Annotated in this window: 50 protein-coding genes (1 of these 50 running past the window's edge); 15 read left to right on the forward strand and 35 right to left on the reverse strand. The window is 39.4% G+C overall.

What is annotated here, in order from left to right; genetic code table 11:
* The first annotated feature begins 411 nt into the window (after positions 1-411).
* Positions 412-1,929: an MDR family MFS transporter gene (locus AC3WR0_RS17790; protein WP_492553566.1), complete on the forward strand. Its 1,518-nt coding sequence runs from the start codon at positions 412-414 to the stop codon at positions 1,927-1,929.
* A 179-nt stretch (positions 1,930-2,108) separates the two neighbouring features.
* Here the strand turns inward: AC3WR0_RS17790 and AC3WR0_RS17795 are convergent, their stop codons facing one another.
* Both AC3WR0_RS17795 and AC3WR0_RS17800 read right to left on the reverse strand, forming a co-directional pair.
* Positions 2,109-3,851 (reverse strand): phospho-sugar mutase, encoded by a 1,743-nt coding sequence (locus AC3WR0_RS17795; RefSeq protein WP_492553567.1) that lies wholly within the window; start codon positions 3,849-3,851, stop codon positions 2,109-2,111.
* A 413-nt stretch (positions 3,852-4,264) separates the two neighbouring features.
* Positions 4,265-4,663, reverse strand: a complete 399-nt coding sequence (locus tag AC3WR0_RS17800) for a YhcU family protein (RefSeq protein ID WP_492553568.1) — start codon at positions 4,661-4,663, stop codon at positions 4,265-4,267.
* Positions 4,664-4,834: 171 nt separating this feature from the next.
* On the opposite strand from AC3WR0_RS17800, the gene AC3WR0_RS17805 reads away from it, so the two are divergent.
* Complete coding sequence (locus tag AC3WR0_RS17805; RefSeq protein WP_492553569.1) at positions 4,835-5,761, forward strand: RluA family pseudouridine synthase; 927 nt, start codon at positions 4,835-4,837, stop codon at positions 5,759-5,761.
* Between the two features lie 142 nt (positions 5,762-5,903).
* Here AC3WR0_RS17805 and AC3WR0_RS17810 read toward each other — a convergent pair whose 3' ends face one another.
* Positions 5,904-6,161, reverse strand: coding sequence for a GlsB/YeaQ/YmgE family stress response membrane protein (locus AC3WR0_RS17810; RefSeq protein ID WP_492553570.1), 258 nt, complete (start codon positions 6,159-6,161; stop codon positions 5,904-5,906).
* A 1,043-nt stretch (positions 6,162-7,204) separates the two neighbouring features.
* Here AC3WR0_RS17810 and AC3WR0_RS17815 point away from each other — a divergent pair.
* Both AC3WR0_RS17815 and AC3WR0_RS17820 read left to right on the forward strand, forming a co-directional pair.
* Entirely contained in the window at positions 7,205-7,822 is a 618-nt protein-coding gene (locus AC3WR0_RS17815; protein ID WP_027320329.1) for a DUF47 domain-containing protein, read from the forward strand.
* 13 nt (positions 7,823-7,835) lie between these two features.
* Positions 7,836-8,837 (forward strand): inorganic phosphate transporter, encoded by a 1,002-nt coding sequence (locus AC3WR0_RS17820; RefSeq protein WP_492553571.1) that lies wholly within the window; start codon positions 7,836-7,838, stop codon positions 8,835-8,837.
* Between the two features lie 42 nt (positions 8,838-8,879).
* Here AC3WR0_RS17820 and AC3WR0_RS17825 read toward each other — a convergent pair whose 3' ends face one another.
* Positions 8,880-9,527 carry an HAD family hydrolase gene (locus tag AC3WR0_RS17825; protein ID WP_492553632.1) on the reverse strand — a complete coding sequence of 216 codons (648 nt, stop codon included), beginning with the start codon at positions 9,525-9,527 and terminating at the stop codon, positions 8,880-8,882.
* Positions 9,528-9,883: 356 nt separating this feature from the next.
* On the opposite strand from AC3WR0_RS17825, the gene AC3WR0_RS17830 reads away from it, so the two are divergent.
* The 5 genes from AC3WR0_RS17830 (at position 9,884) to AC3WR0_RS17850 (ending at position 16,559) form a co-directional block, all read left to right on the forward strand.
* Positions 9,884-11,185 (forward strand): NCS2 family permease, encoded by a 1,302-nt coding sequence (locus AC3WR0_RS17830; protein ID WP_027320332.1) that lies wholly within the window; start codon positions 9,884-9,886, stop codon positions 11,183-11,185.
* A 148-nt stretch (positions 11,186-11,333) separates the two neighbouring features.
* Positions 11,334-11,897, forward strand: a complete 564-nt coding sequence (locus AC3WR0_RS17835; RefSeq protein ID WP_492553572.1) for a YitT family protein — start codon at positions 11,334-11,336, stop codon at positions 11,895-11,897.
* Positions 11,898-12,312: 415 nt separating this feature from the next.
* Positions 12,313-15,342 carry an efflux RND transporter permease subunit gene (locus AC3WR0_RS17840; protein WP_492553573.1) on the forward strand — a complete coding sequence of 1,010 codons (3,030 nt, stop codon included), beginning with the start codon at positions 12,313-12,315 and terminating at the stop codon, positions 15,340-15,342.
* Between the two features lie 184 nt (positions 15,343-15,526).
* Positions 15,527-16,105 carry a CD3073 family putative ECF transporter S component gene (locus tag AC3WR0_RS17845; RefSeq protein ID WP_492553574.1) on the forward strand — a complete coding sequence of 193 codons (579 nt, stop codon included), beginning with the start codon at positions 15,527-15,529 and terminating at the stop codon, positions 16,103-16,105.
* Positions 16,095-16,559, forward strand: coding sequence for a CD3072 family TudS-related putative desulfidase (locus tag AC3WR0_RS17850; protein WP_492553575.1), 465 nt, complete (start codon positions 16,095-16,097; stop codon positions 16,557-16,559). The genes AC3WR0_RS17845 and AC3WR0_RS17850 overlap by 11 nt, the downstream gene beginning before the upstream one ends.
* A gap of 361 nt (positions 16,560-16,920) precedes the next feature.
* Here the strand turns inward: AC3WR0_RS17850 and aspA are convergent, their stop codons facing one another.
* The 8 genes from aspA to proC form a co-directional block, all read right to left on the reverse strand.
* Positions 16,921-18,372, reverse strand: a complete 1,452-nt coding sequence (aspA, locus tag AC3WR0_RS17855) for an aspartate ammonia-lyase (protein ID WP_492553576.1) — start codon at positions 18,370-18,372, stop codon at positions 16,921-16,923.
* A gap of 291 nt (positions 18,373-18,663) precedes the next feature.
* Positions 18,664-21,546 carry an ATP-binding protein gene (locus AC3WR0_RS17860; RefSeq protein WP_492553577.1) on the reverse strand — a complete coding sequence of 961 codons (2,883 nt, stop codon included), beginning with the start codon at positions 21,544-21,546 and terminating at the stop codon, positions 18,664-18,666.
* On the reverse strand, positions 21,536-21,904 hold the full coding sequence (locus AC3WR0_RS17865; protein ID WP_492553578.1) for a response regulator transcription factor: 369 nt from the start codon (positions 21,902-21,904) through the stop codon (positions 21,536-21,538). Before AC3WR0_RS17865 ends, AC3WR0_RS17860 begins: the two co-directional genes overlap by 11 nt.
* Positions 21,901-25,149, reverse strand: a complete 3,249-nt coding sequence (locus tag AC3WR0_RS17870) for a hypothetical protein (protein ID WP_492553579.1) — start codon at positions 25,147-25,149, stop codon at positions 21,901-21,903. The genes AC3WR0_RS17865 and AC3WR0_RS17870 overlap by 4 nt, the downstream gene beginning before the upstream one ends.
* The gene (locus tag AC3WR0_RS17875; protein ID WP_492553580.1) at positions 25,146-26,558 is read right to left on the reverse strand and encodes a glycosyltransferase family 2 protein; all 1,413 of its coding nucleotides are present in this window, start codon (positions 26,556-26,558) and stop codon (positions 25,146-25,148) included. The genes AC3WR0_RS17870 and AC3WR0_RS17875 overlap by 4 nt, the downstream gene beginning before the upstream one ends.
* 3 nt (positions 26,559-26,561) lie before the next feature.
* Positions 26,562-27,599, reverse strand: coding sequence for a HEAT repeat domain-containing protein (locus AC3WR0_RS17880; protein WP_492553581.1), 1,038 nt, complete (start codon positions 27,597-27,599; stop codon positions 26,562-26,564).
* Between the two features lie 3 nt (positions 27,600-27,602).
* The gene (locus AC3WR0_RS17885; protein ID WP_492553582.1) at positions 27,603-29,216 is read right to left on the reverse strand and encodes a GGDEF domain-containing response regulator; all 1,614 of its coding nucleotides are present in this window, start codon (positions 29,214-29,216) and stop codon (positions 27,603-27,605) included.
* Positions 29,217-29,632: 416 nt separating this feature from the next.
* Entirely contained in the window at positions 29,633-30,439 is an 807-nt protein-coding gene (gene proC, locus AC3WR0_RS17890) for a pyrroline-5-carboxylate reductase (protein ID WP_492553583.1), read from the reverse strand.
* Positions 30,440-30,548: 109 nt separating this feature from the next.
* Between proC and AC3WR0_RS17895 the strand changes: the two genes are divergently transcribed.
* Positions 30,549-31,160, forward strand: a complete 612-nt coding sequence (locus AC3WR0_RS17895; protein WP_492553584.1) for a DNA-3-methyladenine glycosylase — start codon at positions 30,549-30,551, stop codon at positions 31,158-31,160.
* A 35-nt stretch (positions 31,161-31,195) separates the two neighbouring features.
* Here the strand turns inward: AC3WR0_RS17895 and AC3WR0_RS17900 are convergent, their stop codons facing one another.
* From AC3WR0_RS17900 to deoR, 4 genes are all read right to left on the reverse strand, one after another.
* A complete protein-coding gene (locus AC3WR0_RS17900; protein ID WP_492553585.1) occupies positions 31,196-31,606 on the reverse strand; it encodes a cytidine deaminase in 411 nt (136 codons plus the stop codon).
* A 27-nt stretch (positions 31,607-31,633) separates the two neighbouring features.
* A complete protein-coding gene (locus tag AC3WR0_RS17905) occupies positions 31,634-31,804 on the reverse strand; it encodes a DUF1427 family protein (protein ID WP_492553586.1) in 171 nt (56 codons plus the stop codon).
* Positions 31,805-31,828: 24 nt separating this feature from the next.
* On the reverse strand, positions 31,829-32,500 hold the full coding sequence (gene deoC / locus AC3WR0_RS17910) for a deoxyribose-phosphate aldolase (RefSeq protein WP_027320346.1): 672 nt from the start codon (positions 32,498-32,500) through the stop codon (positions 31,829-31,831).
* 137 nt (positions 32,501-32,637) lie between these two features.
* The gene (deoR, locus tag AC3WR0_RS17915) at positions 32,638-33,585 is read right to left on the reverse strand and encodes a DNA-binding transcriptional repressor DeoR (RefSeq protein WP_492553587.1); all 948 of its coding nucleotides are present in this window, start codon (positions 33,583-33,585) and stop codon (positions 32,638-32,640) included.
* 122 nt (positions 33,586-33,707) lie between these two features.
* Here deoR and AC3WR0_RS17920 point away from each other — a divergent pair, with 122 nt between their 5' ends.
* Entirely contained in the window at positions 33,708-35,870 is a 2,163-nt protein-coding gene (locus tag AC3WR0_RS17920) for an MMPL family transporter (RefSeq protein WP_492553588.1), read from the forward strand.
* Positions 35,871-36,491: 621 nt separating this feature from the next.
* Here the strand turns inward: AC3WR0_RS17920 and AC3WR0_RS17925 are convergent.
* The 7 genes from AC3WR0_RS17925 to AC3WR0_RS17955 form a co-directional block, all read right to left on the reverse strand.
* On the reverse strand, positions 36,492-36,833 hold the full coding sequence (locus tag AC3WR0_RS17925) for a cupin domain-containing protein (protein ID WP_492553589.1): 342 nt from the start codon (positions 36,831-36,833) through the stop codon (positions 36,492-36,494).
* 323 nt (positions 36,834-37,156) lie between these two features.
* On the reverse strand, positions 37,157-37,699 hold the full coding sequence (locus tag AC3WR0_RS17930) for a 2-oxoacid:ferredoxin oxidoreductase subunit gamma family protein (protein WP_492553590.1): 543 nt from the start codon (positions 37,697-37,699) through the stop codon (positions 37,157-37,159).
* Between the two features lie 3 nt (positions 37,700-37,702).
* The gene (locus tag AC3WR0_RS17935) at positions 37,703-38,455 is read right to left on the reverse strand and encodes a thiamine pyrophosphate-dependent enzyme (RefSeq protein ID WP_492553591.1); all 753 of its coding nucleotides are present in this window, start codon (positions 38,453-38,455) and stop codon (positions 37,703-37,705) included.
* Positions 38,452-39,516 (reverse strand): 3-methyl-2-oxobutanoate dehydrogenase subunit VorB, encoded by a 1,065-nt coding sequence (locus tag AC3WR0_RS17940; protein ID WP_492553592.1) that lies wholly within the window; start codon positions 39,514-39,516, stop codon positions 38,452-38,454. Before AC3WR0_RS17940 ends, AC3WR0_RS17935 begins: the two co-directional genes overlap by 4 nt.
* Positions 39,517-39,533: 17 nt before the next feature.
* Positions 39,534-39,764 carry a 4Fe-4S dicluster domain-containing protein gene (locus AC3WR0_RS17945; protein ID WP_492553593.1) on the reverse strand — a complete coding sequence of 77 codons (231 nt, stop codon included), beginning with the start codon at positions 39,762-39,764 and terminating at the stop codon, positions 39,534-39,536.
* A gap of 16 nt (positions 39,765-39,780) precedes the next feature.
* Positions 39,781-40,458 (reverse strand): hypothetical protein, encoded by a 678-nt coding sequence (locus AC3WR0_RS17950; RefSeq protein WP_492553594.1) that lies wholly within the window; start codon positions 40,456-40,458, stop codon positions 39,781-39,783.
* 159 nt (positions 40,459-40,617) lie between these two features.
* Positions 40,618-40,941 (reverse strand): hypothetical protein, encoded by a 324-nt coding sequence (locus AC3WR0_RS17955; RefSeq protein WP_492553595.1) that lies wholly within the window; start codon positions 40,939-40,941, stop codon positions 40,618-40,620.
* A gap of 349 nt (positions 40,942-41,290) precedes the next feature.
* On the opposite strand from AC3WR0_RS17955, the gene AC3WR0_RS17960 reads away from it, so the two are divergent.
* The gene (locus AC3WR0_RS17960; RefSeq protein WP_492553596.1) at positions 41,291-43,255 is read left to right on the forward strand and encodes a bifunctional 2',3'-cyclic-nucleotide 2'-phosphodiesterase/3'-nucleotidase; all 1,965 of its coding nucleotides are present in this window, start codon (positions 41,291-41,293) and stop codon (positions 43,253-43,255) included.
* A 94-nt stretch (positions 43,256-43,349) separates the two neighbouring features.
* Here AC3WR0_RS17960 and AC3WR0_RS17965 read toward each other — a convergent pair whose 3' ends face one another.
* Positions 43,350-43,670 carry an STAS domain-containing protein gene (locus AC3WR0_RS17965; protein WP_492553597.1) on the reverse strand — a complete coding sequence of 107 codons (321 nt, stop codon included), beginning with the start codon at positions 43,668-43,670 and terminating at the stop codon, positions 43,350-43,352.
* 426 nt (positions 43,671-44,096) lie between these two features.
* On the opposite strand from AC3WR0_RS17965, the gene AC3WR0_RS17970 reads away from it, so the two are divergent.
* Together AC3WR0_RS17970 and AC3WR0_RS17975 are read left to right on the forward strand one after the other, a co-directional pair.
* On the forward strand, positions 44,097-45,377 hold the full coding sequence (locus tag AC3WR0_RS17970; RefSeq protein ID WP_492553598.1) for an ArsB/NhaD family transporter: 1,281 nt from the start codon (positions 44,097-44,099) through the stop codon (positions 45,375-45,377).
* A 12-nt stretch (positions 45,378-45,389) separates the two neighbouring features.
* Entirely contained in the window at positions 45,390-45,668 is a 279-nt protein-coding gene (locus tag AC3WR0_RS17975; RefSeq protein WP_492553599.1) for a hypothetical protein, read from the forward strand.
* A gap of 141 nt (positions 45,669-45,809) precedes the next feature.
* Here the strand turns inward: AC3WR0_RS17975 and AC3WR0_RS17980 are convergent, their stop codons facing one another.
* The gene (locus tag AC3WR0_RS17980) at positions 45,810-47,951 is read right to left on the reverse strand and encodes a sensor domain-containing protein (protein ID WP_492553600.1); all 2,142 of its coding nucleotides are present in this window, start codon (positions 47,949-47,951) and stop codon (positions 45,810-45,812) included.
* A gap of 245 nt (positions 47,952-48,196) precedes the next feature.
* Here AC3WR0_RS17980 and AC3WR0_RS17985 point away from each other — a divergent pair, with 245 nt between their 5' ends.
* The gene (locus AC3WR0_RS17985; RefSeq protein WP_492553601.1) at positions 48,197-49,027 is read left to right on the forward strand and encodes an aldo/keto reductase; all 831 of its coding nucleotides are present in this window, start codon (positions 48,197-48,199) and stop codon (positions 49,025-49,027) included.
* A 168-nt stretch (positions 49,028-49,195) separates the two neighbouring features.
* Here AC3WR0_RS17985 and AC3WR0_RS17990 read toward each other — a convergent pair whose 3' ends face one another.
* From AC3WR0_RS17990 to fdhF, 10 genes are all read right to left on the reverse strand, one after another.
* Entirely contained in the window at positions 49,196-49,915 is a 720-nt protein-coding gene (locus AC3WR0_RS17990; RefSeq protein ID WP_492553602.1) for a YebC/PmpR family DNA-binding transcriptional regulator, read from the reverse strand.
* Positions 49,916-50,118: 203 nt separating this feature from the next.
* A complete protein-coding gene (locus AC3WR0_RS17995) occupies positions 50,119-50,256 on the reverse strand; it encodes a hypothetical protein (RefSeq protein WP_492553603.1) in 138 nt (45 codons plus the stop codon).
* 115 nt (positions 50,257-50,371) lie between these two features.
* Positions 50,372-51,031, reverse strand: a complete 660-nt coding sequence (locus AC3WR0_RS18000; RefSeq protein ID WP_492553604.1) for a PspA/IM30 family protein — start codon at positions 51,029-51,031, stop codon at positions 50,372-50,374.
* Between the two features lies 1 nt (position 51,032).
* A complete protein-coding gene (locus tag AC3WR0_RS18005) occupies positions 51,033-51,704 on the reverse strand; it encodes a hypothetical protein (protein ID WP_492553605.1) in 672 nt (223 codons plus the stop codon).
* Positions 51,705-51,890: 186 nt separating this feature from the next.
* Complete coding sequence (locus AC3WR0_RS18010) at positions 51,891-53,066, reverse strand: S1C family serine protease (RefSeq protein ID WP_492553606.1); 1,176 nt, start codon at positions 53,064-53,066, stop codon at positions 51,891-51,893.
* Between the two features lie 164 nt (positions 53,067-53,230).
* Complete coding sequence (fdhD, locus tag AC3WR0_RS18015) at positions 53,231-54,040, reverse strand: formate dehydrogenase accessory sulfurtransferase FdhD (protein ID WP_492553633.1); 810 nt, start codon at positions 54,038-54,040, stop codon at positions 53,231-53,233.
* A gap of 10 nt (positions 54,041-54,050) precedes the next feature.
* Positions 54,051-54,398 (reverse strand): Na-translocating system protein MpsC family protein, encoded by a 348-nt coding sequence (locus AC3WR0_RS18020; RefSeq protein WP_492553607.1) that lies wholly within the window; start codon positions 54,396-54,398, stop codon positions 54,051-54,053.
* Positions 54,373-54,816: a phosphate-starvation-inducible PsiE family protein gene (locus AC3WR0_RS18025; protein ID WP_492553608.1), complete on the reverse strand. Its 444-nt coding sequence runs from the start codon at positions 54,814-54,816 to the stop codon at positions 54,373-54,375. The genes AC3WR0_RS18020 and AC3WR0_RS18025 overlap by 26 nt, the downstream gene beginning before the upstream one ends.
* 47 nt (positions 54,817-54,863) lie before the next feature.
* On the reverse strand, positions 54,864-55,340 hold the full coding sequence (locus tag AC3WR0_RS18030; RefSeq protein WP_027320372.1) for a helical membrane plugin domain-containing protein: 477 nt from the start codon (positions 55,338-55,340) through the stop codon (positions 54,864-54,866).
* Between the two features lie 80 nt (positions 55,341-55,420).
* Positions 55,421-57,671 carry the 3' portion of a formate dehydrogenase subunit alpha gene (gene fdhF / locus AC3WR0_RS18035; protein WP_492553609.1) on the reverse strand. 821 nt of this gene lie beyond the right edge of the window, so the window shows 2,251 of its 3,072 coding nt (coding positions 822-3,072); its start codon lies beyond the right edge, outside the window; it ends in the stop codon at positions 55,421-55,423.

Here is a 57,671-nt window from a genome sequence, read left to right on the forward strand (position 1 = left end):
GTTCTGGACAAACCGAGAGTACTTTGTCTTATTTTTTTTGTCTACTTTTTTGCTTACACATACTTTTATACATCATCATTTAATGCACGACTTCGCTAAGGAATGCACGAACTCCAGTAGGAATGCACGACTTTGCTAAGGAATGCACGTGTTCAGCCAGGAAGGCACTACTTCGCTAAGGAATCTCCTTCCTTAATCAATGATTGGGACTGCCTTCTTCATATTGCCTGCTGGCAGCTCATTTCTCTAAATAAAGCAAACCTGGATTACACGCATTTCCGGGTGTGCTATCTCATTAAAAATTCATTTGACAACCTTCCTAAATGTCCAATAAACTTAGGTATCTGAGTACCAATATTTTCTTGGAAAACGGGATTACAATATTTTTTCTTTTACTAAAGGGGGATTTTTATGACAGAAAACGGCCAAAATTTAAAACTGGTTACAACGGCACTCCTGCTTGGTATTTTGATGTCAGCGATGGATAATACAATCGTTGCAACGGCTATGGGGACGATTGTGTCTGACCTGGGCGGGTTTGATAAATTCATTTGGGTAACATCTGCCTATATGGTAGCAGTTATGGCTGGTATGCCTATATTCGGTAAGCTTTCGGATATGTACGGCCGCAAACGCTTCTTTATTTTTGGACTGGTGGTTTTTCTAATTGGTTCTGCTCTGTGCGGAATTGCTCAAACGATTATTCAGCTTAGTGTTTTCAGGGCAATCCAGGGGATCGGCGGCGGTGCTCTGATGCCAATTGCCTTTACGATTATTTTTGATATTTTCCCTCCCGAAAACAGGGGGAAAATGACTGGTTTGCTCGGTGCTGTTTTCGGGGCATCCAGCGTACTTGGTCCTTTACTTGGCGCCTATATTACTGATTATATCAGCTGGCATTGGGTATTTTATGTTAATGTTCCGATAGGGATTGTTTCGCTGTTCCTGATCACTCGCTATTACAAAGAATCGCTGAAGCATTCGAAGCAAAAAATCGACTGGCTGGGGGCAATAACCTTAGTCATTGCAGTTGTAAGTCTGATGTTTGCCCTTGAACTTGGCGGAAAAGAATATGACTGGAATTCAGCCCAAATTATTGGTTTATTTGGAAGCTTCCTTATATTTTTCATTGCTTTCTTTTTTGCTGAAATTAAGGCGAAGGAACCAATCCTGCCTCTTTGGCTGTTTAAACGGAGATTATTTGCAGCATCACAGCTTCTTGCATTTTTATATGGAGCGACCTTCATTATCATGACTGTGTTTATCCCTATTTTTGTTCAGGCTGTTTTTGGCGGGACTGCGAAAAATGCAGGGCTTATTTTGACACCGATGATGCTTGGCTCTGTTGCAGGTAGTTCTATTGGAGGAATCTTTTTAACAAAGACTTCCTACCGTAACTTAATGTTTATATCAATCGTTTCCTATATAATCGGAATGTATTTCCTTGGTACGATGACACCGGAAACTTCGAGAGCCTTAGTTACCCTTTATATGGTACTTGTGGGATTTGGAGTAGGTTTCTCTTTTTCCCTTCTTCCTACAGCCTCTCTACACAACTTGGAGCCACAATTCAGAGGGACAGCAAATTCGACTAACTCTTTTCTTCGTTCCTTTGGGATGACACTTGGAGTTACCATATTTGGAACCATCCAAGGCAATATCTTTACCGATAAGCTAAAGGAAGCATTTAAAGGCATGGCAGGTGGCGGAGATGCCTCCTTTAAAATAGGCGATCCCCGACAAATATTCCAGGCTGGAGAACGGTCAAAAATACCTGGATTCGTTTTAGATAAAATTGTTAACGCCATGTCTATCTCGATTACCCACACATTTATGCTTGCTCTTATACCGGTGGTAATTGCTGCCATAACCATTTTCTTTATGGGCAATGCAAAGGTAGAAGTTTCAACAAAACAAAAGGCTTCGTAAACTCAAAAAGATAGAGGCTGTCCCCATTCTTGGAGACAGCCTCTTCGTATTTAAGCTATAAGATAATTTTTACCAGCGGGTGAAGGATGATCAATCAGCATATATTTAGGTGCTGAGGCCATGTAGACCACTGCTTTCGCAATGTCCTCCACTTCTGACTATCTAAGCTGTGCAGCTGATTATTTACCTTCAGATGCTTTCACTTTTTGGTCAACAAGTTCCATAAAATCCTTTTCAATTGCCTTCAGTTTTCTCTGGCTTTCCTCAAGGCTGGAACTGTTTATTCCAAAATAGAATTTTACTTTTGGTTCTGTTCCTGAAGGCCTTAAGCAAACCCATGAGCCATCCTTAAAGGTATATTTCAGAACGTTTGATTTTGGAAGGTCAATGGCTTCTTCATTTAATCCGGTTACACGAAGACTAGTTAAATAATCCTCAGCAGAATGAACCTCCAGATTGCCTAGTTTTGTTAACGGCTCTGATCGGAAAGAAGCAAGGATTCTTTGGATTTGTTCTGCTCCTTCTTTTCCTTTTAACGTTAGGGAACGAAGGCCCTCCAGATAGTAACCGTACTTTTCAAAAACTTGCATCAGGCCATCATAAAGGGACATGCCCTTCTTTTTATAGTAGGCACTAACCTCAGTTGCTAATAATGCCGCCTGGATGGCATCCTTGTCTCTGGCAAAGTCACCAATCAGGTAGCCATAGCTTTCTTCATATCCAAAAAGGAAGGAGTACTGACCGGATTTTTCATATTCCTTAATTTTTTCAGCAATAAATTTGAATCCGGTTAATACATCTATTGTTTCCAGGTTATATGCTGATGCAATTTTCCTTCCGATTTCGGAAGTAACAATTGTTTTTAGGACAACTCCATTGGCTGGAAGTGTACCCTGTCCAGTTTTTTGAGTAAGAATATAATCAAGCAGTAAGGCACCTGTTTGGTTTCCTGTTAAAACTACATATTCCCCCTCCGGATTCTTAACTGCAACTCCAAGCCGGTCCGCATCAGGATCAGTGGCAATGAGTATATCAGCTCCGGTTGCTTTTCCATCACGGATAGCTAATTCAAATGCAGCGTGCTCCTCCGGGTTTGGGCTTTTAACAGTTGAAAACTCAGCATCGGGAAGTTCCTGTTCTTTTACAATATGGACATTTTTATATCCAAGAGCAGCAAGTGCCCTTCTGACAGGCTTATTGGCTGTTCCGTGAAGAGGAGTAAATACTACTTGTAAATCGGTCTCCTCTGAAAGTCCTGGATTTTCGGATATTGTAAGGAGCTTGTCCGTATAGGCTGTGTCAATTTCCTCGCCAATGGTTTGGATTAGACCTTTTTCCCTTAGTTCTGTTTCGCTCGATACCTCTACCATTAATTCATTTTCAATTTCATTAACCTTTTCAATTACCTGATCAGCACTCTCCGGTGGAAGCTGGCCTCCATCAGGACCATAAACTTTGTATCCATTATACTCAGGAGGATTATGACTTGCTGTAATCACTATCCCCGAAAATGCGTTTAAATATCTAACAGCAAAAGATAACTCTGGCGTTGGTCTCAATTCATCAAAAACGTACGTTTTAATGCCACGAGAAGCCAAAGTTTTAGCTGCTTCCATCGCAAACTCTGGAGACTTGTGCCGGGAGTCAAATGCTATTACTGTCCCGCGATTTTTTGCTTCCGCTCCCTGCGTCTCAATAAAAGCAGCCAATCCAGCAGAAGCTTTACGGACAGTATAAATATTCATTCTATTGGTACCCGCGCCTATTTCACCGCGCATACCACCTGTACCAAATTCAAGGTCCTTATAAAAGGCTTCCTCTAAACGCTTCTCATCTTTTTGAATTTCACTGAGCTCTGCTTTTAGCTCAGAATCCAATTCTTCAAATTGAATCCACCTGTTCGCCTTATCTTTCCAAGACATTTAATCTCCTCCTGCATCTAAGTCTGTTTACATTTCTTTCCTTCATAAGAATGAAATATTTTCATGATGAGCTTCATCTTTTATTTTATATGTAATTTAATTCTTTTTCCAATTTTACAATAAGGGAAAAAATAATTAACATCAGGAGGGAGTATTTGAGTTCTTTATTAAAATCACTTAAGATAATAAGGTGTTTTAGAAAAGGATTCTATCTTAGTTTCTTTTTGGCAATGTAAATTACATTGATGCTTTAGCTGACTATATTGATTAGAGCGGAAAGCACAAACCTGAACTCCTCAATTATGCTTCGTATCATTGTACGATACAGGAGCTAACAAAAGAAAAAAAGCCTGCAGCAGCAGGCTTTCCCAGCACGTAAATCTACCATTCGAAGAACAGCAGAACTTAAAATTCTACACAAGCATTTGATTAGCGGGTTTTGAATACATACCAAATAAATCGCTTTTCAAGTCATGGATATTTACAAACTGATCATACTCAAAGGGAAAATAAAGTCCATAATCCTTTAAAACTGCAGCATTTTTACTAAAGAGAGCTGCATGGAAGTCATCGTAAACAGATGCTTCTAAAATAAAAATTAAAGTCTGCAGGCATGCCATGACCCGAAATGCTTCTCTTAATGTACCAAAATGCTCAAAGTGCCGGGCTGAAGCATGCAATACTTTTAAACGCTCGAATTCCTTAATTTCCTGTTCTGAAAAGTAAGCTGGAAATACATTCGTGTAAAAGTACCGAATCAACTCGTCGATTTCTTCCTCCTGGCTGGGCGTAGATGCAAAAACAATTTTCACTTAAAACCCACCTTTGTAAACCTCTCAAAAATTAAAGCTCCTTACCCATAGAATAACATAATCAGAACTGTAAAATCGGTGGTAATTATAACCACACTTTAGGCTTATAAAACAGTAGGTGGAGCTCGGTTTCAATGGTAAATAATAATTTAAAATGGAGGCCTCATCTACATGAATATGCTGGAAACAAGGAGCTTAGGAAAATGGTTTGAAGTAACCATTCCTGAATCTTGGAATGGAGTTACATTAGAGGAGATATTTCGCAGTAAATGGAAGGTCCCCAAAAAATTAACTCATTCTTTTAGGACAGAAAAAAAAGCCTTAATAAACGGTAAACCAGCGAATTGGAATGTAAGCCTTTCTGCGGGAACTAAACTTGGACTTCTTCTTTTTGAGGAGGTTCCCTTTGAAACAGAGCCATCCTACCTGGATGTTCCGGTTTTATATGAAGATGATCATTTGATTGTTTTTAATAAGCCGCCATTTATTAGTACCCATCCCAACGAACCTGATGAAACGGACACACTTGCAAACGCTGCTGCCTTTTATATGCTTTCAAAGGGTGAAATAAGAAACATCCGGCATATACACAGACTCGACAGAGATACAAGTGGGGCTATTATTTTTTCAAAGCATTCTTTAGCAGGTTCCTTAATGGATATGATGCTTGAAAAAAGGGAAATTAAAAGAACTTATCTTGCCCTTGTTCAGGGTCAGCTCCATCAAAAAAAAGGAATCATTAACGAACCGATTGGCAGAGACCGCCATCATCCAGTCAGGAGACGTGTTTCCGCGATCGGCCAGGATGCCATAACCCATTACCAGGTGTTAAAAGGTCATTCATCTAAGAACCTAACCGCTATTAAATGCTGGCTTGATACGGGCAGAACACACCAAATAAGAGTCCACTTCAGTCATATCGGACATCCTCTTGCGGGTGATATTCTATATGGAGGCTTGCCTCTCTTTGACCGACAGGCACTCCATGCTGCAAAACTCGAATTCATTCATCCATTGACATTAGAAAAAATCGTTTGTCATGCGCCTTTTCTGGATAAACCTCCAATCTTTTCAGGGATTAATTTGGAGGATATATAAATAAAATCCTTTCCAATTGATTTGAAAAACTTGGGACACGTTAAGCCCTTTTGGCGAGTGGCATAGTTTTTCTTAAGAGTTCAGGTTTATGTATTGTACAAGATTAGATAAAAAAAATGCCTCCCGAGGGAGGCATTTTTTATTAGTCATGAGACTTGCGGAAGCCTTTCATAATTAAGCTTAGAAGGAATACAAGTACTACGGCACCGATAATAGCTGGAATTATTGCAAAATCAGCTACATGCGGACCCCAATCTCCAAGAAGCAATCCACCTAACCATGCACCTACAAAACCTGCGATAATGTTTCCAATGATACCGCCTGGAATATCTCTACCTATAATGATACCAGCTAACCAACCGATGATACCTCCGATAATTAATGCCCAAAGAAAACCCATTCTTATCACTCCTTAATAGTTATTTAAAATTCCATCTTGTTCATAAACGACTGCCGCAGTCTCAAACAGTAGCTATATTCTAGGTGTCGCTGACGCTTTACCATCTTGCTATTAGCTAACTGCTTGTACTTATAAAATACCCGAAATCATTTTAATTAAACCCAAAGATAAAGAAAGTGGGTAATAAAAGTGTTTTTAAGTAACTCGCAAATTTATTATGCTCCCATTTCCTTCTGGTCATACGAAGAATATTTATTAAAGATAATCAAGTTTCTTCCTATAATAATGTTGTTTTAAAACCCAGCAATCCTTTAAAATCTTTAGCTAAAAAAGTGCTATGCAAAATCTTTCTTTTGTATTGACTTCGTTAAATTTGCCTGTTGATTTTAGTTATACAATAGAAAGCTCGATGAAGATCATCGCATGACAATTCGCCTTTTGCCTGTCACGAGACTCGCTTTCAGCAGATCGGGTGTCTGCCAAACTTCAACTCCTGGCTGCTCGAGTCCACTTCATTCCTAAAGTTGTAGTAAAGAACGACTTTCACGTCGGGCCTTCTAGCGCTTGTCGGGGCTGAACAATGTGCTCGGTTCTTCTTTCTCCAGCGTCACAGATATTCGAAGAGGCAGCCTTCAGCTCGTCGTAAAGCTGCAAGTAGCTGCTGTACACAGATGCTTATCACGAAGTTATTTACAGTAAAAATAAACACACAAAGAGCAGCCTTAAACGGGCTGCTCCATTTATATAAACGGCCTAAGCCGTAAAATATCCATTTTTATAAACGGCCTAAGCCGTAAAATATCCATTTTTATGGATTGTATTCTAAATTTTGGTTAAACCAACTGTGTAGGTTTTGTTCCCGCTTCTCAGATGTCCAAAACCAGTCGAGCGTAAAAAATTATTAATTTTAAAATGATTTATCTGAATATTCTTTTGTTAAGTTTTTGTAAATTTGATGTTAATCAATTCCCTTTTCGACAATATTTTAATAAAATTATCTCGTTTGGTGAACTATTTTGGGATGAAAAATGGGGGTAATAGAAATGGCCTTAAAAAAAAATGATAAGTTTATGGTGCTGTTAACCAATATTTCAACTAATTTAAAGGAGAGCAGCAACTTCTTTACAGAGTATAAATTAAAAAATGTAAGCGACTTGAAAATCTTTTCTGAAAAAATGAAAGAATATGAAACAAAAGGTGATACTTTCGTACATGACGTAATCAGGGAACTGAATGATGCGTTCATCACTCCTATTGAGCGTGAAGACATCCTTCACCTTGCAATCAGCATGGATGATGTCCTAGATGGCCTGGAATCCTGTGCAGCTCTTTTCGAAATGTATTCTATTACACAAGCTGATGACTTCATGCTTCAATTCGTAGAAGCTATTGAAGGCAGCGTAAATGAAATTGACAAAGCAATCGGCCTTCTTACAGGCAAAAAGCTCCTCGCTATCAGGGAACATGCGATTAAAACAAAAGATTATGAATCTAAATGCGATAATATCTTAAGGCAGAGTATTAAACACTTATTCGCAGTTGAAAAAGATCCTATTCGCATTATTCAGTATAAAGAAATCTACGAAACCCTTGAAGATATTGCTGACAGCTGCCAAAGTGTAGCAAATACACTTGAAACCATTATCATGAAAAATGCTTAAGGAGTCCTAATAAATGAGCAGTATATTTATGATTACCATTTTAATTATTATTGGAGCCCTTGCATTCGACTTTATTAACGGTTTCCATGATACGGCTAATGCCATTGCAACTTCGGTTTCTACTAAAGCTCTGAAACCACGCCATGCCATTCTTATGGCAGCGATAATGAATTTTGTTGGTGCAATGACATTTACCGGAGTTGCTAAGACCATTACAAAAGATATTGTTGATCCTTTTACCTTGCATAACGGATCTGTTGTTATTCTCGCAGCCTTGATTTCTGCTGTCCTCTGGAACCTTCTTACCTGGTACTATGGGATTCCAAGCAGTTCATCCCATGCCATTATCGGTTCAGTAGCCGGGGCTGCCATTGCTTCAGCTGGTTTTAAGGCATTGAACTACGGCGGATTTATCAAAATCCTTGAGGCTCTTATCGTTTCACCGCTTCTCGCTTTTGCGATTGGCTATATAATTTACAGCATTTTTAAAGTTGTTTTTAGGAATTCTCATCTGACAAAAACAAATCGAAATATGAGATATGTTCAAGTAGCAACTGCTGCACTGCAATCATTTTCACATGGTACAAACGACGCTCAAAAATCAATGGGTATCATTACTATGGCTTTAATATCTAATAAATATCTTCAACCGGATGCAGACATCCCTTTGTGGGTTCAGGCCTCCTGTGCGATTGCAATGGGATTTGGAACAAGCATTGGCGGTTGGAAAATTATTAAAACTGTCGGCGGTAAAATTATGAAGATCCGCCCGATTAACGGTGTAGCTGCCGATTTAACAGGCGCGCTGGTTATTTTTGGAGCATCCTATGTTCACCTTCCGGTAAGTACGACACATGTAATTTCTTCTGGAATTTTAGGTGTTGGTTCATCTCACCGTATTAAAGGTGTCAAATGGGATACAGCTCAGCGTATGTTGATCACCTGGATTATTACACTTCCTATATCTGCTGCAATTGCAGCGATTGCATACTATATTTTGAATCTAATCTTTTGATCATGAACAAACGGCAGGAAAATATCCTGCCGTTTTGTTTTGTTACCTATTATAAACCTCAAATTTAAAGGACAAATCCCTAAAGTGTTCAGAACGTACTGCCTTTTCATGGAATTCGAGCTGCGCGGTCACCTGATTCGGGATAACTGCACAATACATTCCTGCTGAAATTGCCGCTAGTACTCCATTAGCTGAATCCTCTATCGCCACTGCTTCAAAAGGCTCAACTCCAAGATCCTCCAATGCTTTCAAATATAAGGAAGGGTCCGGTTTTACCTTTTCAACATCTTCCCTAGTTTTAACCACGCTAAAATAACTTTTCAGGTTAAATTGTTCTAAAAAGCCATCTACCCATTCCCTGCTCGAGCTTGATGCCAGAGCGATTTTAAGTCCTTGCTCTTTGGCTTCCTTTATTTTTTCCAAAACTCCTTCGCGGACCTCCAGCATATCTTTTTGACCAAAAAACCGCTGCTTAACCGCTTCCTCCAGCTTATTTCGATCAACTTTTTTACCTGTCCCCTCTTGTATGTATTCATAAAGAACTTCGTCCGTGGTGCCAATGCATTTGGAAAATTGTTCGAGTGGCAGTTCTAAGCTGTATTCTTCAAATAGAATTTCCTTATAAACCTGGTACCAGACACTTTCTGTATCTACTAAAGTTCCGTCAAAATCAAAAATTACTGCTTTAATCATTTATTATTACTCCCCCTATTCCCTTCCTGTATTTGGCTGTAGCTTCAAGGAGGGAAAAAATGTAACTTATCTTTTCATATTAACATGAATACCTCTCATCAAAAAATAGATTCGATTTTCAATCGTTGTCTTCACTGAACACCCATCACATTATTAAATTTGAGGTTCCATTTGTGATCTTAAACGGCTTAAATATTTTAATATGGTAATCATAAACATATCTTTCTGGTTAAAAACACATACCTTGTTAAGCATTTAGGAATGCAGCTTTTGTTTTTTCTTGTTGATTTTTGCAGAAAAAACGAATATTATATAATTTGTTATTATTAATGTTCGTTTTTAGGAGTGTTATCATGTTTAAACTAAAAGAAAATCAAACTAATGCAAAAACCGAGATACTTGCTGGAATAACTACTTTCCTGACAATGGTTTATATTGTTATTGTTAATCCTGTTATTTTATCGGATGCTGGAGTTCCTTTTGAGCAAGTGTTCTCCGCAACGATTATTGCAACTGTTGCCGGAACACTTTGGATGGCACTTTTTGCAAACTATCCAATTGCAATTGCACCGGGTATGGGTCTAAACGCTTATTTTGCTTATTCAGTAGTAGGGACACATGGAAATATTGATTATCCAACTGCTTTTGCCGCTGTGTTTGTAGCGGGGCTGATTTTTATCATTCTTTCCCTTACCCCCTTTAGAAGTAAATTAATTGAAGCAATTCCTGATAATTTAAAGCATGGTATTACTGCCGGTATCGGGTTATTTATCGCTTTTATCGGTTTAAGACTAACAGGAATCATTACAAAACATCCAACTAACCTTGTTGGCCTGGGTGATCTGCACGCACCACAAGCAGCACTTGCCATTGCCGGTCTGGCAGTAACACTGATTCTAATGTCATTGAGAGTAAATGGCGCGATGTTTTTCGGGATGATTATTACTGGAGCAATTGCTTACTTTACAGGTCAGCTTTCCTTCAAAAAAGGATTTGTATCTCTTCCCCATCTGCCGGAAGGGATGATCATTACCAACCCTGCGGATGCATTTGGACAGGTATTCAGCCACAGCCTTTATGCTGTTGTCTTTTCCTTCCTCCTTGTTACCATCTTTGATACGACCGGAACCATGATTGGCGTTGCGCAGCAAGCTGGTTTAATGAAAGGAAAAACATTGCCAAGAGCCCGTGCAGCTCTTCTGTCCGATTCTATTGCAACAACTATTGGCTCCCTTTTCGGAACAAGCCCAACATCTGCATATATCGAAAGCTCCAGTGGTGTAGCAGCTGGCGGAAGAACAGGCTTAACCACTCTTACTGTTTCGATCTTGTTTATTCTATCGGCCTTCTTCGGACCACTCGTGGGAGCTGTGTCAGGGCTTTCTGCCATAACAGCACCTGCCTTGATTATCGTTGGAAGCTTGATGATGGGAAGCATTGCCCATATAAAATGGGATGAATTAGACGAGGCCTTTCCAGCCTTTTTAGTTATCCTCAGCATGCCTTTGACTTCAAGTATTGCCACAGGAATAGCTCTTGGATTTATTTCCTTTCCGCTATTGAAAGTAGTAAAAGGAAAATGGCGGGAAGTTCACCCGCTTGTTTATCTTTTTGCCGTTTTGTTCTTTTTTCAACTGGCATTTTTACAGCATTAAAATTAAGCTGAACCCTACTCTTAGGGTTCAGCTTTTTTATTCTTTCTTTAACCTTCACCACGTTATTAAACTTTTGATTCTATTCCCTCTCACCTATCATATTGTAGTAAAAAAGGACAAGTAGAGGTGTTGTCTTATCCTGCAAAAAGTGGTTGCCGTACTTACCGGAAGTCTCCTTCTAAGCTTTGGAATTAATGGTTTTTTAGTCCCCCACCATTTACTTGATGGCGGGGTAATAGGCATTGGACTGATTCTTCATTATTTTTATGGCCTTCCTACAGGACTTAGTATTATTATTTTGAGTCTCCCACTCTATGCTTTAGCATGGGTATTTGAAAGACGTTATTTTTACTACAGCCTGCACGGATTGATTATTTCCTCGCTTTCTATAGACTTATTTTCCTTTTTAGACGGCCGTTTCCATCTGGGTATTCTGCCAAGCACGATTATAGGAGGGCTGCTCGTGGGAGTTGGAATTGGCCTGATGCTGAGGTATGAAACAAGTACGGGAGGCACTGATCTTCTTGCCCAACTGCTGACAAAGCTCACCTCTGTAAATGTAGGGGTAATCATTTTTTTAATTGATGGCTTAGTCATTACAAGTGGAATAGAAGTCGTGGGACTCGAAAAATACTTTTACTCTTTTATAACCATTATGTGTGTTGGCGTCATGACCTCCTTCACAGCTGTATGGAAAAAAGAGGCCTATTAAGAAAAGCGCAAGCGCCCGTTCAGCGAAGCAACTACCTGAAAAAACTTCCTGTAACGGCTTCTCTGAAAAGGCGACATGCAGCTTTGCGACGAGCTGAACATAAGCTTCTTTGAAAAAGCTGTGGCGCAGGAGCACTTGAGTTCGATGTTGACTTATCGTAGGGAGAAGCGGGATGGACACTAGCTGCACCAAGTATCACCTAAAGGTCATACTTGATGCAAGATATTCAAAGATGCTTTTCAAGGTTGAAAACTCGCTGGGCGCTGGAGCTAGACAATTTAAAAGGTAAACTTTTTACTTACCAATTAAAATAAATTGTGAAATTTTACAGAAAACAGTTTCATTCTCCATATGTTCTATGGTAAGATTTTGAAGTTATTTAGGATAAATTAACCATAGGAGGGTAAAATTTACTATGTATTTGTTCACGAAATGGGCATTTAAAAATAAGGCAGCTGTTGGATTAATGTCTGTATTAGTTTTACTTATGGGACTAATAAGCTATTTCACGCTGCCGATGGAATTCCTGCCGCCAGCAGATGAACCGCTTGTAATGGTGGTTGCTATGGGACAGGGAACAGATGCAAAAACAATGGAAAGCCAGGTTACAACACCGATTGAAAATGCGGTGGCTGGCATTAAAGGTAAGAAGAACATTTTTTCAACAACTGGGGACGGTTTTGCAAAAATCGATATTAATTTTGATTCTAAGACCGATATGAAACAGGCAAAACAAGATGTAGCCGAAGCAGTTAACAGCCTCCAGCTCCCTCCAAATATTATGAAGCCTACTATTGTCCAGCGGAATACATCCATGATTCCAATTGCTGATGTGGCTGTAAACTTCAAGGATGGCCTTACCACTGAAAATCTTAAATTTGCGAAGCAAAAAATTATCGACCCGCTTAAGAGCATTAAAGGTGTTTCAGCCATTCAAACTTACGGCAGCTCAGAATCCTTTGTCTCAGTCAAAGTTGACAATGCACTTTTAGCACAAAAAAAAGTTTCTCTGCAATCATTAATGAGCGTTCTTCAGGGACAAAATGTTTCCGTTGCAATTGGAGAAAAGAATATCGATGGAAAAGCCAGCAATATTAGTGTTGTTGGGAATATTAACAGCGTTTCAAAAATAGAAAGCCTGCCTGTTGCTCCTGGTATTTCTTTAAAGGATGTGGCTTCGGTAACTGTAAAGAAGCCTGAAGGAATGATGACCCGAGTTGACGGAAATGATTCCTTGCTGCTTATCGTCGTAAAAGACAGCAACTCAAATGCGGTTTCTGTAAGTAAAGATCTTAACAAGAAGATTAAAGAATTAAACAAACAGTATGATCAGGCAGAATCAAAAATACTTATTGCTACAGCAGAAATGGTAAAAACTTCTGTTAACTCCATGATGAAAGAGGTTCTTATAGGCGCTCTTTTTGCAACCATCGTTATTATGGTTTTTCTGCGCAACATTCGCTCTACTTTTATTACAATTGTATCCATACCACTTTCATTGGCCTTTACTCTATTCCTTCTGTCTAAATCAGGTGTAACCTTAAATATCCTGACCCTTGGCGGAGTTGCAGTGGCTGTAGGCCGGCTAGTAGATGACAGTATTGTAGTTATTGAGAATATCTTTAGAAAAATGCAAAATGAGAAGTTTTCCGTACAGCTAGTAATAGATGCTACCAAAGAAGTATCGAGTGCGATAACTGCTTCAACATTAACTACTGTTGCAGTATTTCTGCCGATTGGACTTGTTAACGGCGGTTTACAGGACTTCGTGCTTCCATTTGCTTTAACGGTAACTTATTCACTTCTTGCGTCTTTAGTAGTAGCTTTAACAGTTGTTCCTCTCATGAGTTCTGCCCTCTTAAAGAATGCTAAACTGCGGGAGCACAAGCCTTCTGTCAAGTTTACAAGATTTTTAACATGGTCGCTTAACCATAAATGGGTTGTTATTTTGGTATCCTTTTTGTTATTTGCGGGATCTATAGGAACTTATTTTTCAATGCCAAAAGGAGCAACAGACAATTCATCAGCTGATTTTATTCAGGTAGTTTTAAATTACCCAAGTGATACTCCTGCTGAAAAAGTGAAGGAGAATACTCTTGAGCTGGAAAAATTCATTACTGGCCTTAATGAGGTCAAAAATGAATTTACTACTCTTGGAATAAGTGAAGATGCAGCCAAATTTGGTGACGTAGGTTCTCCTACCGCAGCCAGCTTAAATATCATTCTGAAAGATAAGAACGACACGGATAAAGTTATTAAAAAGATAGATTCCCAAAAGGATGAGTATCCTGGGGCAACACTTACTGCTGCTGCCTCCTCTATGATGGGTGGTGGTTCCCCTCAGGTAAAAATTGATGTAATGGGTGAGGAACTTACCAGCATTGAAAAAACGGCAAAGTCTGTAGAAGATAAAATTAGAAACATAAAAGGAATAGAAAAAATCTCTTCAAATGAAGAGTCAAAAAAGACAGTTTATTCTCTTGATGTGGATTTATCCAAGGGAAATACCCAGCAGATCGCTCAGCAGGTAGGAGTAATGTTAAACAGGACGCCGATTGGTACGGTCGAATTAGATGGACAAAGGACCACGGTTTTACTTGACCCTGTTCTAGATCCAAAAAGTCCAGATGATCTCGGCAAGATTCCGGTAATGACTCAATCCGGGATGGTACCTGTTTCTTCTGTTGCTGCCTTAAACAAAGAAGAAAAACCAGCTAGTTCATTCCATAAAGATGGTGACACCTACATCCAAATAACAGCCACGGTCAAGGCTGATAAATTATCCCAGGTCACCGAAGAAATGAATAAACGAATTTTTGGAAATAAAAAAGATGTTAAGGGGATGAAACTACCGAGCGGAGTAAATGTTTTTGTAGGCGGCGCCAGCCAGCAGCAGGCGGATGACTTTAATGACCTATTTACAACAATGGCTATATCTATTGGACTGGTATTTTTAATAATGGTCATTACCTTTAAAACAATCCGTGCCCCAATTGCAATTCTTTTCTCTCTGCCACTGGCGGCCATTGGAGCCATTTTCGCTCTCCTTATCAGCCGAATTGCAGTGGATATTACTGGATTGCTAGGAGCCCTGATGCTCATTGGTGTAGTCGTTACAAATGCTATTGTTCTATTAGACCGTATTAAGCAAAATGAAGAAAAGATGATCATGCGTGATGCAATAGTGGAAGCTGCCTCTATCCGGATGAGGCCAATCCTTATGACAGCTGTAGCAACCATTTTCGCTATGCTTCCGCTTCTATTTAAAAAGGCCGAAACTGGAAACCTCGTTTCACAAAGCCTTGCAATCGTTGTTATCGGCGGACTAAGTGCAGCTACTCTTTTAACTTTGGTCGTTATTCCAGTCGTTTATGAACTTCTTCATTTTAGAAAATCGAAGAAACAAAGAATGGCTCAAAGCTCAGACAGCCACTTATCTATGTAAGACAGAATAAGCACGCTTGGTTTTTAATAGCCAGCGTGCTTTTTTTTCACACAGAAAATACCTCAAATTTTTAATGCTAAAAAATTAAAAATGCAAATTGGTCAAATATGTGAAATTTTTCTTTAATATCCAAAATATAGATGTAAAAGTTAGACAAACAATTAGATTTTGAGGAGAGGATTTAATGGGGAATCGTAAAACATTTATTTTGGTTTTTTCTGCTTTGGGTATTACTCTTAATGTGGTATTAGGAACATTGGTTTCAATGATGAAAATTCCACTTTTATTTTTAGACACTATTGGCACTGTTTTAGTTTCTGTCGTATTTGGGCCTTGGTGGGGTGCAATTACGGGTCTTTTGACAAACGTGGTTTTAGGCACAACAACAGAACCTTCGGCAGTATTTTTTGGACTCGTAAATATAACCATTGCACTTGTTACTGGGTTTATGGCAAGGAAATTTAATTTTGCCAAATGGTACGTTGCCCTTTCAACAGGTTTAATGTTATCGATTATCGCACCATTAATTGGCACGCCGATAGCAGTTGCTTTATTTGGAGGTTTAAACGGCAGCGGTATGGACTTGGTAGTATTATGGGCAAGAGCTGCTGGCCACGATATTTTTGCCTCCACCTTTATATCCAGAATTACAGGAAACTTTGTTGATAAAATTCTTACCTGCCTTCTGGTTATGTTTTTAATCAGCAGGGTGCCTTCCATTCAAAAGACTTATAATAAAAAGGGATCAGACTATGCAGCGTAGTAAAAAGATTCTTCTTGTTTCTCATTGCATTATTAATCAAAATACAGTTATTGAAGAGGAAGCCCGGGCTCTTGGTGCCATTCCTTCCGTCATGGAATGGGCTCTAAAAAATGGATATGGAATTGTCCAGCTTCCATGTCCTGAATTTACTTTCCTAGGTCTTGAACGCCCGCCCATGACTTATGAGGAATATGATAATGAATCATACAGGGACCACTGCGGAAAAATACTGGAGCCTATAATTGACCAATTATTAAACTACCAGCAAAATGGCTATCAAATAATGGGCACTGTCGGTATACAAAGCAGTCCATCCTGCGATCCTGGGCGGGGTGTTTTTATGGAAGAGTTTAAATGCCTTTTGGATGCCAAAAAAATTGAGATAGAGACTTTCTGGCACCTTCCAAATACGCACGAACCGGTTTTTAACGCCGATATTCACAAGTCTAAATAAATAATAAAAGTGCAATCGCCCTATCAGCGTAGCAGCTTAGTAAACTTCCAGTTCATCCTCTTTTGGATATTCAACATGCAGCTTTGCGACGAGCTGAACATTAGATCCTTTGATTATGCTTGGCTCACGAGCACTTTAAAAGTTCGGTGATGGCTTATCGTAGGGAGAAGTGGGATGACACTAGATGCACAATGTATCGTCTGCAGTCATACTGGATGCAAGATATTTAAGGAAGCTTTTCTAAGATAGAACTCGCGTAGCGCTGGGGATAGACCATTTAAAAGGTAAAACTTTATACTTTTCTTGTAAAAAAGGAGGATGCTCAAGCGCAGCCTCCTCTTTAAGTTTTTCCGAACCAGGACTAATCAGCTAGGATATTCAGCACATCCTTATTTTTTATAAGCTCTTTGCCCGCTATACCAGGGTCAGTCATTTCATATGGATGCAGGATAATATCCAGTTCTTCTTCCGTTAAAACCCCTTTTTCGAGGCAGAGATCTCTTACTGATTTCCCTGTTACAATTGCCTCTTTTGCAATCGCAGCTGCCGTTTCATAGCCAACATGCGGATTGATGGCTGTTATAATTCCAACACTGTTGTTGACATAGTCTTCCATTCTTTCCCTATTGGCTGTAATACCTTCAAGACAATACTGACGGAATACGGTAAAGACATTAGTCATTATCTTAATGGATTGAAGCAGATTGAAAACCAGGACAGGTTCCATAACGTTTAATTCAAACTGCCCTGCTTCTGCTGCCAGGCAAATGGTATGATCATTGCCGATCACCTGGAACGCAACTTGATTCAGCACTTCTGCCATTACGGGATTTACTTTTCCCGGCATGATTGAAGAACCCGGCTGGCGTTCCGGCAGCTGAATCTCACCAAGACCTGCCCGCGGTCCAGAGGCCATCATCCTTAAATCATTAGCCACTTTGGACATATTCATCATGCATACCTTTAAGGCCGCAGATACTTCAAGATAGCTATCCGTATTCTGCGTTGCATCCACCAAGTGTTCTGCTTTCTTCAGAGGGAAACCACTTGTTTCAGCAAGGTGGTGTACTACCCTCTCAATATACAGGGGTTCAGCATTTAATCCGGTGCCGACCGCTGTAGCACCCATATTTACCTCATACAGATGCTGACGGGAATTGCCTATACGTTCTAAATCCCTGTTCAAAACCCTCGCATATGCTTCAAACTCCTGTCCCAGCCTGATAGGCACCGCATCCTGCAAATGGGTTCTGCCCATTTTAATGACATCATTAAATTCAATAGCTTTTTGTTCAAATGCTGCGTATAGCTGTTTCATGGCTTCGAGTAAACCTTCCATACTCGATAAAACAGAGATATGGATGGCTGTCGGAAAAGCATCATTTGTCGATTGAGCCATGTTAACATGGGTATTGGGACTAATAACTTTATAATTACCGAGTTTCTCGGCTATTATTTCAAGGGCTCTATTTGCAATTACTTCATTTGTATTCATATTAATCGATGTTCCTGCCCCGCCCTGGATGGGGTCCACAATAAATTGTTCATGCCATTTTCCGTCAATTATTTCATCTGCCGCTGATATGATAGCGGTTGCAATTTTCTCGTTAAGCTGGCCAATTTCATTGTTAGCTATCGCAGCAGATTTTTTCACCATGGCCATTGCTCTTATTAAGCTTGATTCAATTCGGTATCCCGTAATGGGGAAATTTTCAACTGCCCTTAAGGTTTGAACTCCATAATAGGCATGTGCAGGCACTCTTTTTTCTCCTAAAAAATCCTTCTCAACTCTGTATTCTTTGTTTAAATTCATGTTTTCCGCCCCTTTGTATTCCTTGGTAGCTTGTATTATTATATGCTGCACCGGATCATCCTATCATGTCATTACCCTACCTTAAAACGGCTTCTAATGCGGAATATCTGCATAACACTATATTCCTTATAAAAATATTGCTTCCTTTTTATATGGCTTTTCACAAAATGTTCTTATTTCATCTTTTTCTATTTTCATAAATTTGTAAAAAATGATTTTTAAATCTTCCCGATTCAAATGAAAAAAGCTCCCCTTATGGGAAGCTTTAATGGTTTGCGTTATGATAAACTTTTAAGTTCGTGAGTCTTCTCTCTCAGGTACAAGTATTTGGCCAACCTTGCCTATTTTAAGCAAAGTTTGCATTATCGTACGGGATAACTGGCTTGGTTTGTATGGCTTTATTAAGTAGTCCATTGCCCCAAGCGAAAATCCCTTTTCTTTTTCTTCCAGTGCGGTTGATACAATAATCGGGATTTGTGCAAGGTTCCCTTTCTTCTTTACGTTTTTCATAAACTCCCAGCCATCGGTTTCTGCATCTTCAAGGAGGATATCAAGGACGATTGCATCTGGCGTATTTATGTTTAGATACTCTAATGCTTCCTTTGCCTTCTTAAAAGTAATTACATTAAAGCCGCTGTCCTTTAACTCCTGCCTAATAAGCCGAACAAGACTTATATCATCCTCTACAACCATTATGCTATAACCGCTTCCGGAATTAGCCGTCTTATCATGTTCGTGATGATCTGCTGTACTTTCAACGGCAGGAAAACTTGCAGTAAATGTACTGCCTTTCCCATATTCCGATTCCACTGTTATAGAAGCATCGTGGGCTTTCATAATTTCCTGGACAATCGCAAGTCCAAGTCCCGTTCCACCAATTCGTTTTTGGTCCGTATTATCAACTCGATAAAACTTTGTAAATAGCTTATCCATTGCATCTTTTGGGATACCGAGCCCTTTGTCTGCAACATCAACATTTAAACAGCTGCCTGAGTGGTATACCTGGATCTTTATCGGCCCGCCCTCCGGCGAATATTTTATCGCATTGCTGATTAAATTTGTGAATATCTGTTCGACCTTAGCCTTGTCACCCAAGATCATTGGGTTTTCGGGACAGGAATCAAGAATAATCTCATGCTTTGCAGTATTAACCTTTTGGAGCTCAATAACTGTTTTAAGGATAGGAAGAAGCTCAATATATTTCTTATCATAAGCCTGCTTCCCTGCTTCCATTCTTTGAACATCAAGAAAGTCATTAATAAGCGAGGTTAGGCGTACAGCTTCGCTAAGAATCGTAGCAAGATATTTCTTTTGCCGTTCCGGTTTCAGCTCCCGATTAAGCATTAATTCGGTAAAACCAAGAATGCTAGCCAATGGAGTACGAAGCTCATGGCTTACAGTACTAACAAATTCCGACTTAATCTGGTCCACTTCATATTCTTTTGTAATATCCCTATGAACGAAAACAGTACCCAGCTTTTCATTGCCCCTGTATAAATCCTCACTATAAACTTTTATAATTCGGCTATTGGACTTTAATCTATAGATGAAAGCTTTTTCTACCTTTAGTGCTGGGTCCTTGAACTGTACAGTTTCTTTAAGAAAGTCAGAGAAATCTTCATCCTCCACGAATTCTGCGAATTCCTTACTCCAGACATCAAAAGATTTTCCAACCAGAGGGAATTTAGCTTCATTAAATATTTCACAGAATTGATCATTTACTTGGAGGATCCTTCCGTCAATAGCAACGAGCTGTATCCCTTCCTTTACAGTGTCCAGGATGTCCTGATTTCTTTTTCTCTCTTCTTCTGATCTCTCAAATAGCGAAATCTTATCTAGAGAGATACCGATACTTTTGGCCAAAGCCATATACTCTCCTAAATCGGATTCCTGGAATGGTGAACCATAGCGGGTAAACACCATTACCGCTGAAATATGTGCGTCAGATGAAAAAATGGGCAGATACAAATCATGTCCATATAAATTACCATCATGAAATCCCTTTTCGGTTGAATCAAGTTCTCTTCTAATAGCAAAAGGCTTTTTTTCAAAAGTTAATCTTTCATATAAGCCTGATTCCATATGGCTTAAAAACTGCACCTCACCCTTTTTTGAGATGCCATGAGATGCACTGGATTTATCCTTATAAAGAGCAATAATTCCTCTATCAGCACCGATGATTTTACACATCGTGTGGACAATACTATCTAAAACAACTTGCTTATCAAGTGAGTTGGAGATTAAATTCGTCAGCTGATTTCTGTTCCTTAGCTTTTCCTCATTTTGCTTTCGTATTTCAAGTGCTGTTTCCAATTCATATTGCTGGGCCTGGAGTTCATCCTGCTGTGCCATTAATTCTTCATTATGAGCCATCAGATCCTCCTCTTTTTCTTGAACCCTAAGCGCCATGGTCCGGAATGCATTAGACAAGAGCCCAATCTCATCCTTGCGGTCTGATCCAATAATAGGAGAAGAAATCTGCCCTTCTGCAATGTCATATGCAGCTTTTGTTAGCATGGAGAGTGGCTGTCCAACATTTCTCAGCATCAGCCTAACGATTCTCAGAAGCAAAAGAAGAATACCTAAAATAAATACAATAAAGCCAATTTGGATATAGGTTTGCATTTCTGCCAAATGCTTAAAGTTCTGCTCTAACTTTGTTTCTAGATCGTTTATATAATTGTTTAATAAATCCTGAAATTGGTTAACTCTGGATGTTGCCTGTGTATTTGCTGTTTCTATAACAAGATCCATTTTACCATTTTCATAATTACCGAATGCTTCAGGCAAGGTCTGATCGAAATAGTAATGACGGAAAGAATCTATATCACTAATAAGCTTTCCGGTTTCCTCAGATGAATCAAGCTTATCAAGCTTGTTACTTAGTATCCTAATCTTTTCATCCTGGGCTAATGCGCTTGTTTTTAATTTTTTATTGCCAAGAGCTAAATACCCCCTGGCATCAAAAAAGGCTTTATTAAAATCTTTATCTATTGCCTGTACTACCCGTTCCTTTTCTTTTAACTCTATTCGTTGTTCGGAAAAGCTGTTGTTAAGGAAAAAAAGTAAAGCTAATAACACTGCAGCACCAATAGTAAACGCAAGGATGAAAGTCCCCATTAAAAAGATAAACTGCCGCGATAAACTGTTTTTAATTTTCATATTAATATTCATTTACTATTCCCTTAACCTTCTCCAATAGCTGAAGGGGGCTGAACGGCTTTGCCATAAAATAATCAGCCCCGGCCTGAATTATCTTTTCTTGTTCATAACTCTGACTTTTAGCGGAAAGCATTAAGATTTTGACACTCTTATTATTTAACTTGTTTCTTATAGCTTCGATTACCTCAAGACCGGTCAGCATGGGCATCATATAATCAAGAACGATTAAGTCATAATCATTCTTGCTGGCCAGTTCGAGAGCCTGCTGGCCATCCTCTGCCTCATCGACTTCGTATTCCTCATCTTCAAGTGTGTCTGTAACCAGCATTCTTAATATTTCCTCGTCCTCTGCCAATAAAATCCTCTTCATTTAGCGCCTTCCCCGATTCTGCTTGTTTTATATGTTTTCGCCATAACATCATATGATTTTTTTAGGCGTTCATAATAAGACGGCTCATTCCATTCATCCCATGAATACAAATAGGTACCCTCTTGTAAAAGGAGGTTATTTTTTAAAGAAGGAAAGGACATCTGTACCTTGCCATTCTTTGTCTCGGCCACGGCAATCCTTATACCTTTAATGGTCTCTGTACCTTTTAGCCCGCTAGTCCATAAATCGCCCATTACTTCTTTTAAGCTAGGGTCTTTTACGTTTAGCAGCTGCCATGGAATCCTGCCTTCAACCGTCTTTTTATCCTTACTAATGCTTATATCGGTTAAGGAATTAAAATCTTTATGAAGCGGATTAGCATCACCATATTTTAAGACACCTGTTTCATAATCCTCGAAAGGAATGATCTTTCCAGTACTCGGTATCTTTATTTGTTTATTTAAGGCAAGCCTAATAGGATGGAAAATCCCATTGTTTTTTTGTCCGGCGTACGGTTTTAAAGGAATCATCTTTAGAAGTTGCCCGTATTGATAATAGAAACTATCGTAGTAGCTATCCACTAATACCCTCGACTCTTTAGGGCCGTTTAACTTAATTACATAATCTGCTCCGAAGTCTGTTTTAAGTTTTGTCCCATTCTTTAAGGGAATGCTCGTTTGGCCCTGATTTGTCTTCGTATCCAGCAGAATATCTGTTTCATCCTCTGGGTACCGGACAGGTGAATTATAGGTTAGCAGAAAGTATAAATAACCTGGGTCTGATAATACACTGACCTTTTTCAAACTATCATTTTTACGTTTCGACTGATAAATAACTTTGGCTCCAGCCTGCTCCCAGTCACCTGCCTCCCCATCAACCAAAATGGCTTTATCCTTTCTTCCCGGCTCAAATCCCAATAGCCCAAAGTGCTGCTCATTCGTTTGCTGATTCGTCCAGTATGGCCTCCTGTCCGGATTATCGATGTCCATGGTGTTCCATGTCCTCTTAAACCATTCGTCCTGCCAGGTAAATACCATGCCCCCTGCATAACCTTCAGATACGATTGACTGATAAAGCTTTTTATCAATTTCTCCCTGTTCTTTTTCGGAATGGAAGCCTTGGTTAAATCCGAATTGGTTTCTGTGCGTAAGACCACGGGAACCTGGAACCCCATATTCAGCAACAAGCACAGGCATATTATGACTTTGCCTCAAATCATGAAGATATCCTGCGTATGCACTCTTTTCCCCATTTGAACCTACATATTCTGCATATGATTTATCAAGATTTAAAAAGTCAGGATAATACGGATAAATATGGTAAGAAGCAAATAATCCGGAATGGAAATCCTTCGTTGCTGAAATATGATTTGGATTTACTGACACCATATCCTCATTTGCCAACGGTTCTTCCGGATGTTTCAACAAATCGGTTGTTACCCAATTTGTAAAACTCATTGAATGCTGCCAATGGTAATTTTCACTTTCATACTTTGCCGCATAATCCATAGTTTGGGCAAGCCAGCTCTCAAAAGGAGATGCTTTTTCCGTTTTAAAAAATTGGCCATTATATTGGCCTATTTGTTTGTTGGCAGTGTTTGTTGATGATACCATCTGCGGATCCCACTCGATACCAACAATAAAACCAAGGACATATTTTGAAATATCGTATTTGTAAGTCCCTGAGGCATGTCCTGGACGAGGTTCAATCTTGGCGTTCCCGTGAATGATATCAATCATATGTTTAATTTCTGTCCGTGAATCTTCAACATTTTCCTTGGCAAATGCATTTTGCGATTTCACAAGCCCTTCTTCGTTAACCCATGAACCATGAAAGAGGAAAATCGGATTCTTTGCCGTTTGGTTATATTCATAGAAGGCTTCATAAAATGCTGGCGGGTGAAGTGTATAAATCCTAATAGCATTGGCATTCATCCGGCCAATTTGCTGGAACCAGCGAAGGTACTCATCTTTCGAAATAGCTGTTTCACCAGGAAAGTATCCCGGTTTTCCCATCCCAATATTAACGCCCTTTATTAAAAAATTCTTCCATTTGCCATCCTTTTGAATTTGAATATATTCCTTCCCTGTACGGCTGTTTATTTTGATACCTGAGTCCTCTGTTACCTCAACTTTTTCCTGATTCACCTTACGATGCAGACCATTCGCCAGCAATTCCTTCATCATTGGTACGTATGACTTCCAGTAAAAAGAATCACCTGCTGCAAAATGCTTTTTCCATACATCCAAGCCTTTCGTCTGATAAATCCCAGGTACTTCTGCTTCATCAGCAAAGTCACCTGCAAAATAATAAGAGGTGTATTTTACATTTGAATTGGAAATGATGGCAGGAAAATGAGAAGGAATCCCGTATTTGTCCAAGGCTTCTTTTCCTTTGGAGGTAACCGGAAGCTGATATTTTGCGAGAATTCCATCCTTATCCCTGGCTTCATTAATATCAAACCAGTACTCGTAATTAACCTTTATCTCCTGATTAAATCGCTTTTCCCCTGCTTTAGTCAGACTAAAAAGCGCTCCCTCATCCGTTAGTTCCTTTTCATCTATTACTACGACAAAATCATTCTGATTTACAAAAACAAAGCCGCCTCCGGAAAAATTCCACTTCTTTTGTTTTTGGTAATTATCTTTAACCCAAACAGGAACCTCCGGACCATTAAGATTCGTAAAATATCGGCCAATCCAGCCACTCCAGTCTAAATTCAGCAGGCTGGAAATCTTTGTTCTTACATTTTCTTTTGTCGGGCTTCCAAAAGTATTGAATTCAGCTACCAGGGTTTTGCCGGGGACCTGAACTAGTGTCTTTTCAATCTTTTCCACTTCAGATATTTTAAGGCCGCCATAGAGGCTTTGCGACCTGCTCCCTTTCTGGTTTTGGCCCAGGAATTCATTCCTGTACACTCCATATTGGTCGGTAAGATAAATAACATCATATTTATTTAGATTCTTCGGAAGTCCAGTAGTCTTGTATTTCTTCCCTTCCTCTGGCTTAAAGCCCCGGTAATCAGAATCGATAAGGTATCTTTTTTGATCATCCTTAACATACTTTCCGTTATTAAGGACCCAAACTAATCCTTTATGCTCCCGGTACGTTTTATCCGGAACAGTCTTGTCTACTATAAGCACGTTCAGCTTTTTGGAATTCTGGATTTGCCAAAGCCAAAAGGGACTTGTTATGAGAGCCATGAGTACAAAAATGTAAATAAATAAGTAGGTTCTTTTTTTCATTGTGATACACCTTTTCTTTTCATTTCTCCCCAGCTCTTGTCGCCTTTTATCATCTGCCAGATTCCTTCGCACCGCCACAGGACAGTCAGTGGTCTATACCATAAGGTTTCAGTCAACGAATAGAGAAATAGCTTTATAATATCAGACACCTTGGGATACTTTGTGAGGCTCCATTCCTCCAAAAGTACTGCCGCCATTGAAAAAAGAGAGCCGTATAATAAGGAAAGAAGAAAAATGAGAATGGCAAACTCAATATAGATACCACCAAGAAACAAACACAGTATGATAAATAGATATCCTGCTAATTCCACGATGGGACCGAAAAATTCTACGATCCAAAAGTATGGAAAGGAAATAAAGCCGATTGTTCCATACTTGGGATTAAACAGCATCTTTCTGTGTGTCCATAAGCTTTCAAACAATCCGCGGTGCCAGCGCCGTCTTTGCTTTCGCAAGAAAGTGAAATCCTCCGGCACCTCTGTCCAGCATACTGGATCCGGTACATATACAATTTTCTTTTTAAGTCCTCTTTCCTTTAGAAGGCTGTGCAGCCGGACAACCAGCTCCATATCTTCACCAACTGTATCAGTCTTATAGCCGCCTGCTTCCACCACCCAGTGCTTGGAGAAAACACCAAAAGCTCCAGAAATAATCAAAAGAAGATTATGCCTGCTTAAACCGATTCTTCCCATTAAAAATGCACGGAGATATTCAATGATTTGCATTATAACGATTGGCCTATCTGATAATCCTATTTTCACGATATTGCCATTGCGAATGTCACAGCCATTGGCAATCCTTACACTTCCCCCGGATGCAATGACCTCCTCATTGCTGTCTATAATAGGTTTCATAACCTTCAAGAATGCATCATTCTCTAGTACGGAATCTCCGTCGAGGGAACAGAAATAAGGATAGTGGGAAAAATTCAAACCAGCATTAAGAGCATCTGCCTTTCCCCCATTCTCTTTATCTATTAGGAAAAGATTCGGCAGAATCTGAGATTGATAAATCTTTTTTATAGGTTTGGAATTAACCTGCCTCCTGACTACTTTTTGTATTTCTTTCATATCGTATTGCTCGATGACTTTTTTTACCGTGTTGTCTTTAGAACCGTCATTTACAACCACTATTTCAAAAACGGGGTAATTTATACTGAGCAGAGATCTTACACTTTGAACAATTCCCGCCTCCTCATTGTAGGCGGGAACAATTATTGAAACTGGCTTCGTATATATTTCATTTGTATAATCCTCATATGTCCGGGTTCTGTCCAGCTGGTATTCCCTGCGAAGCTGGAAGGACGAGATAACGAGAATAATCGAATAAAAGACAATGACAACGACCATATATACAGCAATAAACCATCCGAAATAGGTAACAATATCCATCCATTGCAAGTCAGCCATTTTTCAGTCTCCTTTGTGCAGCCATTCCCATGCCATATCCCGTGCAAATGTATCTGAAGATGTTTCCAGTATCGACTGAAGTACCTGCTCTCCATCCGAAAAGCTTTTTATAGATTGTCCCGCCTGAGAACGTACCCACCAATTGGAATCATGTAAAAGACCTTTCAAATCGGGTATCCCCTTTCGTTCCCGGAGAACTCCAATTAATTTTGCTGCCATCATTCTCTCTTCCCATGATGCAGATTCACACAGAGGTAAATAAAGATCAATATCTTTCACATAGCCAATTTCACCAAGAGTTTTTAAGGCTCTGATTTTAATTTCACCTGAGTACACCCTAAACACACTTTCAATGAAAGAGACATATTTTAATTTTCTTTCAGTTCCCATTACATCAAGAATGGCACTTTGCAGTGGAATCCCACACTTGTGAAAGCCCAATACAATCTGATCAAAACGGTTCTCGTCCAAACGGGTTAAAATGTTTCTATATTCATAGGTTGATAATGAATTAAAACGTTCTAAGAGCAGACTGTAAATCTCTTTTGACTGGAAAGCGGCAAGAATCCTTAAGACATGAATGGCTTCATCTCTTGTTAGCTTCTTCTTTTCAAAAAGAGAAATAATATCCCCTTCAAGTGTCCTGATTCTAAAATCTTCAATATGGAATAACGCATTCATCCGATCACTCCACTTTCTGCTTTTTAATCGGATGCGATAGAAATCCGTTAAATGAATTTGTGCGAATTCAAAAATGCGTTTTTTCTCCTTTTCACCCTCTAATAAACCAGCAAACTTTGCAAGCAGCTCTTCAACTGCTTTTTTTTGCGTAAAAGTAGAGGGAGTTAATTTCCTTTTTAACTGCCCATCATCCAAAAAAGTAAATATAGGTTCCTCATACTGTTTTTTTTCTATTTCTATCTGATTCCTCTGCCTAATTGAAAAGGCTTTTCGAACCAATAAATAAAAAAGCAGGATAAAAAGAATAGATAAAATTCCTGCAGCAGCAAGCGACAAACCGTACAATTCACTGGTTAGCATAAACTATTCCATCCTTTGAATCAGGCGCTGAATTCTTGCCTGCAGTTCTGTAATGCTAAAGGGCTTTGTTAAATAATCATCCGCACCCAGTTTAAGCGCTCTTGCGATATCATAATCGCCCTTCCTTCCCGTGAGCATCAGCACGTGGGAATTCTGTTTGGACTTTTTAACTTTATCCAAAACCTCTATTCCGTCCATTACCGGCATAATTCCATCCAATATCAAGAAATGTTCTCCCTTTTCTTCAAGACGTTTTGTTTCAAAGAAAGAGAGGCCGTCCTCAAAAACCTTTATATCCAATTCATAATACTGGAAATCCATGGACTCAAGTATTTTTCTTAGCATGGTTCGGATTATAGAGTCATCATCAATGACCGATATATATAAAGGCTTTTTGAGGAAATTAATATGGAATTGGCTGGCGCTTTCAACTCTTGCCCTTCCTTTTTCTTTTGCTTTATATAACGCCTGGTCTGCGGCCTGAAAAGCTGTCTCTAAGGTGATGGAATCCGAATCTACTGCAAAGACCCCAGCGGAAAAAGTCACATGGAACTCCTGTCCTTTTTCATCAAAAGTCTTATCGGAAAACTTTTCTAAAATTCTGTCCACAATCTCAACAGCACTTAGATTTTCAGTCCTCTCAAACAAAATAACAAATTCTTCGCCGCCATATCGGAAAACACTGTCTGTATTTCTTGTATACTCTTTTAAAAATTGAGCAAACGAGGTCAGTACCCGGTCTCCAGCTAAATGGCCGAATGTATCATTAATATTTTTAAAATGGTCAAGATCTAATACTGCGATACTAAAAGTGCTTGAACTTCTTTTTAACTCGCTCATATTTTTTTCAAAAACTGTCCTAAAAAATTGACGGTTGTAGAGCATAGTCATATCGTCCATTAGTGCCGACTGGTCAAACATTCTCTTTCTCTGCAGATGGCGGTCCAGCCTGACTGACAGCTCTTCAATGTCTATTGGCTTTTCCACAAAATCGTCTGCTCCTAGTTTAAATGCTTTCATTCTGGTGGCCCTGTCACTAAGTATGCTCATCATGACAATAGGTACAAATTGGCGTACGTTTTGTTTTTGAAGCATTTCAATTACTTCAAAACCACTCTTATTAGGTAGATGAATATCAATGAGCACACAATCCGGGTGAAAGTCGTAGTATTGAGATATAGCCTTTTCAGGTTTGGTGCTTGTGATAACCATCCATCCCTGCTCTTCAAGTGCATCCTTCAGCAAAATAAGCATAGAGATGTCATCATCAATAATTTGAATTAACGGAGCATTCTCTTTATTGGTATATTTATTTTCCAGGTTATTTTCTTCAAAATGTTCATATTCATATGCAAGGCTTATTAATTCATATAGGAAATCCCAAAGCTCACTGGGCTGCCAATCCTTTTCAGAGTCTTCCTCGATTTGATCCATCAAACGGGAGGCAACCTGAAATAGACCTCCAAGTTGCAGGGTTCCTGATGTTCCTTTAATCGAATGTAAAAACAGATAGACGCTTCGATTGCTTATCGGCTTCTTGTCTGGGGATTCAAACCAGGTAGAAATCTGATCTTTTACTTTCTTAAAAAGCATATTTTTATATTTGTTAAAATCCATTACCTAGCACCCCATATTATAAAAAAATCGTCAATTTATATCGAAAACTGTCTTTTGTTCGTAAACTCAAGTGTATTATGGAAGCGGTAACGTGACAATCTTTTTCTCCTATATAACTCTCTATTCTAGATGTAAATTTATGGGTTTTCAAAAAGAGGGGTTTACTAAACAACATTGTTAAAATCATTCACCAGAAAAAAGGGGGCAAATGAGGCTTTCAGACACGCCCTTGCTTTTTTGGTTTTCCCGTGTCCGAATGGGACCCGCTTTCAGCCTCGCCTATGTTTTTTGGGCTTTCACCTGTCCGAATAAGACCCATTTAAACCGCCCTATTGAGATCACTTGAGCAGAAAAACGAGACAATATTTTATAGTTTCCTTAACAAAAAAAGCCCCATCAGGGACTTTCTAATTTTACTAGTTGCCTAAAGCTTTAGTTTTTTGAAAGCAGCTATCGATTGCATCCAGTATTGCTCCCCGAAACTGATTTTGCTCTAAAGAGGCCACCGCTTCGATTGTTGCCCCTCCTGGAGTACAGACATTGTCTTTTAATTCACCAGGATGTGTACCACTTTCCAGCACCATTTTTGCAGCACCTAATACAGCCTGTGAAGCAAGGCGATATGCTTTATCCCTTGGAATTCCGAGGCGGACACCTCCATCTGCCATTGCTTCAATCATCATGTAGACATAAGCAGGAGAAGATCCACTTATTGCAGGCACAGCATCCATTAATTTTTCTTCCAATACTTCAGTTTCACCCACACACTCAAAAAGTGTCTGTACACTTTGAAGATCGTCATCGGAAACCCATTCATTTGGACAAAGCACAGTCATTCCTTCCCCAATAAATGAAGGGGTATTTGGCATGGTTCTGACTGCCTTTATTTTTTTTTCAAAAAAGGTTGTTAGGTCATCTAAACTAATTCCTGCGGCAATGGTTACTATTATTGCGCTTTCTCTTATTTCATCCTTTATTTCACTAATAATGCCAGAATGTAAATCAGGTTTTACTGCCAGGATAAGAATATCCGAAAAAGCGGCCACTTCTCTATTATCCCGTGAAGATTGTATCTTGTATTCCGTGTTAATTTTTTGATAAGTTACTTCAGTTTTGGCACTAGCCATAATATTTTCCGGCAATATACTCTCCGACTTAAGAATGCCTTTTGATATTGCCTGAGCCATTTTTCCAAATCCTATAAAACCAATTTTTTTATTCATTTCATCAAAACCTTTCATTAAATATACATAAACCTTCTTCTACTATGGTAAAAGATTAAAACGAAAATAGAAAGGGAAGCACTATGTTAGTAGTGTAAGGAGGGATACTTTGACAGACCATTTAAATCTCAAACCAATAGATAAGAATTTTTTCAATCAGCCTACAGTAGAGCTTGCCAAGGCACTTCTCGGATGCCTACTGGTAAAAGAAACACCGGACGGAATTACAGCTGGATACATTGTGGAGACTGAAGCCTATAAAGGTCCAATGGATCAGGCTGCACACAGCTTCCAGAACCGGAGAACTAAAAGAACGGAAATTATGTTTGCCGAAGCCGGACATATTTATACGTATTTAATGCATACACACTGTCTTGTCAATGTAGTTTGTGAAACGATAGGTAAACCAGAGGCTGTATTAATCAGGGCTGTGGAACCTGTTTATGGCATACCACTAATGATAGAAAGACGCGGCACTGACAATATGAAAAATTTAACGAACGGACCCGGTAAACTGACTAAAGCATTGGGTATCACTATGCAGGACTATGGACATCTTTTCTGGGAGCCCCCGCTTTTCATTTCTGACGGGTACACTCCTGATGCTATCTCTCAAGGAAAAAGAATCGGGATAGAAAACTCAGGCGAGGCTAAAGATTATCCATGGCGTTTTTGGATCCCGGGAAACCCTTATGTATCGAGGCATCAGAAGGAGAGCTAATGAAAAAGGGCGCCAAATTGGCACCCTTTTAAAGTTTATTCTTTTGAAGAAGATTTAAGGTCTGCTGGTAAAAATGCTCCAGGGAGCAGTTCCTTTACAAGTACCTTTTGTACGTCACCTTTAAGGTTCGTTAGGATTACTTCCATATCTGGAGGACATAATTCTGCAATAACCTGGCGGCAGGCTCCGCATGGAGGTACAGGCCGGTCAGTGTCCGCCACAACAGCAAGTGTTTCAAACTCAGTTACTCCCTCAGAAATGGCCTTGAATATAGCCGTACGTTCTCCGCAATTCGTAACGGGATATGCTGCATTTTCTATATTACAGCCGTGATACACTTTTCCATCTTTCGATACCAGAGCCGCGCCAACCTTGAAATTGGAATAAGGAACATAAGCAAATTCCCTTGCTTTTTTCGCCTCTTCTATAAGCATTTTTTCATCCATTACATTCATCCTCCCCATAGGATATTACTAGGAATGAAAGACCTTTAACGCCCACTCCAAAACTACTCCGCCAAAGTAAACACCAAAAACTCCCACTACTGCTGAAAACACAGGCGGTGCCGGTAAAGGGAGCTTTAAAAATTTAAACAAAATGCCGACAATCATGCCCGCAACTAATGCTAAAAGAATATCTCTCATCCGTAGACCTCATTTAATCTTATTTTAGTAGGAAGCAGAAGATGTTCCGCCATTTACAATGGCAATACCTGAGCTTGCACCGATACGGGTTGCTCCTGCCTCAATCATGGCCAGGGCGTCTTCTCTGCTTCTTACTCCTCCAGAAGCTTTAACACCAATTTCCGGACCTACTGTTTTGCGCATCAGGCGAATATCTTCCACTGTTGCTCCGCCTGTTGAAAAACCAGTGGATGTTTTTACATAGTCTGCCCCCGCTTTAACAGCCAATTCACATGCATGAACCTTTTCTTCATCTGTTAAAAGGCATGTTTCAATAATAACTTTTGTTAATGCCTTTCCTTTTGCTGCCTCAACTACCGCACGGATATCCTGCTCTACAAGCTGGTCATTTTGACTCTTAAGTGCACCAATATTAATAACCATATCTACTTCTGTTGCTCCATTTTCGATCGCATTAGCAGTTTCAAATGCTTTAGTTTCAGAAGTAGAAGCTCCTAATGGAAAACCAATAACGGTACATACCTTTACAGATGTTCCCGAGAGAACCTCACCTGCTGTTTTTACCCAAGTCGGATTAACACACACAGAGGCAAAAGAATACTTTTTAGCTTCCTCCGCTAGTTGCACAATTTCACTTTCAGTCGCATTTGCTTTCAATAATGTATGGTCGATCATACCCGCAATATTTTCAGTCATTTCTTATTCATCCTTTCTATCTATAAAAAGTCATCAAATTGATTAAAATGTCATCAAAGCAAATATACCAAACAATTGAACATTTGTAACCTGATTTATGAACAAATGTAAAAAGTTCAAAGTTCCTTCACAAAGACCTATTGTTCCTTTTTATCAAGTAAAAATTGTGCAGTAAATTGATCTGTAACCAGTACATTTGCAAAATTACCTTTCAGTGCCCCGTAAATTCCCTCGAGCTTGTTCGGCCCGCCAGCTACAAGAATGGATTTTTCCTTTTTCTTTAAATCCTCAAGATTAATGCCAAGCGTCCTTTCATTCAGGCTCTCATTGCATATATTTCCGTTTTTATCAAAGAATCTAGAGCAAATGTCACCTACAGCATTTGGGTAAAGCGATTCAAGGTCCTCATCGGTAAAATAGCCCAACTGGAATAAAAGAGAGTCCTCCTTTACTGGGCCAATGGTGAAAATCGCGATATTTGATTCCCTGCCAAGGTCAAGGATTCTTCGAATATGGCGGTCAGCTTCCATCGCCTGTTTCACTACTGAATGATCAACAATTGCCGGCAGTGGCAAATAGTGAGGTGATGTATTAAATGCTTTTCCGAAAAGATAGAGAATTTCCGAAGCATATGTATTTGTTTCTGCGTGGCTGACTCCGCCTTTTAATTGGACAACTTTTACATCCTTTATGAATTTTTGTTTCAATTCAATGGCAACATGGTAAAGGGTAGTGCCCCAGGTTACTCCGATAATATCGCCATCCTTGACGATTTCGTTAAGATAGACCGCAGCCTTTTCGCCAAGGTAATTCTTTATGATATGATCTTCGTATTGGGGAATCGATGCCACTACCGCTTTTTTCAGTCCGAACTTTTCCTCTAAAAGGCGTCCGAGCTTTGCAGTATCTTCAGTAGGATCCATAATACTGATTTGGACAATCCCTTCGCTTTTGGCCATTTGAAGAAAACGGGAAACTGTCGGGCGAGAAACGCCTAACATCTTGGCAATTTCATTCTGATTGTAGTCTAATAAATAGTATAGCTTGGCAGCTTCAATTACCTTGCTAAGTTTATCCCGTTCCAATTGCATCACCCGTTATTTTAATTTTATTTTTATTTTAGCAAAAAAAATCACTGAAACCATTTATTTTTACATTTGTAATAAAAGTCTTGAACATAATTTCGGAGAGAACAGGAGGCTAGTTAGTGAACCGATTGGGCGAGGTTATTCACAAATACAGAACTGTGGTGCTAATTTTCTGGCTGCTGATTATCATTAGTTTTGGAATTTTTGCCCTTAAGCTGCCGTCCGTACTGAGCGGAAATGGATTTGAATATAAAGGAGCATATAAAGAGACAAGGGAAATCCTTGAAAAGGATTTCAACAATCCGAAGTCCTCCATTATTCTTGTTTTTGAAAGGGATAAAACAGTTTCAGATAAGCAATGGCGGAATTATATCGAAAAAACCTTTCAAAGACTGGAAGGGTTTGATCAAGCTGAAAGTATAATAAGTCCCCTTGGCCGAGAAGGAATGATGAAGAACAATTATGCATATGGTCTCATCAATTTTTCAAAAGATGCCGGCAGCCTTGGTAAAGAGATAAAGTCTTTGGATAAAAGGTTAACCAACGGCAAAGGTTTGAAGGTAACAATGACGGGTGAACCAATTATAGTGAAGGACTTAAACGAAGCCAGCCAGAAGGATTTGGCCAAAGCAGAAATGATAGGCCTGCCTATCGCCTTAGTAGTGCTTTTACTGGCCTTTGGAAGCCTTGTTGCGGCAGGAATTCCAATTGTCATTGGGATCGTTTCCATCATGACTACAATGGGGATTGTTTACTTTTTCAGCTACACAGCAGATTTATCGATCTTTATTTTAAATATTATACCCATGATTGGCCTTGCATTGAGCATAGACTTTGCTCTTCTTTTTATAAATCGTTACAAAGAAGAGCTCACTAAGGGAACGGTGGCTGACGCGGTTAAAATAACTGTTGCTACTGCGGGAAGATCTATTATTTTTTCGGGTATGTGTGTTTTTATTGGGCTTGCGGGTCTGCTTTTTATAAAAATCGATATTTTTCAAAACGTAGCACTTGGAGGAATGGTCGTTGTCTTTGTCTCAGCCCTTTCAGCCATTACGTTTCTGCCCGCCCTCCTATCGCTTCTTGGCAACAGAATTAATAAACTAAGCCTTCTTCGATTAAAAGATAAAAAATCAACCGTCTGGTATCGCTTTGCACACTTTGTTATGAAAAAGCCGGTTCTTATGATCATCGGTGCACTTTTTATTCTTTTATCCGGGCTTACACCAATAAAAAATATGGTCCTTGCTATTCCAGGCACTGATTCTTTGCCTCCAGGGTATCCTTCGAGGGTTGCTATTGAAACGTTCAGAGAGGAATTTGTTCCAAAGGATAAGCGGGATGAGAAAAAAGTTGAAATCATTTTAGAGACAAAAGGCAAAATCACCGATAAAGGAAATCTGCTAAAAACAAAAAAGGCTATAAACAAGCTTCAGAAAGATTCGCTGGTTTCTGCTGTGGAATCTCCTTATTCTGTTTCAGGCATCAATGATCCTGAACAGTTATCACAAATACTGTCTTCTAATCAGGGCCGTCAGCAATTGGCGCCTGTTATGAATACTTTTGTAAAAGATAATAAAATGCTTATAAATGTTTACCTAAAAACAGGCCAGCATTCCTCAAAAGCACGTTCCTGGATCCGGGATTGGTCAGATAAAGACTTAGGCGTGAACGCACACTTTGGAGGACAAATTAAATTTGAACAGGAAATATTTGATGAAATCTATCAAAAAGCTCCTTACGGCTTAATTTTAATTTTAGTATCGACTCTTGTTATCTTAACGATTGCTTTCCGTTCCATTTTAATTCCAATAAAGGCAATCATTATGAACGTATTAAGCCTGGGTTCAACCTTTGGAATTGTGGTCTGGATTTACCAGCTGGGCCATTTGGGAATGAAACCAACTGACATTGCACTGATTCTGCCAGTTTTTGTTTTCAGTCTTGTATTTGGCCTCTCAATGGATTATGAAGTCTTTTTAATATCACGTATTCAGGAATATTATTTGGAAACTGGGGATAACAGCAGGGCAACAGTAGAAGGACTCACTTCCACAAGTAAAATCATTACCTCTGCCGCCGCGATTATGATTGTTGTTACTGGGGCCTTTGCTTTTACGGGGGTAATGCCGGTCAAACAGCTCGGAGTCGGCATCGCCATTGCGATTTTTATTGATGCCACCATCGTAAGGCTGATACTCGTTCCTGCCCTGATGAAACTTCTAGGTGACTGGAACTGGTGGTTTTTTGGAGTGAAAAATAAAAAGACGATGAAACACTAAGAAAGTAATCTAAGCCAGGCGGACGCCTGGCTTTTTAGTTTTATTGAGATCCTCATGGTGAAATTCTCAAAGTGATGGATATTATCCTTAAAGTGATGGATAAAATCCTCTATTTAATCGATAAAATCCCGTATATGATCGATTAATTCATTAACTTGATCGATACTATCAGCAAAATGATTGATTTAGAACTGGCAATTGAGGTTTTTTCTAAAAATGAGGTAACTTGCCCCTGGGCTTTAACTCTATAGCCTTGAAAAAGATTCAATTACCACTGCCAGGCGTACGCCTGGCTTTTTAGCTTTATTGAGATCCTCAATTGGAAAGTCCTCAAAATGATCGATAATATCATCAATTTAATTGATAAAATCCCGTAAATGATCGATTAATTCATTAACTTGATCGATACTTTCAGCAAAATGATGGATTAGAACTGGCAAGTGAGGCTTTTTATAAAAATGAGGTTATTCGACTTTGATAAGGGAAGTCCCTAAAGTTAGTTTAATATAATCGATAAGTTTCCCAAAGTGATTGATAAAGCGTTGAAATTGATTGATATTATCAGAAATTTGATTAATAAACCATGCAAAAAAGCGGCCCAACAGTGAGCCGCTTTTTCTTTTATATATTTTTTGCATATGCCTCGCCTGGTAATTTATTAAGGACTACGTATAAGCTTACTGGTTCTTTTCCTGTGTTTTCGAAAGCTAATTCTTCTTCCCCGCTGCAGTGAACCAAATCTGCCTCAACTGTTTCAAAGTTCGATCCTTCAATAGTAAATGTACCATTTCCGCATATTGTATAAAGATAAACTTCAGTGCCCGGATGTTTATGGGTAGGAAGTTTTTGTCCTGGGAGAAAATTAAGAACGAACGCTGTGCTCTCTCCCTTTTTATAAATAACTCGCTTTGTGAATTTATCTTCGCTGAATTCCTGGTAGGCTTTTACTGTTTGTTTTTCCATCACTATTCCTCCTATAGCTTTCGTCTGTCTTTAATATAGCTGATAATCATTTTCAATTAAGTGAGCCGCATCACTATAGTCCAAGAAATTTCCTTTTTTAGTGAAAAACTTAATACCCAAAATCATTTTTTATTCTCTCAATTGTTTTTGGGTTACAGTACTCATCAATATTAAAGGCTAGGCTCTGATCATTGGATACGAGTTATCGACGTATTTTAGAACTCCATCAATTAGTTTTGATCTCTATCGACAGGTTTTGAAGTTCTATCATGTAAATTACCTCTATGATCTAACCTAACACTCTTCAAAAAAACAGCCGCCCCTTATAGGGCGGCTGCCATCATGGCGCCTTTTCTGAGCGCCTGTTTATTTAATTCTAAAAGATGATGTTTATCTTTGGATAGCACCTTTTTCAATGATTCCAGAATTGATTCCTCTTGGACAATTCTGCAGTTCTCTAAATATGCTCCCAAAAGAATCATATTGGCGATTTTAGGATTGCCCAGCTCATTTGCCAGGTCTGTTGCTTTTACCTCGATATTGGTGATGTCCTTTCGAGCTGAGGTTCTGTCAACAAGCGATATATTTGAAATTAAAAGGCCGCCTGGACGTACCATTGGCTCGAATTTATCGAATGAGGGGTTATTTAAGACAATAACAGTTGAAGGTCTGGATACCAGTGGCGATCCCACTGGTGTATCACTTACCACTACCGCACAGTTAGCCGTTCCGCCTCTTTGCTCTGGGCCATATGACGGCAGCCAGGATACATTTTTACCCTCCAGCATCCCTGCATAGGCAATTAACTGGCCCATGGACATAATTCCTTGCCCTCCGAAACCTGCAATAATCATTTCCTCCAACATGGACTAGTTCACTCCCTCACGATTTTTATAAACTCCAAGGGGATAGACTGGAACCATTTCATCGCGAACCCAGTTAAGTGACTCCTGAGGGTCAAGTCCCCAGTTAGTTGGACACGTAGATAAAACCTCTACCAGCGAGAGACCAAGCCCTTTCTTCTGAGTTTCAAAGGCTTTCCTGATTGCCTTTTTAGCCTTTATTAAATGAGGGACATCATGAGTAGAAACTCTTTCAATATAGGCTGCTCCATCCAAGGTAGCGAGCATTTCACATACTTTTATTGGTGAACCCTGAATGTTAGGGTTTCGGCCAAATGGAGTAGTGGCTGTCTTTTGCCCTATTAAGGTTGTAGGAGCCATCTGTCCGCCTGTCATTCCATAAATAGCATTATTTACAAAAATAACGGTAATTTTCTCACCACGTGCTGCTGAATGGATAATTTCGCTTATACCAATCGAAGCAAGGTCCCCATCTCCTTGATAGGTAAACACAAACCTATCAGGAAGTACCCGTTTGATTCCTGTAGCCACTGCAGGTGCCCGGCCATGAGCTGCTGAAGTCATATCACAATTAAAATATTCATAGGAAAGGACGGAGCAGCCTACCGATGCAACCCCAACTGTATCCTCCAATATATCCATTTCCTCCAGCACTTCACCCACAATACGGTGAACAATTCCATGGGTGCAGCCCGGGCAGTAGTGAGTTGGCTTATCTATGAGCCCCTTTGTTTTTTCAAAAACAGTAATCATACTCATACCTCCACACCTCCAGCAACATTGAGGATTTTAGTGTAAATCTCTTCCTGGGTTGGCACTACTCCGCCTGTACGTCCATAAAACCTAACTGGTGAACGCCCATTTACAGCAAGCCGGACATCCTCAACCATTTGGCCTGCACTCATCTCTACTGAAATATAGCCTTTTACCCGCTCTCTTGTTTCTTCAAAAGGTTTTTGTGGGAATGGCCAAAGTGAAATCGGACGAATCAGACCGATTCTGTAACCCTCTTCACGGGCTTTCTTAATAGCATTCATAGCAATCCGCGCAACTGTGCCATACGCAACGATTATATAATCAGCATCATCTGTTAAATAGGTTTCATATTTGACTTCATTTTTCTTTATTTCTGCAAATTTACGCTGAAGGTGCTGGTTTCTTAGCTCCAGTCCCTCTGCATTAAGCTCAAGGGAAGTGATAATTCTTGGTCCGCCATCACCGCGGGTTCCAGTTGTGGCCCAGCTTTTTTCTGGCTGAACTTTATCTCCTATTTCCTTAAATTCTACCGGTTCCATCATTTGTCCGAGCATGCCGTCCCCCATTAAAATAACAGGAGTTCGATATCGGTCAGCTATATCAAAGGCATCCTTGGTAAGATCTACAATTTCCTGAAGAGTTGCTGGGGCCAAAACTGGCAAATTATAATCTCCATGCCCGCCCCCTTTTGTAACCTGAAAATAGTCGGACTGGGCTGGCTGAATATTTCCAAGCCCCGGGCCTCCCCTGACAACATTAACAATTACAGCAGGAAGCTCGGAACCAACGAGGTATGAAATGCCTTCCTGTTTCAAGCTGAATCCCGGGCTCGATGATGAGGTCATTACCCGGACACCAGTACTCGCTGCACCATAAACCATATTAATAGCTGCAATTTCACTTTCTGCCTGAAGAAATAAGCCGCCTATTTCAGGAAGCCGCCTGGCCATATAGGCAACAAGTTCACTTTGAGGTGTAATTGGATAGCCGAAAAAATATTTACAGCCGGCATGGACTGCCGCTTCTGCAATTACTTCATTGCCTTTCATAAGAACTCTTCCCATTATTCTGGCTCCCTTCGCTAAACCGTTTGTTTTTTCTTCTCAGGTCTGTAAACTGTAATAACCGAATCCGGACAGACCTGACCACACTTAGCACAGCTAATGCACTTTTCCTGTTCGGCCACTGCAGCAGGACGGTACCCGTTCCCATTTAAATAATCGGACAGAAAGATGATGTTGGCAGGACACACCTGTACACAGAGGCCGCAGGATTTACACCGGTCCTCTCTAAAAACCACCCTTTTCTCCATATTGGTTCCTCCTTCTCTATGCCTCCCAGGGCACTTTCATATAACGTTCTATAAAAATAGTTTCATTGGTTGATTGAAACATTTCTGCCTCTTGCCTTAACTGAGATGTAATACACGTATATAGCAGGGGAATATTGAGAAGATTTGATAATTCTTTGCTAAGGTCAAGTCCGCAGATGATTTCTTCCATGGATGTGAAGCTTCCGATATTCGAATTATTTATAATGCCGGTGACCTTTAATCGGGAAGCTTTTTCAATTTGCTTTACTGTAAATGACGCCCCTTCCACTGTACTTACATATGGACGGTTAGCATTTAGGACAAACAGCACCTCAGGTTTAAACTGCTCCCAATCGTTAAAATACTGACCAAGAGCAGTAGCACCGTCTTTATCTCCCCCAGCGTCGACAATAACTTTGTATGAAGGATCGTGAATGACTCTGTAAATTTCTCCGGACACCACCGGTAAATCTGAATTGGCAAGCCTATCCTTTGGAGCAATTAATTCAATATTGTTTTTCCTAAAAAGCTCTCTGGCATCCCTGGTCCTGAAATAAGGGTTAATGACATCAAGGTCACTTATGGCCACCTTGGAATGTTCATGCTTCTCCTTTAATGCCAGGTTAATCGCTATCTCTGTTTTACCGCTTCCAAAATGGCCCGTAAGAATGGTAATCTTTTTGCCCTGTATCAAAAGTATGCCTCCTCCCTCTGTGTAAACGCTTACATAAATTATGCAGTTTAACTGCTCACACATTATTATAATTAGTGTAAAACCGGAAAGCTTTGACTATTATCACACTTCACAAATTCTCCATTTTATAAAGAAAAAAAGAAGTTCAAAAGAACTCCTTTAGTACATATACGATAAAATAACTTTCTGTGGTATATCCTGTTCATTTAACCCTTTCTTTTTTAGGCGCTCGCAGGATGGCATTTGGAAGGAGAAATCTTCTACACTGTTTGGAATGTAACCATCTTCCTTTAGACGGTTAAAAACCTTTTGCATAGCTTCCTCATTTGAAATGATTTCCTCCTTTTCGTTTGCATGAAATCCCTCAACACATGTTTCCACTATATTTTGATCTATTTGTTCCTGTTCAAAAATCATTTTAGCCCCTGCCAAAATCTCAGCTTCCTGGTTCTCCAATTCAATTATCGTTGTAATATTCATCATGCACCTCCGCCTTTCTATAGCCCCATTATAAAAAAATTACAGGAGGTTTTTACTTGTAAGCGGTTCATTTCCTTTTTTCTTCAAATGTTTTTGACAAAATTGCGTCAGTTTTTTAAAGCTATTGCTATATGTGAAAAGATGCGCAAATAAACTTAACTAGCTGAAAACATGGAGTACTTTCTTCAACTTTAATTTTCCTAAAAAATTTCTTCTTGGTATCGCAGTAGTGTAAGAGCTTTTATACTTTAATGTACAAAAAACCTTATTGTCCTCTTTCTAAATTTCATACTTTCATCTTTATTACAGATACTATAGCAAATGAAAGTTCACCCATAAGGAGGTTATTGTTTTGGTTAAAATTCACCATGGCCTAGCCCTTCTAACACTGCTGCCATTTTTGATTTCCCCTCTTCTTCAGGCCAATTCCTCTGTATCGGCAGCTCAGCAAAATCTATCTGTTGATCTGAGACTTTTGGAGACCACCGACCTGCATGTATCCTTAGCAAATTATAATTATTACCAAAGCAAAGAAGATAACAAGGTTGGGCTTGTTAAGACGGCAACCTTGATTAAACAGGCCAGGAAAGAAGTCAGTAACTCTCTCCTCTTCGATAATGGTGATAACCTGCAGGGAAACCCTCTAGGAGATTATATAGGTAAAGTAAAGGGCCTTAAAACTGGGGTAGTACATCCGGTTTATCGGGCGTTTAACTTCCTAAAATATGATGCGATTAACCTTGGCAATCATGAGTTTAACTATGGCCTTGACTTCCTGAATAATGCATTAAAAGGGGCAAAAATGCCCGTGGTTAATGCTAATGTATATAAAGCATCAAAAAATAAAGCATACTTTAAGCCTTATACAATTTTAAAAAGAAAGGTAACAGACAGCAGCGGTAAAAAACGAACCCTTCGCATCGGTGTAATTGGATTCGTACCACCCCAAATTATGGAATGGGATAAAGCGAACCTTGAGGGGAAAGTCGAGGCAAGGTCTATTGTTGAATCCGCAAAGAAATATATTCCTGCTATGAAAAAGTCAGGTGCTGATATTATTATAGCCCTGGCTCATACAGGAATTAGTGCCGAGCCTTACACACCATGGATGGAAGACGCCGCTTTTTACTTAACACTTGTTCCTGGGATCGATGCCATTTTTGCAGGGCATTCCCACCGAATCTTCCCCGGCCCTCTTTATAAGGATTTGCCAAATGCTGACCTTAACTCAGGAACAATCAATGGCAAGCCCGTAGTAATGGCTGGTTCATTCGGAAATACTCTTGGAATTATTGACCTTAAACTGGAGAAGAAGAAAGGTAAGTGGAATATCCTGACTGGGAAAGGATTTACTAGACAGATTGCAGATGATATGGGGAATTCACTTGTAAAATCTGATGAAGCCCTTTTAAAAATAATTAGGCCTGAACATACTGCCACAATAAAATATGTAAATAATCCTGTTGGAGAGTCATCCGCGCCTATTCATAGTTACTTTTCACTTGTCCAGGATGATCCCTCTGTTCAGCTTGTAAATATGGCCCAAGCTGATTATCTTACAAAAAAATTTATGGAACCAAGTTATGCTAAATATGCAGGTATTCCTGTTCTGTCTGCTGCTGCTCCTTTTAAAGCTGGAGGACGTGGCGGTCCATCCTATTACACAGATATTCCAGCTGGTACTCTTGCCATAAAAAACATAGCGGATTTGTATTTATATCCCAACTCGCTTCAGGCAGTTCTAGTGAATGGCCGGCAGCTAAAGGAATGGCTGGAAATGAGTGCGGGCCAATTTAGGCAAATCGATCCTTCCAGCCGCCAGGAACAATTACTAATTGACCCGAATTTCCGTTCCTATAATTTTGATGTAATTGACGGAATAAAATATCAAATTGATGTAACTCGCCCAGCAAAGTATGATGCAGTTGAAAAGCTAATTAATCCAAATACAAACCGAATTATTAACCTTTCCTATAAAGGAAAACCTGTTACTCCTGATCAAAAGTTTATTGTCGCAGCTAACAGTTATCGGGCGTCAAGCAAAACATTTCCAGGGGTAAGCAAAGGAGAAGTTGTACTAAAGGCTCCTTACGAAACGAGGCAGATTTTAACTGACTTTATCAAGGAAAATAAAAGGATAAATCCTTCGGCGGATAAAAATTGGTCAATAGCACCTGTTAGAGGATTTGCCATCACTTTTTTTGATTCTTCACCCGAGGCTCAAAAATATGCAAAGCTAACTAAGCATATTACTTATGCTGGTCCTTCCAGCGGGGGATTCGCCAAATATTTAATCAATCTGGAAAACGGTGAGTAATTCAAAACGAACCAGCTAAGGATTTAATCCTTTATGCTGGTTCGTTTTTTTCCAAAATAAAAAGCACCCTTAGCTATGGGCACTTATCTGCATCTTAAACAAGCTCAAGAAAGTGATGAATTCCGGTTACGGTAAATACACGGGTGATTTTTGGAGAAGCATTTTTAACCTTAATGATATTTTTGTTTCCCGCAGCCCTCAATTTAATTAAATAGATGAATTGTCTTAGGCCTGTACTGTCTATATATTTAAGACCGCTAAAATCAAAGAGAAGATTTTCTTTTTCAGCCAGAAAGGAAGGATTTAATTTTTCCTGAAAATAAGGAATCATGGATATATCAAGTTCACCAGTTAATAAGATTGTTGTTAAATTTCCCTCTTCAGCAATCTCTATGTCTAATAGCTTTTCGCTCATATGTATATCCTCCCATTGTCCGCACCAATGCTTTTATTTACCCCGCCGCAGCCTTTATAAAACGAAACCATATTCTTTTATACCATAAGTTTTCATTTTTAACATTATTTTTCCTTTTAATTCAATTAAAATGGTGATCAATTTTTGCCTGATAAAAAAACTCAGGCTGCTGTTTTTCGTTGAACTACTTCAGGCATCAGCTATTCATTGTTTCAGTTTTCCCTTTACAACCCCTCTATCCTTTTATACAATAGAGAGAAATAAATATTGTTATGTTTTTTGGAGGAGCCTGTCACCACAGGCTCCTTTTTGCGTTTTTTTGCAAATACTAGCCCTTAAATGGCAAAAACTAACCAGCTAGATGCCAACGGGGAGCAAGCCTAAGATATAAAAAACATACAGAAAACTTGGAGAAGAGGTGGCATCATGTCAAATGAAGCAGCTTTAGCGATTGGCATATTTTTAATTGCTTATGCTTTTATTGTAACTGAAAAAATCCATCGAACCATTGCTGCTATGACTGGCGGATTATTAATGGTTTTTTTGGGAATCATCAAACAGGAAACGGCACTTCATCATATTGATTTTAATACATTAGGCCTCCTTACTGGAATGATGATAATTGTAACCATAACGGCGGAAACAGGTTTGTTTCATTTCATTGCCATTTGGTCCGCTAAAAAGGTAAAGGGCAGCCCCATGAAAATCCTTATAGCCCTCGGAGTGATAACTGCGTTGGGATCAGCACTGCTGGATAATGTAACTACTGTTCTATTAATGGTTCCTGTTACTTTTAGCATAACCCGTCAGCTTAAAGTAAATCCGGTTCCCTATCTGGTAATGGAGATAATTGCTTCTAATATCGGAGGAACGTCCACCATGATTGGAGATCCGCCCAATATTATGCTGGGAAGTGCAGTAAAGGAACTTACTTTTATGGAATTTATTTATAACCTTTTCGGTATTTCTTTCTTTATATTGGCAGTGAATATAGCAATTCTGGCTTTACTATATCGAAAGCAGCTTAAAACAACAGATTTGTTAAAATCAGCACTTATGGAGCTTGATGAATCAAAAGAAATAAAAAATAAGCCGCTCCTGTGGAAGGCATTAAGTGTTTTGGCCCTTACGATTATTGGCTTTTTTCTGCATCAAATGCTTCATATTGAATCTGCCTCAATAGCGCTTGGGGGTGCCTTTCTGCTATTGATTCTTTCAGGAGAAAGCTATCTGGAAAAAGCATTGCATAGAGTTGAATGGACAACTATTTTCTTTTTTATTGGCCTATTCGTTCTTGTTTCAGGACTGATGGAAACAGGCGTTATTAAGAAGCTGGCAGACTATTCCATCAGTTTAACAGGTGGAGATGTCACCTCCACTTCGATTTTAATACTTTGGATTAGCGCTATTGCATCTGCCTTTATTGATAATATTCCATTTGTCGCCACAATGATTCCAATGATTAAAGAAATGGGAACAATGGGAATAAGTAATTTAGAACCTTTATGGTGGAGTCTTGCTCTTGGCGCATGCCTTGGCGGGAATGGAACATTGGTCGGTGCAAGCGCAAATGTAATTGTGGCCGGAATGGCTGCGAAAGAAGGATATAGGATTTCTTTCGCGAAGTTTTTATTTGTTGCATTTCCTTTAATGATATTATCGATTCTGTTGTCAACGGCATACATTTATCTCAGATACCTTATATAAAGGAGGAATACCATGAAATTAAAATATGAATTTAACAAAGAGCTGCTGAGTATAACGGAGAAAGTCAATGAAGAGGATATCGAATTTGCCATTGTTTTCAAGAATGAAAAATTTGCTGAAAAACTTGAAAAGGTCCACCAATACTTCGATTTAAACGAAGTCCATACTGATGCATTATTCTTTACAAATAAGGACGGAAGCAATCAAATTATTGTCAAAAAGGACTATTATGAGGATTTTATTCTTCAGCTTTTTAAACAGCAGTTCCTTGAACTCGTAAAATGGGAATAGGAATACATTAGGAAACTCGGTGAGTGTCGAGCCTTTAGGTGAGAGCAGAACCGCAGTTAAACTTATTCGTTTAGAATTTACAAAAATAAATTCTGATTAAGCCAAAGAGACTGTCTCATTTTGATTGAGCCAGTCTCTTTTTTATACAGTAATTATTTTATCCTGCACAAAGCTTAGTGCCTTAATACTTTCAAGAGGTTTGCTAATGAAGTAGCCCTGGGCAAGGTTACAGTTTTTACTTCGTAAAAAATCCAGCTGTTCTTTTGTTTCAACACCTTCAGCTACCACTCGTAAATTGAGACTTTGCGCTAGAGATATGACTGCTGAAGCAATGGCAGTATTAGCTTCATCCCATTCAAGGTTCATAATAAAGGATTTATCGATCTTTAGAGTATCAATCGGAAAATGCTTTAGATAACTTAACGAAGAAAATCCTGTTCCAAAGTCATCAATAGAGATAGAAACTCCAAGAGACTTTAGGTTATTTAAGACGATAGCCGCCTGTGCAGGATGCTTCATAACCGTGCTTTCTGTTAGTTCAAGTTCAAGTGATGAGGCAGACAGACCGGTTTCCTCTAAAACTGAAGCAATAAGCTGCTCGAGATTTTGCTTATGAAACTGCTGAAGTGACAAATTTACACTTACGGATAAATCTGTTAAACCTGCGTCCTGCCATCGTTTGCATTCCTGACAGGCTTCACGAATTACCCAATCACCAATTGGAACAATTAGTCCTGTTTCCTCAGCAATATCGATAAATGAATCGGGGTAAAGAATTTTTCCCTGGTCATTTTTCCAGCGTATCAATGCCTCCATTCCCTGGATTTTTCCGTTTAAAATATCCATTTTGGGCTGGTAATGGAGAACAAACTCATTTTCATCAAGTGCTTTTCGAAGGAGAATTTCTTTATCCATTCGTTCAATGGCATCTTCCTTCATAGATGGATTAAAAAGGCTGTAGCAATTTCTGCCCTGCTCCTTAGATCGGTACATGGCCATATCAGCATTCTTTATAAGAGTATTTACATCCTGACCATCCTCAGGAAATAGGCAAATCCCTATACTGGCGGTAATATTAAACTTTTGATCATAAATATAATATGGCTCCGTCATTATCTCCATGATTCTTTCACAAATAATGAATGCATCCTTAGCACTTTTTGCATCAGGGAGAAGAATCATAAACTCATCCCCGCCGAATCTCGCAAGTATGTTTCCTTTTTCTTTACCAATAGCTTCCTGAAGCTGTAAAGACACTCTTTGCAAGAGTAAATCTCCAGCGTGATGTCCCAAGCTATCATTTATAACTTTGAACCGGTCAAGGTCAATTAACAGAATACCAAATGGCTTCTTCCCACTTAAACTATTAACGAGACGTCCTTCAAGCCAGGTTTGGGTGTACCACCGGTTTGGCAAACCTGTAAGCGCATCATGATAAGCCATATGTTCCATTAACTCTTCTGCCTGCTTTTTATCCCTAATATCCCGGCATAAAGCAAGAAAATATGGCTTGCCTCCAATTTTCACCTGACGGACATTAATGTCCGCCGGTACCTCTTCTTTTTCTTTTGTAAGAATAAAATCTTCAAACCTATAAGATTTATTTCCCTTCCACCTTTTAGTTATCTTATCTTTCAAATGGATGAATAAATCCTCTGCAGTAAGCTTTAAAAGTTCACTTTTTTTATAACCCAACAGTTCACTCGCGGTCATATTTACATCAATAATATGGCCAGAAGGGGAAATAAGAAAGAAGCTGTCTGCCGCCTGGTCTACCAGGCTCCTAAACTTCTCCTCACTTTCTCTCAAAAGCTGTTCAGCTTTTATCCGATCTGTTATATCAAGAGCGAAACCCAGCAGGAAGTCTTCCTTAGATTCCTCTAACTGTATGATAGTTTTTCCAGCAAACATATAGTTTTCTTTTCCCTGAAAACCCGTTTTAATTTCCCTAGTTGTTAATCTTCTGTTCTCCCAGACACTCAGGTCGCCATTTCGAACATCACTGGCTATTGATTCAGGAAAAAAATCATATACTGTTTTCCCAATTAATTCTTCCTTGGTTTTACCATTGGCTTTACATGCCTGTTCATTGGCAAAAATCGTTTTACCATCGGGATCTTCCAAAAATATATTAATAGGCAGCGCATCGAGGACTTTCGAGATGTAGTCATCATTGATTCGGAGCCTTCTCATTAACTCTGCCTCAATTCTCTCCAAATCTTCAATCCTCTTTTGAAGTCTGTCCATTTCTGCAATTGTCAAAGAGGGGTTTTGCTTTTTCACGAACTATCCCGTCCTTATTATAAAAATGGGTCAATCCCTTTTATTTTTCCAATACCCGACCCTTTTTTCGGGAAATAGGAAATTCCGACTTAGTCTTAACTATAACTACATATTAGCATTAAAACCATCCATATTTCTCCTTATTTTTGACGCTTTTGACTATTTTTGGAGTATAGACATTAAATTTTCAGTTTTTTCAATTTTGTGAGAAGATAAAGTAGCATGATAAATTAGGAGGGATAGCAATGGCATTAGATTTAAAAAGTACAGTAAAGTTACATAACGGGGTTGAAATGCCTTGGTTTGGTCTTGGTGTTTTCAAGGTAAAAGAGGGATCTGAGGTAATTGATTCTGTAAAAGCTGCAATCCAAAACGGATATATAAGCATTGATACAGCAGCCGTTTACAAAAACGAGGAAGGTGTTGGACAGGGTATTAAGGAATCTGGAGTGCCACGCGAAGAACTTTTTATCACCTCTAAGGTTTGGAACGCTGACCAAGGATATGAATCAACTCTAAAAGCTTTTGATACAAGCCTGGAGAAGCTCGGTCTAGACTATCTTGATCTTTACTTGATTCACTGGCCTGTAAAAGGAAAGTATGTTGAAACCTGGAAAGCGCTTGAAAAGTTATATAAAGATGGCCGCGTCAAAGCTATTGGTGTCAGCAATCATCATGTGCATCATTTAAAGGATATTTTAGCAGAAGCAGAAATCAAGCCTATGGTTAACCAGGTAGAGTATCATCCGCATTTAACTCAGAAAGAGCTTCATGAGTTCTGTAAGAGCGAGGGCATTCAGCTTGAAGCCTGGTCACCATTAAAGCAAGGTGAGCTTTTAAATGAGCCAGTCATTGAAGAAATTGGACAAAAGTATCAGAAGTCAGCTGCTCAGGTTATTTTAAGATGGGATCTCCAAAATGAGGTTGTAACCATTCCAAAGTCTATTAAAGAACATCGTATTATAGAAAATGCCAACATTTTTGATTTTGAATTATCCTCTGAAGACATGGAAAGAATTAATTCTCTTAATAAACATGAGCGAATTGGATCAGACCCTGACAACTTCAATTTTTAATAGAAATGCATAAGCGAATCATGTCGTGAAAGGCTTCTTTGAAGATATTTTGCGATAAGCTGACAGCCGCATCTCTGAAATAAATTTGGAGCAGAGGCACTGACTTAAGATTTTAGAGAAACATAATTCCAACAAAAAAGAACAAAAGGCAAAAGCCTTTTGTTCTTTTTATTCGCCTAAATCTACATTGTGGTATACCTGGCGGACATCTTCCAATTCTTCAAGAGTATCAATAAGCTTTTCGAATTTTGACTGGCCATCTTCAGGAAGTGTAACTTCATTTTGTGCCAGCATTGTAATTTCCGCAACGGTGAAATCTTCGATACCAGCATTTCTTAATGCTTCCTGTACAGCATGGAATTGTTCAGGATCTGCGTATACGATGACAGAATCTTCTTCTTCAAGAATATCACGCGCATCAACATCAGCTTCCATAAGGATCTCAAGTACATCATCAGCTGATTTTCCTTCCATCCCGATAACAGCAGTAGGATCGAACATATAGGCTACAGATCCACTGACACCCATGTTCCCGCCATTTTTGCCAAAAGCAGCACGGACATCGGATGCAGTACGGTTTACGTTATTTGTAAGAGCGTCGACAATTATCATAGAGCCATTTGGGCCAAATCCTTCATAGCGAAGTTCATCAAAGCTTTCCTCAGAACCGCCTTTTGCTTTTTCAATCGCACGGTCGATAATATGTTTTGGCACACTGTAAGTCTTTGCACGCTCGAGCATAAATTTTAATGCCTGATTGGATTCGGGATTTGGCTCACCCTGTCTCGCAGCAACATAAATCTCACGTCCAAATTTTGCATATATACGGCTTGTATTAGCGTCCTTTGACGCCTTTTTTTCCTTAATATTGTTCCATTTACGGCCCATTATGAACACTCTCTTTCATCTTTAATTCTTTGGCTCGGCCTCAATTCAGAAGCCGTTCCGTAATTCTGAAAAAAATATATGCCGGTTGATAATTCATTTAATTTACCAAATAACATTATACCTTAAATCTGTAATTTGTTAAAAGCCAAATAATAGAGACGAAATTTTAAGAATTTATAGGACATATTTATGGTCAACTGCCATTACAGGATAGTTTGCTGGCAGAGCTTTTTTTCATAAAAGCGCTGTGCTGCTTTAAACTGTTCAGTAGTTCCTAAAATAATTTCCTTTACTCTCTTTTCATCATGGCTATTAAATTTCCTAACAGTAATAAAACTCATTATGTTTCCGTCTTATTATCTCTATTAATATTTACTATAGATTTTCAAGGAACATATTCCAATTTATATTACAAAGGAGCCACAATAGCTGTGGCTCCTCTGTATATGTTCCTGATTATTCTATTTTCTTTAACCTTTCAAGCTCCTGGTTTACCTTTTCCTGCAAATCGTCATTAAGGGTTACGGTATTGTTCCCGCAAGTTAATCGATAGAACTGTGTGCTTGCAGCAGCTTCTGCTTCTAGCTTTTGAACATAGCTTTCTACTTTTGCAAATCCATTTACAGCACTTGAAGCATCAAAGGCGGATAAAGACTCCTGCGATTGCCTTACTGCTTTAGCCGCATGGGCTCTTGACAGAAGATTGAGCTTTTTATATTCCAGTTCCTGATACTTTTCACTTAGCTTGACGATTTGCCCCTGAAGAGTAGCGGTTTGGTTTTTGATCGCAGCCAATTGGGCCTGATAGTTTTTCAGTTTTTCTTCCTGAAGAATTTTCTCTTTTAACGCTAATCTTGCCACGTCTTCCTCGTTCCTTGAAATAGCGAGTTCCGCCTGTCTGCCGCGTTTGGCAACTAAAGCTTCCGCATCAGCTACTAACTGGGCATACCGATTTTCCAAGTACAGCTGCTGGGCAAGCGCTTTTTCCGCCTCCGAAACCTGACCCTCCAGCTCTCTCATATATTGGTTCATCATGACTAAAGGATTTTCCATCTTATCTAGTGCCTCGTGTAAATCTGCAGTAAAAATTGTTTTTACTCTTTTTAAAATCCCCATTTTACTTCTCCTCCTTTGAAATATTTCTTTCCCATTCATCCAACAGGTCAGCATGGCTGTTTATTGGAACAGGTGAAGCCTGAAATGAAACTGGCACGTCCCAGCTTTGACCTTTTTCACTTTTTTTCCATTTTTTATAGAGCCAATAAACAAAGACAGCAGCTGCAATGACAATAAGGAACCCTTTCAAAATCAGAACAGCTCCGACAAACATAACAAGCCAGCCTGTCCACTTTCTTACGATGCTGCTTCCAGCGGTTTTGCGTAATAGCCATCCAATGAAGAATACTGCACCTGCAAAAATCCAATTGATTAGCCCAAAAGCAAAGTGATGAGGTCCTCTGAATCCCCTTGCCATTGGTCCGTGACCGAAATGCATACCAGCTTGGCGGCCGTTCATTTGCTGCATACGCTCCCCACCCCTGCCACTACGGCCAATAAAGGTTCCGTTTTTACCCGGTTGCCCTTGGTGCGGCAATTGAACCGCTTTCTGTGGCGGCATTTGTTGACTTCCATTAAATGCCTGAGCGTTAGGAAGGAAGTGATTCCGTTCATTTGCTCCCCATCTGCCATGGTTGACACTAAAAATTGCAGCAGCAAAGATTAATGCCAGAAGCGGTACCATTAACCACCCTCTTTTACGACGCTTTTTGATCTGCCCGATTTCTTCCATTGTATGTCCTCCTTACGTCCTTTACTGTCTTACAACATCATTATGAAAGAGATACCTTAACATTTTCTTAACTTTTCAAATAAAAAGAAACCTCAAGGAGGCATTTCTTGTTTTGTCACAAATTTGTCTATAAGTCCTCAAAAAAAAAACAGGCAGTTATGAAACTGCCTGTTAACAAATGGATTATTATTGAGCTGATGCCTGGCCTTCTTCAATGGTGAGATTTGCAGACTTCTCTTTACCTTGACGATAAAATGTTATTTTTACTTTATCTCCAGGTTTTGCAATGCGATATAAATATTGCCTTAATCCCAATGCATCATTAATCTTATTATTATCAATAGAGGTAATGACATCTAATTTTTTTAAGCCGGCTTTTTGAGCGGGAGAATTCGATGCAACGGACATGATTACAATTCCTTTTTTCACACTAGCTGGAAGATGAAGTGTTCTGCTCCAGTACTGGGATGGAATTTCATCAAGTGACATTGGTCCAATACCAATAAATGGCCTGCGCACTTTTCCATATTTTTCAAGGTCCTTCATAATTGGTTTGGCGGCACTAATTGGAATGGCAAACCCTATTCCTTCAACAGCATCCTGTGAAATTTTTGAGGAGTTGATACCAATCAGCTGGCCGTTAATGTCAATTAATGCACCTCCGCTGTTTCCAGGATTAATAGAAGCATCTGTCTGAATAACCTCAGCCTGCCAATCCACTGCACCATTCTGGTCAAGGTCAACTGGCATGGTTCGCTGGGCTGCACTTATAACACCTTTTGTAACAGTACCCTGCAGGAATCCAAGAGGGTTACCTATAGCTATGGCTGATGCTCCTGGTTCTAAGTGGTCTGATTCGCCCATTTCGATTACATCACTTATATTTTTTCCGTCCACCTGAAGAACAGCCAGATCCGATAATGGATCAGAGCCTAAAAGCTTTGCCTGCAGCTTATCTCCATTATTTAAATTAACTTCAAGCTGGGTTGCTCTATCGACTACATGGTGGTTCGTCACAATATACGCTTTTGATCCTTCTTTTTTATAAATAACACCAGATCCAGAGCTTACAGCTTTCGGCGTTGTACCCTGCAGAATATCACCGCTGCCCTGCTGAAAATTTACTACACTCACTACGGCATCCTTTGCTTTTTTAACAGCTCTGGTGACCTCCGATTCCTGATTATCATCTGCTGCAAGAGCTTTTCCGTCCATTACAGCTTTTTTTCCTACATCGGCTGCAGTCTTTACTGAGTTTTCTCCTTGTAAATATGAAGTCGCTGCCAGAATGACCAAAGCACCAATTAACGCACCAATTAATCCTGGGAGAAACCACTTTCGAGTGTTTCTTATAAACTCCATCCGTTTCCATCCCTTCCTGTTAGATTCCTGAGGTTTAACTATTAAATATTGCTTTAAATTTTCCCTTCCGGATATCTATCAAACTCATATTAGGGATTTTATACAATCTTCCTCCATTTACCAGTTTTAAACACAATAAAAAACAGAGCCATTTCACAGCTCTGTTAGGATAATTCTGGTTCTTTTGTATCTGATATTCTCCAGTCGTTTGTGTAGATATTAAAACTTTCATTTCTAATAAAACCAACTGTTGTAATACCAAGTTTGTTGGCTAGTTCTATCGCAAGCTCAGTTGGAGCAGATTTTGATAGGATCACTGAACATCCCATTTTAGATGCTTTTATTAAAATTTCACTCGATATTCTTCCACTGAAAACGAGGATTTTATCATCAGTCGGGATAGAATTTTTCAAACAGTGGCCAAAAAGCTTGTCCAAAGCGTTGTGCCTGCCAATATCCATACGCAATAGCTGCATCCCGGTTTTGTCACAAAGCGCAGCATTATGGACACCTCCGGTCCGTTTAAAGGTTTCTGCCTCCTGCTGGAGATTATCCATCATTTCAATACATTCTGCCGGAGTCAGGCTTATTTTGATATGTCCTACTTTTTTAACCGTTAAAGCATCATTAACAAAATAAAAGCCTTGGCGGGACATCCCGCAGCATGATGTAATATATCTTTTTGAACGGAATTGATCATTTAGCAGATGGATATTTTTCACCGAAACATGAGCAAAGCCCCGTCCTTCTTCTATCCATAAATTCTCGATATCACTATAGCTTTTAATTACATGTTCTGAAGCCAGAAAGCCAATAACCAGATCTTCCAAATATTCCGGAGTGCACACAAGCGTAGCAAACTCCTCCTGGTTTAGCTTTATGGTTATCGGGAATTCAGTCACAATCGTATCATCTGTTTCCCATAGTTCGCCGTTTTGAAAGCGAGTAATAGAAAGATTGGTTTCATTTTGCAGCAAATTAAAGTCACCTCTCAATCGGCTGTTCAAACATAAAGACGGATACAGCGATATCTTCTTCAATATTAATATCCGAAAATAAGTGAACCAGCTTACTTTGCATTACTTCTTCGAGCTCCACTGGAGGCTCCTTTTTATAGTGATCCTGAATCATTTTTGTCCTTGCTCTGTGTACTTGTTCAAAGCCTTCCGGACTCTGTATAATAAATTTTTCAACCGGGGTAAGATTTCCTTTTAATGTTGTAATGGCCATACTATCAACAAATACCGTTTTTATAGAATCAGGACCTTTTCCAAAAAGATCTTTTCGGACTTTCCGGACAACTTCATTAAATTGATGTTCTCTTTTGCTCATCTGTTTCCCCCCTTTTCTTCCCCAATATTGACTTTGAAGGGGCCAAAAGCAAATAGCCTACAATAAGTACTAAAATAACAATCGATAATAGCAAATTTTGAAATACATCAGACCGGTTAACAATGATAAATCGGATGGTTGCTGTAATTCCAATATAAATAAGGTACCGGAGCTGAAAATACTCACCATTTTTAAAATACACAACGACCATAGTAAAGAAAGCAAAATAAAGAAAAAAGTTAACGACCTGTTCTAAAATTGAATGAACATCTTTAGGGCTGTAAATGGCCATTTCTCCTATTGAATAGATCTGCCTAATCATTAAATAACTTAATAGGATTAATAAAATTGATAATGTAACGATTTTGACCACATTGGAAAATTTCGTTACAGCTAGGATCAGGAGTTTATTTTCCATTTAGTTTTACCCTTTCTAACTAGAAATAATTTTATTTTTTTCCTGTTTTATTTTAAGCCTTGCCCGATGCCTTTTATAAGGTTTAGACCAAATAGAAGGGTACGGTTTATATCCGGGTCCTTCATCGCCTTTACAAGGTCCCATACACTTGCTTTTTTATTGGACTGTAATCCCTCATCAGCCTTCTTTATTCCCATATTTAATCCGTTAACCAGTTTTTTTGTAAATTCTGGGTCTAACTCACTTAAGGCTCCCGCAGCAGCCATGGCGTTATTAATCATATTGGTGACAGGCGGACGGACCATTTGTCCAATAGCAATTTCCGCCACTTTTTCTTTTGCTTTTACCAGAGAAACAGCGGCATCCAATATTCCGCTTCCCTGGAGCTCACTGATAAGTACTATGGCTTCTTTTAAGGCCTCCGTATTTTCTGCTGCGTGTTCCTTCAGGCTTTGAATCGACTCCTGATTCTTTTCCTCACCAGTTTTCTGTTCTTCAAAAATCATAGAAATTGGCTTTGCCATTTTTTCGTTCTCCCTTTTCCATACCGCAGAAAGCCCACACCAAAAAAAAGCATTGGCAATGGACTTTCTACCCCTGTTATTTATTTCAGAACTAAATCTTGTTTTTTATCTCGAGAAATTGGTTTTCCAGATTTGTTCACCGAATCCATATTTTGAGATTCCTGTTTTACTTTTTCCTTAACAGACGGAGTTTTCTGGGAACCCGGTTTTATATACTCGTTGACTGAAGCTATCGGCTGGTAATCATCACGTTTCCATTTACGATGTACTTCAGCACCCATTTGCGGTGTGCGCTTCGCGTTTCTTGGATTGAAGGAAGGAAGCGGCGAATCCCCTTTTGTATTCAAAATTTCCATTTTGACCCTTGTCTGCTTGTAGGCAGGTGTATTCGTTTTAACATCTCCTGCACTTCCTGTAAGCAAGTTAATCGCATTTTCATGGCTGACAGAGTGCATTGGTACATACAACTCTTTTCCTTGAACCCTGTCTGTAATGGTGGCTCTTAACTTAATGGCACCGTAAGGAGAAACCAGTCTTACAAGCGCTCCCTCGAAAATTCCGCGCTCATTTGCAAGCTCAGGAGAAACCTCGGCGAATACCTCAGGAAGCTTATAAAGCAAGCCTTTTGATTTATTAGTCAGATTTCCTTCGTGGAAATGCTCAAGCAAACGGCCATTGTTTAAAACTAAGTCGAATTCTTCTCCAAAATGATAAGGAGGAATGTATTCAACTAAAGAAAATACCGCCTTTTTATCAGGGAAATTGAAGCCTTCCGTAAATAGTAGCGGAGTGCTTTCCCCGTTATTGCTGCCCCATAAGAAGCTGTTCCAGCCCTCGAGTTTTTCATAGCTTGCTTCTTTAAAAATAGGTGAAAGGCTTGCCATTTCCGCATAAATTTCACTAGGGTGTTGATAATTCCACTCAGCCCCCATATAGTTTGCAACCTGCTGGATAATCCACCAGTCTGGCATTGAATCTTCGAGAGGTTCAAGAACCTGATAAAGTCTTTGAACCCGGCGCTCTGTATTTGTGAAGGTTCCATCCTTTTCAAGTGATGGTGCTGCAGGCAAAATAACATCAGCAAACTGAGCCGTTTTTGTAAAGAAAACATCCTGAACAACAAAGAATTCAAGCTTAGATAATGTATCGTGAACATGGTTAGCATTAGAGTCAATCCATGCCATATCTTCACCAACAAGATACATTGCTTTTAGCTCTCCAGCTTCGACCGCCTCAAGCATTTGAATATTGTCTTTACCAGGCTTACCGGATATTTCTACGCCATATGCCTCTTCAAATTTTGCACGGGCAGCTTCATCAGTAATATGCTGATAGCCTGGAAGCCAGCCTGGAAGAGTTCCCATATCACATGCACCCTGTACATTGTTATGTCCACGAAGAGGGTAGGCACCTGCACCTGGACGCATATAGTTACCAGTTAGCAGTAATAGATTAGATATAGCTGCAGATGTATGGCTTCCTCCAACGTTTTGTGTAACACCCATTCCCCAAAGCACACAGGTTCCATCGGCTTCATGAATCATTCTGGCCATTTCTTTAAGTGTATCTATTGAAATACCTGTAGTTTGCTCAGCGTATTCTAAAGTGAATTTGGATAGATGGTTTTTATATTCCACGAACTGGTTAACATGATTTAAGATAAACTCTTTATCTTCCCAGCCCTGCTCAAGAATATAATTTGCTACCGCACTAAGCCATACAAAATCCGTTCCCTGGTTAGGATGCACATACAAGTCCGCACGTTCGGCCATTTCATGCTTACGAAGATCGGAAACAATCAATTTCTGGCCGTTTAGTTTTTGAGCCCGTTTTACCCGGGTTGCAAGAACTGGGTGTCCTTCTGTTGGGTTTGCACCAACAATCATTACTAAACCTGCTTTTGAAATATCCTCAATTGTACCTGAGTCTCCTCCAAAGCCTACTGTTGACATTAAGCCGTCTGTTGCAGGTGACTGGCAGTACCTGGAGCAGTTATCAACGTTATTTGTAGTAAATACCTGACGGGCGAGTTTTTGCATTAAGTAATTTTCTTCATTTGTAATTTTTGAAGAAGAAACAAATCCGATTGCATTAGGTCCATCAGTTGCTTGAATAGCGCCCATTTTTTGTGAAATAAGAGTTAATGCCTCATCCCATGACGCCTTAACAAATTGATCTCCTTTACGAATCAATGGGGTAGTCAATCTTTCATCAGAGTTTACAAAATCCCAGCCGAACTTACCTTTTACACAGGTAGAAATGCTGTTAACCGGTGCCTGTTCAACAGGCTCTACCTTTAATATTTCACGGCCTTTTGTCCAAACCTCAAAT

It is taken from the genome of Neobacillus sp. FW104-15D2 (assembly GCF_058790155.1).

Bases quoted from the DNA above. Each gene is read 5' to 3' on its own strand.
- AC3WR0_RS17790 (WP_492553566.1), top strand. From the start codon at position 412: ATGACAGAAAACGGCCAAAATTTAAAACTGGTTACAACGGCACTCCTG.
- AC3WR0_RS17795 (WP_492553567.1), bottom strand. From the start codon at position 3,851: ATGTCTTGGAAAGATAAGGCGAACAGGTGGATTCAATTTGAAGAATTG.
- AC3WR0_RS17805 (WP_492553569.1), top strand. From the start codon at position 4,835: ATGAATATGCTGGAAACAAGGAGCTTAGGAAAATGGTTTGAAGTAACC.
- AC3WR0_RS17810 (WP_492553570.1), bottom strand. From the start codon at position 6,161: ATGGGTTTTCTTTGGGCATTAATTATCGGAGGTATCATCGGTTGGTTA.
- AC3WR0_RS17815 (WP_027320329.1), top strand. From the start codon at position 7,205: ATGGCCTTAAAAAAAAATGATAAGTTTATGGTGCTGTTAACCAATATT.
- AC3WR0_RS17820 (WP_492553571.1), top strand. From the start codon at position 7,836: ATGAGCAGTATATTTATGATTACCATTTTAATTATTATTGGAGCCCTT.
- AC3WR0_RS17830 (WP_027320332.1), top strand. From the start codon at position 9,884: ATGTTTAAACTAAAAGAAAATCAAACTAATGCAAAAACCGAGATACTT.
- AC3WR0_RS17840 (WP_492553573.1), top strand. From the start codon at position 12,313: ATGTATTTGTTCACGAAATGGGCATTTAAAAATAAGGCAGCTGTTGGA.
- AC3WR0_RS17845 (WP_492553574.1), top strand. From the start codon at position 15,527: ATGGGGAATCGTAAAACATTTATTTTGGTTTTTTCTGCTTTGGGTATT.
- AC3WR0_RS17850 (WP_492553575.1), top strand. From the start codon at position 16,095: ATGCAGCGTAGTAAAAAGATTCTTCTTGTTTCTCATTGCATTATTAAT.
- aspA (WP_492553576.1), bottom strand. From the start codon at position 18,372: ATGAATTTAAACAAAGAATACAGAGTTGAGAAGGATTTTTTAGGAGAA.
- AC3WR0_RS17860 (WP_492553577.1), bottom strand. From the start codon at position 21,546: ATGAATATTAATATGAAAATTAAAAACAGTTTATCGCGGCAGTTTATC.
- AC3WR0_RS17865 (WP_492553578.1), bottom strand. From the start codon at position 21,904: ATGAAGAGGATTTTATTGGCAGAGGACGAGGAAATATTAAGAATGCTG.
- AC3WR0_RS17870 (WP_492553579.1), bottom strand. From the start codon at position 25,149: ATGAAAAAAAGAACCTACTTATTTATTTACATTTTTGTACTCATGGCT.
- AC3WR0_RS17875 (WP_492553580.1), bottom strand. From the start codon at position 26,558: ATGGCTGACTTGCAATGGATGGATATTGTTACCTATTTCGGATGGTTT.
- AC3WR0_RS17880 (WP_492553581.1), bottom strand. From the start codon at position 27,599: ATGCTAACCAGTGAATTGTACGGTTTGTCGCTTGCTGCTGCAGGAATT.
- AC3WR0_RS17885 (WP_492553582.1), bottom strand. From the start codon at position 29,216: ATGGATTTTAACAAATATAAAAATATGCTTTTTAAGAAAGTAAAAGAT.
- proC (WP_492553583.1), bottom strand. From the start codon at position 30,439: ATGAATAAAAAAATTGGTTTTATAGGATTTGGAAAAATGGCTCAGGCA.
- AC3WR0_RS17900 (WP_492553585.1), bottom strand. From the start codon at position 31,606: ATGGATGAAAAAATGCTTATAGAAGAGGCGAAAAAAGCAAGGGAATTT.
- AC3WR0_RS17905 (WP_492553586.1), bottom strand. From the start codon at position 31,804: ATGAGAGATATTCTTTTAGCATTAGTTGCGGGCATGATTGTCGGCATT.
- deoC (WP_027320346.1), bottom strand. From the start codon at position 32,500: ATGACTGAAAATATTGCGGGTATGATCGACCATACATTATTGAAAGCA.
- AC3WR0_RS17925 (WP_492553589.1), bottom strand. From the start codon at position 36,833: ATGGAAAAACAAACAGTAAAAGCCTACCAGGAATTCAGCGAAGATAAA.
- AC3WR0_RS17930 (WP_492553590.1), bottom strand. From the start codon at position 37,699: ATGTTGGAGGAAATGATTATTGCAGGTTTCGGAGGGCAAGGAATTATG.
- AC3WR0_RS17935 (WP_492553591.1), bottom strand. From the start codon at position 38,455: ATGAGTATGATTACTGTTTTTGAAAAAACAAAGGGGCTCATAGATAAG.
- AC3WR0_RS17940 (WP_492553592.1), bottom strand. From the start codon at position 39,516: ATGGGAAGAGTTCTTATGAAAGGCAATGAAGTAATTGCAGAAGCGGCA.
- AC3WR0_RS17945 (WP_492553593.1), bottom strand. From the start codon at position 39,764: ATGGAGAAAAGGGTGGTTTTTAGAGAGGACCGGTGTAAATCCTGCGGC.
- AC3WR0_RS17955 (WP_492553595.1), bottom strand. From the start codon at position 40,941: ATGATGAATATTACAACGATAATTGAATTGGAGAACCAGGAAGCTGAG.
- AC3WR0_RS17965 (WP_492553597.1), bottom strand. From the start codon at position 43,670: ATGAGCGAAAAGCTATTAGACATAGAGATTGCTGAAGAGGGAAATTTA.
- AC3WR0_RS17970 (WP_492553598.1), top strand. From the start codon at position 44,097: ATGTCAAATGAAGCAGCTTTAGCGATTGGCATATTTTTAATTGCTTAT.
- AC3WR0_RS17975 (WP_492553599.1), top strand. From the start codon at position 45,390: ATGAAATTAAAATATGAATTTAACAAAGAGCTGCTGAGTATAACGGAG.
- AC3WR0_RS17985 (WP_492553601.1), top strand. From the start codon at position 48,197: ATGGCATTAGATTTAAAAAGTACAGTAAAGTTACATAACGGGGTTGAA.
- AC3WR0_RS17990 (WP_492553602.1), bottom strand. From the start codon at position 49,915: ATGGGCCGTAAATGGAACAATATTAAGGAAAAAAAGGCGTCAAAGGAC.
- AC3WR0_RS17995 (WP_492553603.1), bottom strand. From the start codon at position 50,256: ATGAGTTTTATTACTGTTAGGAAATTTAATAGCCATGATGAAAAGAGA.
- AC3WR0_RS18000 (WP_492553604.1), bottom strand. From the start codon at position 51,031: ATGGGGATTTTAAAAAGAGTAAAAACAATTTTTACTGCAGATTTACAC.
- AC3WR0_RS18005 (WP_492553605.1), bottom strand. From the start codon at position 51,704: ATGGAAGAAATCGGGCAGATCAAAAAGCGTCGTAAAAGAGGGTGGTTA.
- AC3WR0_RS18010 (WP_492553606.1), bottom strand. From the start codon at position 53,066: ATGGAGTTTATAAGAAACACTCGAAAGTGGTTTCTCCCAGGATTAATT.
- AC3WR0_RS18020 (WP_492553607.1), bottom strand. From the start codon at position 54,398: ATGAGCAAAAGAGAACATCAATTTAATGAAGTTGTCCGGAAAGTCCGA.
- AC3WR0_RS18025 (WP_492553608.1), bottom strand. From the start codon at position 54,816: ATGGAAAATAAACTCCTGATCCTAGCTGTAACGAAATTTTCCAATGTG.
- AC3WR0_RS18030 (WP_027320372.1), bottom strand. From the start codon at position 55,340: ATGGCAAAGCCAATTTCTATGATTTTTGAAGAACAGAAAACTGGTGAG.